General features: G+C 39.0%; 45 protein-coding genes and 1 rRNA gene (1 of these 46 cut by a window edge). 31 read left to right on the top strand and 15 right to left on the bottom strand.

All coding sequences use genetic code 11. The features are described from left to right. The 17 genes from rrf to ACFFHF_RS09110 form a co-directional block, all read left to right on the top strand. Positions 1-88, top strand: a 5S ribosomal RNA gene (gene rrf / locus ACFFHF_RS09190); the annotation flags it as partial. 124 nt (positions 89-212) lie between these two features. Further along, complete coding sequence (locus ACFFHF_RS09185) at positions 213-1,064, top strand: DNA-3-methyladenine glycosylase family protein (RefSeq protein ID WP_377057930.1); 852 nt, start codon at positions 213-215, stop codon at positions 1,062-1,064. 17 nt (positions 1,065-1,081) lie between these two features. Beyond that, complete coding sequence (gene rlmD / locus ACFFHF_RS09180; protein ID WP_377057929.1) at positions 1,082-2,464, top strand: 23S rRNA (uracil(1939)-C(5))-methyltransferase RlmD; 1,383 nt, start codon at positions 1,082-1,084, stop codon at positions 2,462-2,464. Positions 2,465-2,684: 220 nt separating this feature from the next. Further along, a complete protein-coding gene (locus ACFFHF_RS09175) occupies positions 2,685-3,176 on the top strand; it encodes a YehS family protein (protein ID WP_377057928.1) in 492 nt (163 codons plus the stop codon). A 251-nt stretch (positions 3,177-3,427) separates the two neighbouring features. Then, the gene (locus ACFFHF_RS09170; protein WP_377057927.1) at positions 3,428-4,912 is read left to right on the top strand and encodes a helix-turn-helix domain-containing protein; all 1,485 of its coding nucleotides are present in this window, start codon (positions 3,428-3,430) and stop codon (positions 4,910-4,912) included. Positions 4,913-5,203: 291 nt separating this feature from the next. Next, a complete protein-coding gene (locus tag ACFFHF_RS09165; protein WP_377057926.1) occupies positions 5,204-5,713 on the top strand; it encodes a BCCT family transporter in 510 nt (169 codons plus the stop codon). Further along, on the top strand, positions 5,608-6,783 hold the full coding sequence (locus ACFFHF_RS09160) for a BCCT family transporter (RefSeq protein WP_377057925.1): 1,176 nt from the start codon (positions 5,608-5,610) through the stop codon (positions 6,781-6,783). Before ACFFHF_RS09165 ends, ACFFHF_RS09160 begins: the two co-directional genes overlap by 106 nt. Positions 6,784-6,809: 26 nt before the next feature. Beyond that, positions 6,810-8,345 carry an HAL/PAL/TAL family ammonia-lyase gene (locus ACFFHF_RS09155; RefSeq protein WP_377057923.1) on the top strand — a complete coding sequence of 512 codons (1,536 nt, stop codon included), beginning with the start codon at positions 6,810-6,812 and terminating at the stop codon, positions 8,343-8,345. A 54-nt stretch (positions 8,346-8,399) separates the two neighbouring features. Then, positions 8,400-10,073, top strand: a complete 1,674-nt coding sequence (gene hutU / locus ACFFHF_RS09150; protein ID WP_377057922.1) for a urocanate hydratase — start codon at positions 8,400-8,402, stop codon at positions 10,071-10,073. A gap of 1 nt (position 10,074) precedes the next feature. After that, complete coding sequence (hutI, locus tag ACFFHF_RS09145) at positions 10,075-11,334, top strand: imidazolonepropionase (RefSeq protein WP_160548747.1); 1,260 nt, start codon at positions 10,075-10,077, stop codon at positions 11,332-11,334. A gap of 3 nt (positions 11,335-11,337) precedes the next feature. Continuing rightward, positions 11,338-12,309 carry an agmatinase family protein gene (locus tag ACFFHF_RS09140; protein ID WP_377057921.1) on the top strand — a complete coding sequence of 324 codons (972 nt, stop codon included), beginning with the start codon at positions 11,338-11,340 and terminating at the stop codon, positions 12,307-12,309. Positions 12,310-12,543: 234 nt separating this feature from the next. Further along, entirely contained in the window at positions 12,544-13,470 is a 927-nt protein-coding gene (locus ACFFHF_RS09135; protein WP_340902464.1) for a DMT family transporter, read from the top strand. 215 nt (positions 13,471-13,685) lie between these two features. Continuing rightward, positions 13,686-13,976: a hypothetical protein gene (locus ACFFHF_RS09130; protein ID WP_340902466.1), complete on the top strand. Its 291-nt coding sequence runs from the start codon at positions 13,686-13,688 to the stop codon at positions 13,974-13,976. Between the two features lie 28 nt (positions 13,977-14,004). Further along, positions 14,005-14,334 (top strand): DUF2085 domain-containing protein, encoded by a 330-nt coding sequence (locus ACFFHF_RS09125; protein WP_340902468.1) that lies wholly within the window; start codon positions 14,005-14,007, stop codon positions 14,332-14,334. A 186-nt stretch (positions 14,335-14,520) separates the two neighbouring features. Then, the gene (locus ACFFHF_RS09120) at positions 14,521-15,639 is read left to right on the top strand and encodes a CdaR family transcriptional regulator (RefSeq protein ID WP_377057920.1); all 1,119 of its coding nucleotides are present in this window, start codon (positions 14,521-14,523) and stop codon (positions 15,637-15,639) included. A 126-nt stretch (positions 15,640-15,765) separates the two neighbouring features. Continuing rightward, positions 15,766-17,034 carry a GntP family permease gene (locus ACFFHF_RS09115; protein WP_377057918.1) on the top strand — a complete coding sequence of 423 codons (1,269 nt, stop codon included), beginning with the start codon at positions 15,766-15,768 and terminating at the stop codon, positions 17,032-17,034. Between the two features lie 54 nt (positions 17,035-17,088). Next, on the top strand, positions 17,089-18,237 hold the full coding sequence (locus tag ACFFHF_RS09110) for a glycerate kinase (RefSeq protein WP_377057917.1): 1,149 nt from the start codon (positions 17,089-17,091) through the stop codon (positions 18,235-18,237). 113 nt (positions 18,238-18,350) lie between these two features. Here ACFFHF_RS09110 and ACFFHF_RS09105 read toward each other — a convergent pair whose 3' ends face one another. Together ACFFHF_RS09105 and ACFFHF_RS09100 are read right to left on the bottom strand one after the other, a co-directional pair. Beyond that, positions 18,351-19,151: an ABC transporter ATP-binding protein gene (locus ACFFHF_RS09105; protein ID WP_160548739.1), complete on the bottom strand. Its 801-nt coding sequence runs from the start codon at positions 19,149-19,151 to the stop codon at positions 18,351-18,353. Positions 19,152-19,317: 166 nt separating this feature from the next. Further along, the gene (locus tag ACFFHF_RS09100) at positions 19,318-20,280 is read right to left on the bottom strand and encodes an iron-hydroxamate ABC transporter substrate-binding protein (protein ID WP_377057916.1); all 963 of its coding nucleotides are present in this window, start codon (positions 20,278-20,280) and stop codon (positions 19,318-19,320) included. Between the two features lie 123 nt (positions 20,281-20,403). Here ACFFHF_RS09100 and ACFFHF_RS09095 point away from each other — a divergent pair, with 123 nt between their 5' ends. The 6 genes from ACFFHF_RS09095 (at position 20,404) to ACFFHF_RS09070 (ending at position 27,118) form a co-directional block, all read left to right on the top strand. Continuing rightward, complete coding sequence (locus tag ACFFHF_RS09095) at positions 20,404-21,417, top strand: FecCD family ABC transporter permease (protein WP_377057914.1); 1,014 nt, start codon at positions 20,404-20,406, stop codon at positions 21,415-21,417. Next, a complete protein-coding gene (locus tag ACFFHF_RS09090; protein WP_377057933.1) occupies positions 21,417-22,439 on the top strand; it encodes a FecCD family ABC transporter permease in 1,023 nt (340 codons plus the stop codon). Before ACFFHF_RS09095 ends, ACFFHF_RS09090 begins: the two co-directional genes overlap by 1 nt. Positions 22,440-22,463: 24 nt before the next feature. Beyond that, positions 22,464-23,849: a M14 family zinc carboxypeptidase gene (locus tag ACFFHF_RS09085; RefSeq protein ID WP_377057912.1), complete on the top strand. Its 1,386-nt coding sequence runs from the start codon at positions 22,464-22,466 to the stop codon at positions 23,847-23,849. A gap of 225 nt (positions 23,850-24,074) precedes the next feature. Next, a complete protein-coding gene (locus tag ACFFHF_RS09080) occupies positions 24,075-26,156 on the top strand; it encodes a 7TM diverse intracellular signaling domain-containing protein (RefSeq protein ID WP_377057911.1) in 2,082 nt (693 codons plus the stop codon). Then, a complete protein-coding gene (locus ACFFHF_RS09075) occupies positions 26,153-26,842 on the top strand; it encodes a response regulator transcription factor (protein ID WP_340902476.1) in 690 nt (229 codons plus the stop codon). Before ACFFHF_RS09080 ends, ACFFHF_RS09075 begins: the two co-directional genes overlap by 4 nt. A gap of 108 nt (positions 26,843-26,950) precedes the next feature. After that, the gene (locus ACFFHF_RS09070) at positions 26,951-27,118 is read left to right on the top strand and encodes an anti-repressor SinI family protein (RefSeq protein WP_160548734.1); all 168 of its coding nucleotides are present in this window, start codon (positions 26,951-26,953) and stop codon (positions 27,116-27,118) included. Between the two features lie 245 nt (positions 27,119-27,363). On the opposite strand, the gene ACFFHF_RS09065 is transcribed toward ACFFHF_RS09070, so the two are convergent. The 3 genes from ACFFHF_RS09065 to ACFFHF_RS09055 are packed head-to-tail and all read right to left on the bottom strand — an operon-like array spanning position 27,364 to position 31,169. Continuing rightward, positions 27,364-28,317, bottom strand: coding sequence for an NAD-dependent epimerase/dehydratase family protein (locus ACFFHF_RS09065; protein WP_377057910.1), 954 nt, complete (start codon positions 28,315-28,317; stop codon positions 27,364-27,366). Positions 28,318-28,338: 21 nt separating this feature from the next. Then, positions 28,339-29,493, bottom strand: coding sequence for a glycosyltransferase family 4 protein (locus ACFFHF_RS09060; protein WP_377057909.1), 1,155 nt, complete (start codon positions 29,491-29,493; stop codon positions 28,339-28,341). Positions 29,494-29,534: 41 nt separating this feature from the next. Next, entirely contained in the window at positions 29,535-31,169 is a 1,635-nt protein-coding gene (locus tag ACFFHF_RS09055; protein WP_377057907.1) for a CotS family spore coat protein, read from the bottom strand. 209 nt (positions 31,170-31,378) lie between these two features. Here ACFFHF_RS09055 and ACFFHF_RS09050 point away from each other — a divergent pair, with 209 nt between their 5' ends. The 4 genes from ACFFHF_RS09050 to ACFFHF_RS09035 all read left to right on the top strand — a co-directional run bounded on the left by ACFFHF_RS09050 (position 31,379) and on the right by ACFFHF_RS09035 (position 34,909). Then, positions 31,379-31,801, top strand: coding sequence for an ASCH domain-containing protein (locus ACFFHF_RS09050; protein ID WP_377057906.1), 423 nt, complete (start codon positions 31,379-31,381; stop codon positions 31,799-31,801). 159 nt (positions 31,802-31,960) lie between these two features. Continuing rightward, positions 31,961-32,911 (top strand): ribose-phosphate diphosphokinase, encoded by a 951-nt coding sequence (locus ACFFHF_RS09045; RefSeq protein WP_340902484.1) that lies wholly within the window; start codon positions 31,961-31,963, stop codon positions 32,909-32,911. A gap of 532 nt (positions 32,912-33,443) precedes the next feature. Beyond that, positions 33,444-34,157, top strand: a complete 714-nt coding sequence (locus ACFFHF_RS09040) for a hypothetical protein (RefSeq protein ID WP_340902485.1) — start codon at positions 33,444-33,446, stop codon at positions 34,155-34,157. 2 nt (positions 34,158-34,159) lie between these two features. Further along, complete coding sequence (locus ACFFHF_RS09035; RefSeq protein ID WP_340902486.1) at positions 34,160-34,909, top strand: hypothetical protein; 750 nt, start codon at positions 34,160-34,162, stop codon at positions 34,907-34,909. 50 nt (positions 34,910-34,959) lie between these two features. Here the strand turns inward: ACFFHF_RS09035 and ACFFHF_RS09030 are convergent, their stop codons facing one another. The 4 genes from ACFFHF_RS09030 to ACFFHF_RS09015 are packed head-to-tail and all read right to left on the bottom strand — an operon-like array spanning position 34,960 to position 38,343. Further along, the gene (locus ACFFHF_RS09030; protein WP_340902487.1) at positions 34,960-35,562 is read right to left on the bottom strand and encodes a response regulator; all 603 of its coding nucleotides are present in this window, start codon (positions 35,560-35,562) and stop codon (positions 34,960-34,962) included. Further along, entirely contained in the window at positions 35,559-36,695 is a 1,137-nt protein-coding gene (locus tag ACFFHF_RS09025; protein ID WP_340902488.1) for a histidine kinase, read from the bottom strand. Before ACFFHF_RS09025 ends, ACFFHF_RS09030 begins: the two co-directional genes overlap by 4 nt. A gap of 6 nt (positions 36,696-36,701) precedes the next feature. Continuing rightward, positions 36,702-37,439, bottom strand: a complete 738-nt coding sequence (locus ACFFHF_RS09020; protein WP_340902490.1) for an ABC transporter permease — start codon at positions 37,437-37,439, stop codon at positions 36,702-36,704. Between the two features lies 1 nt (position 37,440). Next, the gene (locus ACFFHF_RS09015; protein ID WP_340902492.1) at positions 37,441-38,343 is read right to left on the bottom strand and encodes an ABC transporter ATP-binding protein; all 903 of its coding nucleotides are present in this window, start codon (positions 38,341-38,343) and stop codon (positions 37,441-37,443) included. A gap of 172 nt (positions 38,344-38,515) precedes the next feature. On the opposite strand from ACFFHF_RS09015, the gene ACFFHF_RS09010 reads away from it, so the two are divergent. Both ACFFHF_RS09010 and ACFFHF_RS09005 read left to right on the top strand, forming a co-directional pair. Then, a complete protein-coding gene (locus ACFFHF_RS09010; protein WP_377057931.1) occupies positions 38,516-39,223 on the top strand; it encodes a M48 family metallopeptidase in 708 nt (235 codons plus the stop codon). A gap of 181 nt (positions 39,224-39,404) precedes the next feature. Continuing rightward, positions 39,405-39,974 carry a hypothetical protein gene (locus ACFFHF_RS09005; protein WP_340902494.1) on the top strand — a complete coding sequence of 190 codons (570 nt, stop codon included), beginning with the start codon at positions 39,405-39,407 and terminating at the stop codon, positions 39,972-39,974. A 43-nt stretch (positions 39,975-40,017) separates the two neighbouring features. On the opposite strand, the gene ACFFHF_RS09000 is transcribed toward ACFFHF_RS09005, so the two are convergent. The 6 genes from ACFFHF_RS09000 to ACFFHF_RS08975 all read right to left on the bottom strand — a co-directional run bounded on the left by ACFFHF_RS09000 (position 40,018) and on the right by ACFFHF_RS08975 (position 48,458). Further along, positions 40,018-41,604: a bifunctional metallophosphatase/5'-nucleotidase gene (locus tag ACFFHF_RS09000; protein ID WP_340902495.1), complete on the bottom strand. Its 1,587-nt coding sequence runs from the start codon at positions 41,602-41,604 to the stop codon at positions 40,018-40,020. Positions 41,605-41,681: 77 nt separating this feature from the next. Continuing rightward, the gene (gene gnd, locus ACFFHF_RS08995) at positions 41,682-43,085 is read right to left on the bottom strand and encodes a decarboxylating NADP(+)-dependent phosphogluconate dehydrogenase (protein WP_160547315.1); all 1,404 of its coding nucleotides are present in this window, start codon (positions 43,083-43,085) and stop codon (positions 41,682-41,684) included. A gap of 17 nt (positions 43,086-43,102) precedes the next feature. Next, positions 43,103-44,449 carry a GntP family permease gene (locus ACFFHF_RS08990; RefSeq protein ID WP_340902498.1) on the bottom strand — a complete coding sequence of 449 codons (1,347 nt, stop codon included), beginning with the start codon at positions 44,447-44,449 and terminating at the stop codon, positions 43,103-43,105. Positions 44,450-44,471: 22 nt separating this feature from the next. Further along, positions 44,472-46,010, bottom strand: coding sequence for a gluconokinase (gene gntK, locus ACFFHF_RS08985; protein ID WP_340902500.1), 1,539 nt, complete (start codon positions 46,008-46,010; stop codon positions 44,472-44,474). After that, the gene (locus ACFFHF_RS08980) at positions 46,003-46,734 is read right to left on the bottom strand and encodes an FCD domain-containing protein (RefSeq protein WP_160547318.1); all 732 of its coding nucleotides are present in this window, start codon (positions 46,732-46,734) and stop codon (positions 46,003-46,005) included. Before ACFFHF_RS08980 ends, gntK begins: the two co-directional genes overlap by 8 nt. A gap of 815 nt (positions 46,735-47,549) precedes the next feature. Then, a complete protein-coding gene (locus tag ACFFHF_RS08975; protein WP_340902504.1) occupies positions 47,550-48,458 on the bottom strand; it encodes a nuclease-related domain-containing protein in 909 nt (302 codons plus the stop codon). A 208-nt stretch (positions 48,459-48,666) separates the two neighbouring features. Between ACFFHF_RS08975 and ACFFHF_RS08970 the strand changes: the two genes are divergently transcribed. Together ACFFHF_RS08970 and ACFFHF_RS08965 are read left to right on the top strand one after the other, a co-directional pair. After that, positions 48,667-50,286: a choice-of-anchor I family protein gene (locus ACFFHF_RS08970; protein WP_377057905.1), complete on the top strand. Its 1,620-nt coding sequence runs from the start codon at positions 48,667-48,669 to the stop codon at positions 50,284-50,286. Between the two features lie 175 nt (positions 50,287-50,461). Then, positions 50,462-50,925 carry the 5' portion of a GAF domain-containing sensor histidine kinase gene (locus tag ACFFHF_RS08965; RefSeq protein ID WP_377057904.1) on the top strand. It continues 622 nt past the right edge of the window, so only the first 464 of its 1,086 coding nucleotides appear in the window; its start codon is at positions 50,462-50,464; its stop codon lies beyond the right edge, outside the window.

Below are 50,925 nucleotides of genomic sequence, written 5' to 3'. Positions count from 1 at the left end.
CCGTTCCCATACCGAACACGGAAGTTAAGCTTTTCAGCGCCAATGGTAGTTGAGGGTTTCCCTCTGTGAGAGTAGGACGTCGCCAGGCACCTATAAAGAGAGTAGTCATGTGACTACTCTCTTTGTTTATGACATGACTTCCCCCGTAGGTTTTTTCTATATTACCAAAAAAATGCTATACTTACAGAAAAAATAAGGGGACGGGACAAACTATGGAGAGAATAGATATTAAAGGGCCATACAACTTTGAACAAGTCCTAAATAGGCATGCATTAGATCCATTAAATCAAATAGATCTACAGGAACGCTCGGTTAAAGTTCCTCTCATCGTCAACGGAGACAAGCAGGTTGTAAAAGTAACCGCAACGGGTACAACCGAAGAGCCTTCATTTGATTTGAGTGGTAAGACAAGTGAAGCTATTATCGCTCGTTTACGGGAAATTTTCCAATGGGACCAACCTTTAGATGACATTCATGCGCATTTTCGCCATACAGATTTAGCCCCCATTTTTAAAGAGCATGTGGGAACACCATTGGTTTTAGACTTTGATCCTTACAATTGTTTATTAAAATGCATCGTTCATCAGCAACTCAACCTGAAGTTTGCCCACACATTAACTCAACGATTTGTTACAACCTTTGGCACTGAAAAAGACGGGGCTTACTTTTACCCAGATCCAGAAAAATTGGCCAATGTAAAAATTGAGGAGCTACGTGAGCTTCAATTCAGTGGCCGTAAAGCGGAGTATGCCATTGGTGTGGCACGAGCGATTGTAGAGGGGAAATTGGAGCTACAAAAGTTGCACGATAAGTCAGATGATGAGATTATGGAAGAGCTCGTCAAATTAAAGGGCATTGGTCCATGGACCGTACAAAACTTCCTTATGTTTGGTTTAGGTCGACCAAACCTCTTCCCAATTGCTGATATCGGTTTACAGAATGCTCTCAAAAAGCTTTACAATATGGACCGAAAGCCATCGAAGGAAGAAATGGAAGGCTACAAGCCAAGCTGGGAGCCATACGCAAGCTACGCTTCTCTCTACTTGTGGAGAAGTATTGAATAATAGATGGAGTGAACAGAATGAAACAGGAGCAATCCGTAAGAATAATTGAAAAACAAACCTTTCCACTGACAATTAAGAGACTCGGCATCAATGGGGAAGGAGTGGGCTACTTTAAAAAGCAAGTCGTCTTCGTACCAGGTGCACTGCCAGGTGAAGAGGTAGTTGTAGAAGCAACAAAAATTCAACCGAAATTCGCTGAAGCACGCATCAAAAAGATCCGTAAGAAATCAGAACATCGTGTTGCACCACCATGTCCTGTGTACGAGGAATGTGGAGGCTGTCAGCTCCAGCATCTCGACTATCGTCAACAGCTTGTGGAAAAAAGGGATATCGTGAAGCAATCGCTTGAGCGCCATACCAAGCTAAATGTAGAAAAGTTAGATATCCGTGACACACTTGGCATGGAGAACCCATGGAACTACCGAAACAAAAGCCAGTTTCAGGTGGGGCAGCGTGACGGAAAGCTACTAGCCGGATTATATGGGATCAACTCACACAAGCTTGTTGATATTCAACATTGTGCGGTTCAGCATTCTGCTACAAACAAGGCAACATCAACCGTGAAAAAGATTTTACAAGACCTTAAAGTGTCTGTATATAATGAGAAAACTCGCAAAGGTGTCGTACGTACCATTGTTGCACGAATTGGTGTGAAAACAGAGGAACTACAAATCGTATTAATTACAAGCCAACGTGAGCTTCCTCATAAAGACGAAATCGTCGCTCGCATCAAGCAGGCCTTACCAGAAGTTACATCCATTGTGCAAAACGTAAACGGTCAAAAAACATCTCTTATCTTTGGTGATGAAACTAGACTCTTGGAAGGAAGAGAGTTCATCCAAGAAACACTAGGAGAACTCGAGTTTGAGCTTTCAGCAAGAACGTTCTTCCAGCTAAACCCTGAGCAAACCGTGAACCTATATAATGAGGTAAAAGAAGCAGCAGGACTAACAGGTGTGGAAAAAGTTGTGGATGCCTATTGTGGAGTGGGAACAATCGGTCTTTGGTTAGCAGATGGAGCAGATGAAATCCGTGGAATGGATGTGATTGCGGATTCGATTGAAGATGCAGAAAAAAATGCCGAGAGACATGGAATCAGTCACGCTACTTATGTGGTCGGTAAAGCCGAACAAGTCCTACCAAAGTGGGCGAAAGAAGGATGGAAACCGGATGTACTTGTAGTGGATCCACCAAGAACAGGCTTGGATCAACAGTTATTAAACACAATTTTAAAAGTAAAGCCAAAGAAAATTGTGTATGTTTCATGTAATCCATCCACACTCGCAAAGGATATCTCCGTGTTGGTTTCTAAATATAAGGTTGGATATATTCAACCTGTGGATATGTTCCCACAAACAAGTCATATTGAAAGTGTTACTAGTTTAATTTTAAAGGGATAAATGACAGTTTTTTTGGATAAGTCAGACAATATCCACAATTTTATTCACATTGAGCAGAAAATCGGGATAAAAAACGTGGGAAAATCCGAAAAAATAAGTTATCCACAGTCTAATAAGTCTGAACTTGACGAATGGCTCCTTATTTTTCAGGGGCCATTTAATTTTTGTAAAGACAAGTGCTATAGTAGGTAAGGTAAACAATCTTCAGGGGGATAAATCAATGAATAATAACGATATATTAATCAGATTAAGATACGCTTTAGATATTAAAAATGTAGACATGGTAGAAATCTTTAAACTTGGTGGAGTTGAGGTAACCAAAGATGAGGTATTAAAGATCCTCACGAAAATAAATGAAGAAGAAGAGGATAATGAGGATGTGATCATCTGTGATGATCAGATGTTCGATGCCTTTTTAAACGGCTTTATTATTTTTAAAAGAGGAAAACAAGAACCAAAACCAGGTCAACCTGAAAGACAGGCTCCATCTCTAAAGGAAAGCTCGAATAATCTTCTATTAAAAAAGCTGAAAATCGCTTTGTCATTAACAAGTGAAGACATGCTTCAAATCTTAGAAGATGCAGGAGTTCGTATCACCAAAGGAGAACTAAGCGCCTTATTAAGAAAAGTGGGTCATAAAAACTATAAGTTCTGTGGAGATCGTTATGCTCGAAATTTCTTGAAAGGGTTAGCAATTAGATTTAGAGGATAGGGTATTTTAATTGAAAATTTATCCATTTTGCTTTATCAGAGGAGTTCAGTCATCTGAGCTCCTTTTTTAGTTGCTTAAAAAACCTTATAATCATAGCGGAGGTCTCGCTGATGTAAATAGTTGATAGTATACTTTATTTATTATGTTGTAGTAGAAGAGAGTGTAACTATTCTATAATTTTTATAAGGCAAGGGAGGAATTAAAGTGGAAGTACAATTGAAAAAAGTACATATAAAGGGTTTGTGGAAAATATGAAAATAGTAATTGCAGAACGGGATAATCATGAGAGAGTGGCGATAGAATGGCTGATTTCTACCTATTCTATTCCAATTAATAACGTACTTGTGACAAAAACAGTTAAGGAGACAATGGCTATACTTGAAAAAGAACTTCCTGAGATACTCTATTTAGAATTGGATATGATCCCAGCCGAACATTGGTCGTTAATTACAAGATATGTTAAAACTTTTTCACCGAAAATTATTACTGTCACAGCAGAAGCGACATTTGAACGGGCAAAACAGGCAATTGAACTAGGTGGTGTTGATTTACTTGTTAAACCACTAGATCCCGTAAAAATTAAAAAATGTCTTAAAATGGCGTTGTCACTTGCTGTACAACGAGAAACAATGGATGTCTTTTCCTCTAAGAAGGAAGAGGGGTATTCCTATCAATCAATATTTTTAGATCAAGAACAAAATAATGGGGAAATCGCGTTGATGCTCTTGCATACGGAAAATAGTAAAAAGCTTGCTGATTTACAACAATTTTTAACGTATTTCCCATTTAGTGAACCTCCGACGATCTTACCATTAACAGATATGGTTGTATGCTTATTTAAAAATCCACCCCAGCATATAAAAGAAGAAGCATGGAAGGTTTTGAGGGAATGGGAAGCTTTTAATATTGAACCTATTGCTGCGGTTATTATCCCACCTAATACTGAAATGAAATCTGTACATGACATGTATTTAGAAGCTAGAAGACTATTAGAAATGACATTTTTTATCGGATATCGTCAAGTCATTTTACCAAAAGAAGAATACAAATCTTGGTATGAAATGGATCCGTTTTTAACCTCGGCTGAACAGCGGGAATGGGTGGAGATGTTAAATAGTTTTGATAAAAAGAAAATAAAAGAATGGATGCACCAAGAGTTTTTGAATATGGAAACGCCCTTTCCTAATCCGGAAAAGTTAAGGACAAGACTTACAAGTATTCTAGCCCAAGTAAGGCGGTTTATGAAAACGTACGAGCTTGAACAAGGTGAAATGGAAGAATATTATTTGAAAATATTTTCAGAGATTCTGTACAATCGTGTGCTATACAGAGTCGTCCAAGAAATGCTTTTATTCTTATATGAATTACTTGATCGTTCTAAGAATGGTGACGTCTTTTCGAAAAAAGATGTGGTTGAAAGAGGGCTCCTTTATATCGAGAAACATTATATTGATCCTGATTTAACATTAGAAAATGTGGCTGAAGCAGTTGGAAGAAGTACAGCCTATTATAGCCATTTGATCATGAAGAGGCAAGGAATGTCGTTTCGACAGCTATTAGCCAATAAACGTATTAACGAAGCAAAGCGACTCTTAAATTCAAGCGAGCTTTCAATTAAAGAAATAGCCAATCAAGTAGGTTTCCGTAATCCTAGTTATTTTACTAGACTTTTTAAAGAAATGACATCGATGTCTCCGCGTGACTATCGTTTACATATGAGGGAGGGAATGGAGTAGTCCAGATAAATGTGCTTAGATGAAATATCGTAAAAAATTATAAGAGTCGTAAAAAATTATAAGAATCGTAAATTATTATAAGATTTTAAGTGAAAAAGGATAAATATAACAAGCCCTTTCGAATAAAAGTATTGAATTTCGAAAATTAATTAGCTATTTTTAGCCAAAATTATTCTCTATAATTTTCAGTATATTTAGATAAAGAAAATCTATCTATAAAGGCAATAAAAACTATTTTGCCTGATTCGACTACTTTATCTTTTCCAAAAATAGTGATTAAAGGGGGAATCTATGATGTCATTGGAGATAGAAAAAAAGGCTCCTAATGTAGTCGGAGATAAAAAGCAACAAACACGTTTATCTGTATTTTTACCGGCTTTTCTAGTAGTTGGAGGCGGAGCCATTCTAGGAATTGTGAACAATCAATTGTTGACTGATATTTCAATGAATGGTTTTATAGGTTCTTTACGTGGACTTGGATGGCTTTATCAAATCATCTCAATTGCAGCACTCATCATTGTATTTTTGGTAACGTTTTCAAAGTTAGGTAACATTCGTTTGGGAGGATCAGAGGCAAAGCCTAAATATCCGTTTCTTGCTTGGTTTGCAATGGCTTTAACAGGTGGAATTGCCACGGGAGTCATTACTTATGGAGTAAATGAACCGATCATCTATTTGGTAACATTTATGGAGAAATGGCCAATACAGGTGTTGAACCTGGTACTTCAATGGCTGCTATCTACGCTATGGGACGCTCTTTTTATAATTGGACATTCATTCCTTATGCGATGTATTCATTGAGTGGGCTCGTGGTTGCTTATATGTATTTTAATCGTAAAGCACCATTGTCTGTAACAGGAACATTAACCCCACTGTTCGGTAGCAAAATTACAAAGGGGGTTTGGCCTGGGATTATCGACACATTAGCGGTGTTAGCAATCGCACTTGGCTTAGCGTCTTCACTAGGAGCAGGTTTAGCATTAGTCGGATCGGGAATCGAGACGTTTTATGGTATTAAGCAGGGACCGATAGTGTGGTTCGTCCTAGTTGTTGTGATAACTGGATTGTTTACTGTTTCAGCGTTAAAAGGGATGGATAAAGGGATTCGTCGGATGGCAGATATTAATGCAAAGGTGTTTTATATCCTGCTACTTGCACTGTTCATTATTGGCCCTACTTTATATATTCTCCAATCGTCAACAGCAGGAATGGCTCAATGGCTACAAAACTTCTGGAGCTGGGGACTTGATCCAGGAATAGTCGGTGGAGAGGCTCTAGTGATGTGGTGGACGTTATATGATTGGGCGATTTGGATTGCCTATGCACCATTAATGGGAATATTCCTTGCGGTTATCTCTTACGGACGAACGATTCGCCAGTTTATGATAATCAACTGGATATTACCAGCTGTGTTCAGTATCTTATGGTTCGGTGTTTTTGGCGGAACAGCCCTACATTGGCAACAAAATAATACAGTTGACTTAGTGTCAACAATTAATGAAAGTGGAGCGGTTGCAGGTTTATGGGCGTTCTTAGCTAATATGCCATTTGCTGTCATCATTATTCCTATCGTGATGATTGCGTTAATCCTTTCATTTTCTACAGCGGCTGACTCAATGGTTCGTGCAATTGCCATGTTATGTACCGTAAATATTCGTTATGATGAAGATCCAGCAAAATGGAAAATGCTGATTTGGGCGATTTCTATTGCGATCATTGCCTTTGTGATGGTTGCTTTCGCAGGCGGAGTACAAGGCGTTGATGGTGTGAAATATTTGGCTGCCTTAGGTGGCTCAGCGGTTCTCTTCGTCTTTGTTTTACAAGTCTGTTCGGCAGTTAAAATGTTCTTTATTGATAAAATTGAAAAATGATTATAGGAAAGAAGAGAGGGGTCAACATGGCAGATCAAGGGATGAAAAAGATAGCCCTAGGAAATGCAATCACATTAGAAATGTTTGTCTCCATAGCGCGTGATGGTGTTCATGTTGATTTTTCAGATGCTTACCGCCAGCGAGTTGAGAGGTCGTGTCAGCTTGTAAACAAATGGATTGATGAAGAAAGAATCATGTATGGGGTAAACACTGGCTTTGGTGCTCTATCAACAAAAATAATTTCACGAGATCAAACAAGATTGTTGCAAAAGAATATTCTTTTATCTCATGCAACATCAGTTGGTGAACCATTAGATGAAGAATGTGTTAGGGCAATTATGCTGATGGTGCTGCAAAACTTAGGGCAAGGGTATTCTGGAATCCAGATATCCACGTTGGAAATGTATCGTCAATGTTTAAATGGTGGTGTTATCCCGTTTGCACCTCGTGAAGGCTCGGTTGGGTATCTAAGTGTTGAAGCTCATATCGCTTTGGTGATGATTGGGGAAGGAAAAGCCTATGTGGATGGAGAGCTATTACCTGCGAAGGAAGCTCTTCGTAAAGCAGGGCTAGAGCCGATTGACCTTTCATCGAAAGAGGGCTTAGCGTTAATTAGTGGAACAACGAGTCCAACCGCAATTGGAGCGTTAGCATTATCGGATATGCTACAAGCAGCTAAGTCAGCCGATATTATTGGTGCAATGGCTTTAGAGGTCTTACGAGGAACAACACGAGCTTTTGATGACAGACTGATGATCGCTCGTCCGCATGAACAACAACGAAATACAGCAGCCAATGTGAGAAAAATTTTAGATGATTCAATGATGGCTAAACAGTCGGTCGATCATCGCTTGCAGGATGCCTTATCTTTACGGGCAATTCCTCAATTGCATGGGGCCGCAAAAAAAACGCTTCTTGATGCGTTAGCTACCTTTGAGGTCGAAATGAATGCATGCACTGACAATCCCATCTTATGGCCAGGTGAAGATGGCGGCGCGATTTCAGGAAGTAATTGTGACTCTTCTTACGTGGGGATCGAGTTAGATTCTGCATGTATCGGGGCTACAGCCATTGCGAAAATGTCAGAACGACGAAATAATCGTCTGATTAATTCTCATCTTTCAGGATACCCTGCGTTCCTTGTCCAGAATGCTGGGCTAAATTCAGGGCTAATGATTCCACAGTATTCACAAGCAGGACTTTTAAACGATATGAAACTATTATCTCATCCTGCAACAGTTGATAGCATACCGACCTGTGCTGACCAAGAGGATTATGTAGCAATGGGGTACAATTCAGCGAAAAAAGCTAGGGAAGTAGCGCAAAGGCTTGAGTATGTCTTAGCAATTGAGCTGTTGTCGATTTATAATGCTCATCAATTTGTGGAAAGCGAACTTACACCTGGATCTGCTTCAACAGCGGTTTTGGAATGCATTAGGCAATCAATACCAAATATGGCTGAGGACACGTATCTTTACCCTTATTTAGAACGATTGAAGGATTTTATTCATTCAGGTGAGATCATTTCAGTCGTAGAAGAGAAACTTGGTAAGTTACTGTAAATGTATATTTTAAAAATTATTTATTATATATAGAATGTTTAGGAGGCAATCAAGATGGAACAAACAAAAACAGAAAAAGTCATCCGCTATCGCGGACCAGAATTAAATACAAAAGGCTGGTTACAGGAGGCTGCACTTCGGATGTTAATGAATAATTTAGATCCTGAGGTTGCGGAAAGACCAGAAGATCTCGTTGTGTATGGTGGGATTGGAAAAGCGGCACGAAACTGGGAATGCTTTGATGCGATCGTTAAGTCGCTAAAGGAATTAGAAAATGATGAGACACTATTGGTTCAATCAGGGAAACCGGTTGCGATTTTTAAATCACACACTGGTGCACCGCGGGTATTAATCGCGAATTCGAATATTGTCCCCGCTTATGCAAATTGGGAAACTTTCCATGAGCTAGACAAAAAAGGGTTAATGATGTACGGACAAATGACTGCAGGAAGCTGGATTTATATCGGTTCGCAAGGCATTGTCCAAGGGACCTATGAAACGTTTGCAGAGCTTGCAAAACAGCATTTTGGCGGTACACTCAAAAATACTATCACGGTAACGGCTGGTCTAGGCGGTATGGGTGGAGCTCAACCACTTGCTGTAACGATGAATGGTGGCGTTTGTATTGGCATTGATGTAGATGAAAGCCGAATCGATCGCCGTATTGAAACTCGTTATACGGATGTAAAAACTGATTCCTTGGACAAAGCAATCGAAATGGCTAAAAACGCAAAGCTTGCAGGTGAAGCGCTTTCCATCGGACTGATTGGTAATGCAGCTGATCTTCTACCAGAAATGATTGCTAAAGGATTTATCCCTGATATAGTGACAGATCAAACATCTGCACATGATCCACTTAACGGGTATATTCCATCAAAGATGTCTCTTGTTGAGGCTGCAAAATTACGAGCAGACAATGCAGAAGAATATGTTAAGAAATCAAAAGCTTCCATGGCTCAACATGTGCAATCCATGCTTGATATGATGGAAAAAGGCGCCATTACGTTCGATTACGGAAACAATATCCGTCAAGTTGCCAAGGATGAGGGCGTTGAAAATGCCTTTGACTTCCCAGGATTTGTTCCAGCCTATATTCGTCCTCAATTTTGTGAAGGAAAAGGACCATTTAGATGGGTCGCACTCTCAGGTGATCCAGAAGATATCTATAAACTGGACGAAGTGATATTACGTGAATTTAGTGATAATGACCATTTATGTAACTGGATTCGTATGGCGAAGGAAAAAATCCAATTCCAAGGGCTTCCATCTCGGATTTGTTGGCTTGGTTATGGAGAACGGGCACGCTTCGGTAAAATCATTAATGAAATGGTTGCAAAAGGTCAGCTCAAGGCTCCAATTGTCATTGGACGTGATCATCTTGACTCAGGCTCAGTTGCGTCACCGAATCGTGAAACAGAATCAATGAAAGATGGATCTGACGTTGTAGCAGATTGGCCAATTTTAAATGCCATGATTAATGCAGTTGGCGGTGCTACATGGGTATCCTTACACCATGGTGGTGGAGTGGGCATGGGCTATTCAATGCACTCAGGAATTGTTATTGTGGCAGATGGAACGAAAGAAGCAGAGGCACGAATTGAACGTGTTCTGACAACAGATCCAGGAATGGGTGTTGTTCGCCATGTTGATGCTGGTTATGAATTAGCGAAGAAAACAGCACGTGAAAGAGGAGTAAACATTCCAATGTTAGAAATGGGGATTGAATAAGATGACAAGACCGATTTGGATCAAAAATATCCATCAATTGGCAACCCTTGCATCCAATAAGGAAGGTCCTCGTTCAAGAGAAGCGATGTCGAAGTTAGGTATTATTGAGAATGGAAGTTTGTGGATAGAAGATGGAATCATACAGGCCGTAGGATCGACAATTGTTCTGGAACAGCAGTATGCAGCTAGAAGAGAAGAAGCTGAGATTGTGGATGCTACCGGTCACTTAGTTACCCCTGGATTAATCGATCCTCATACCCATATTGCTTTTGGTGGTAGTAGGGAGCAAGAATTTGAAATGCGTCTTGAAGGCGTACCATATATGGATATTATGAATGCGGGTGGGGGAATTCATGCGACTACTCGCATGACTCGTGAGTGTACGGAAGAAGAGATTATTAGCCAAACAACAAGACGGCTTGATTCCTTTATACATCATGGTGTAACAACTGTGGAAGGAAAAAGTGGATATGGAATGAATCTTGAATCCGAGTTAAAGCAGCTAAGGGTAATGAAGAAATTACAGGAAATACACGTGATTGACCTTGTGCCAACCTTCATGGGAGCACATGCTGTTCCTCCTGAATACAAAGGTAGAGAGGAAGAATATATCGATCACCTAATAAATGATATGCTACCTGTTGTGGCTGAAGAGAAATTAGCGGAGTTTAATGATGTTTTTTGTGAAAAGGATGTTTTCACCCCAGAACAATCAGAGAGAATTTTGGAAGCAGGAAAGAGGTACGGTCTGATCCCGAAAATCCATGCTGATGAAATTGTTGCATACGGTGGGGCAGAATTAGCGGCTAAGGTAGGCGCGATTTCAGCTGAACACTTATTGAAGGCATCAGACGAAGGAATTAAAGAAATGGCAAAGGCAGGAACGATCGCTTGCTTACTTCCAGCAACGGCTCTCTATTTACGTGAGGAAGCAGCGAATGGAAGAAAAATGATTGATGAAGGGGTAGCTGTAGCAATTTCGACAGATTGTAACCCTGGGTCTTCGCCAACAACATCGATGCCACTTGTCATGAATTTGGCCTGTATCTCGATGAGGATGACACCTGCAGAGGCATTAACCGCTGCGACATACAATGCGGCATGCGCAATTAACCGTCAAGATCGAATCGGATCTCTAGAGGTTGGGAAACAAGCTGATGTGGTGTTATGGGATGTAAAAAGCTATCAAGAGCTACAGTATTTGTTTGGTGTAAATCACACAAAAGCTGTTTGGAAAAAAGGAGTAAAGGTGGTCGGGTAACACATGAGTGAGCATTGGCTAGAACAACCGGAATGGTTATGGAATGTGAATACAATCGACCCAACTTATGTTCACCATTGGGTTAGGCAGCTAAAAGAGATGGAAGGCAAGCCAGAGCTTATTTTATATGGTGCACCAATTTCTCGTTCTTCCATTAGTGTCTCAGGTGCATCTCTATATCCGACGGAATTTCGGCGAATGTGGAAGGGGTTTGCCACCTACAATTTGGATGAAGATGTTGATTTAGTTGATTTGATTGTTGCGGATGCTGGAGATGTCGTGATGCATACAACAGATATACCTTTGTCCCATAAGCGTATTGAAGAGGCAACAACTTTTCTAGCTTCGAAATATTCTGATGCAGTTACCTCTATGATTGGGGGTGACCATTCAACGACGGCTTGTGCAGTACGAGGGATTAAGGAAGCTTTTCCAAATGACAGAATCGGGATCTTGCAACTGGATACCCATCTTGATGTACGGGATCCGTCTGAATTGGGGCCAGCAAATGGTACTCCAATCAGGCAATTAATCGATGGATCTACAGTTAAGGGAGAAGATATTATAAATATTGGTTTGCACGGTTATTTCAATGCTAAACCACTGATCACTTATGCTAATTATCATTCCATTCAAATGGTGACATTAAAGAATGCTCGCAAAGTTGGCTTTGTTCATACTGTTCAGGAGGCACTGAACCAGCTATCTCAAAAAGTTGACCGGATTTATGTCACGGTTGACATGGATGTACTCGATATATCTGTTGCTCCAGGAGTGCCAGCTTCCACACCAGGAGGCTTGTCCACAGCTGAGTTATTCGATTCTTTGCTTGAGATTGGAAAGCATCCATCTGTCCGACATATTGATTTTGTTTGCCTGGATCCAAGTAAGGATTCTAAGGTTTTAGAAACAGTTAAAACTGGTGTATATGCGTGGTTACAATTTGTCACTGGTGTGGTTTGTCGTTCAAAGTAAATTTATTGGTTTTGCTTTTTTTTAAGTGCAAAATAACAGTTTTTGGAGAATATTACACAAAATTTATTAAAACTAGGGCAATCTCACTGAGGATTGCCCTTTTGCTTTTTACAAGTGTAAATATATTAATCACATATGTAACATAACTTATTTACAGAGTATCTAACTATCTAGTAATCTTGATAGAAAAGATTGTTCATAAGTAAGGACAAGGATCAGAAGGAAGGGCTAGGTTTGTCTAAAGGGTTATTGTACATTTTATTATTTTTATTAATGGTGATTTGGGGATTCAATGTGTCGGCCATAAAAATTTTAGTGACGTATTTTCCACCAGTTTTTATTCAAGGTGTTCGTGTGTTTTTGGCGGGGTTGGTGGTAATAGTTGTCCTTATTTTATCAAAGAGATTTGAGCGGATTTCTCGAAAAAATGCACTTGGAATATTTGTCGTTGCCTTATTTGGAGTGTTTGGTCATCATCTTTTTTTAGCACTCGGATTAACCCTAACGACCGGTTCAAATACAGGTCTTATTCTGGGCTTAGTCCCACTGTTCACCTCCATTTTTGCTATGATTTTCCTGAAGGAGCTATTAACATTTTTCAAAGTTATCGGCATTTTATCGGCTCTAAGCGGTGTCTATTTTATCATTTTAAAAGGAAATGGACCTGTCTCTGGGTTTTCACTAGGTGATCTCTACATCTTTGGAGCGGTAATCACGCAAGCGATTAGTTTTATTGTGATAAAAAAGTTAACTACTAATCTTGATTCACGGCAAATGACGGGAATCATGCTGATCTTTGGAGCATTAATGATGTTCGGATTTAGTTTGTGGATTGAACCAGTGGAGATAAGCCAATTCCAACAGCCAATGTATGTATGGTTGGTTTTACTAGCTTCAGCTGTATTTGCCACAGGACTTGGCCATATGCTATATAATTATGCCATCCAACAATTAGGTGCAGGCTCTACAGCTATTTTTATCAATCTAACCCCGTTCTTTTCATTGCTTGGATCAGCTTTGTTCTTAGGAGAAAAGATTGTGCTTGAGCAGTTAATAGGTTTTGTACTAATCGTAATTGGAGTTATTTTAGGCACGGGGATGCTTGAGGGAACTTTTCGCAGTCTAAAACGTCGGAATCTTTCAAGGTCATTAGAAAGATAATTTCTGAGACGAATATAAATTGCCGTATCTATAAGAATAGTTCACTCAGTGAGAAGCTGTTAAAATAAATAACAGCTTCTTTTTCTTGCCCTTTATCAAAATGGTTGTTTTCAATGCCACGTCCCTCACTTTAATCCCCATTAATCTTCTATATATATTAAAATAGAAATATATGTAAGGAGAACTAATGTGAAAATAATCGTTGGAGGGAGTATATGTTCTTTATTGGATTAACTGTTTCTTTAATTTTGCTTTTGTCAGGAATCGTTTTGCTTATAGAAGCTTTTTATATAATCGGAGGGCTTCTATCAGGGGTAGGTATTATTTTTTTAATTTTCATGTTCCGATATTATCGAAATAGAAATCGTAAAAAAGAGAAGGAGAGTTTGGATTGTTTCGACTGTAACTTTGCAGGAGTGGATTGTCCTAATTTATCAAGAATGAAAAAGATGGATTGCGATTGTGATGGAGATAAAGGATTCGATTGTGACTGTACCCCGAATTAAACGTGATTATATATCGGAGGGAAAAATAATGAGGGGAATCTTGATGACTATCCCATGTCATCGTATACATGAAAGATGTCTTCACTTCAAAGGGAAGCCTATGCTTCTATGTGCAAGATGCTTTGCTATGCTACTTGGTTATCTCTTTACACCGATAGCCTTGGCTTTTAACATGGTTGTACCTTTATGGGTGCCAATCATTATGGCTGTTCCACTTGTAATGGATGGATTTACACAAAAATGGAAGTGGAGGAAGAGTTCTAATCTTGTTCGTTTTATAACTGGAATTCTGTTTGGAGTCGGTCAATCACTTCTTATTTCAACTATGACTTGGGAAATTGTTCAATATTTTAAATAGAGTATGAAAAAAATCACTTCATTTAATTACTAAACTAATAAGGATAATGAGCTGGCATATGCCGGTTTTTTTACTTTATAAGGTTTTATAATAATCAGGAACCTACTGGAATTAGGTTGCCTCATTTATTGTTCATCTGCACTATGGTAAATTAAAAAAGAAGTGAAGCAAAAGGAGAGAAATTAGATGCAATTCTTAACTTATAAACTTGCTCAGGAAATCGTTGAACGAACGATGGAAATATTAGATAGTAATATTAATGTAATGAATGAAGAAGGAATTATTATTGGGTCTGGTGATAGTCAAAGGATTAATCAGCTTCATGATGGCGCTCTTCTCGTCCTTAAAAAAGGAGAAAGTGTTGAAATTGATCAGTCCATGGCAGCTAAAATGAAAGGAACAAGGTCGGGAATCAATTTACCTATCCGTTTTAATAACGAAATCGTGGGTGTTGTGGGTATTACAGGAGAGCCTGAGCAAATTAAGAATTATGCCCAACTTGTTAAAATGGCAGCTGAACTAGTGTTGGAGCAGTCATTTTTACTAGAAAGGGTACAATGGAGGCAAAGGCTACAAAGTGAGATCGTAAACCAAATTATTTCAGATGAAGACTTAAATACAGAGTGGGTAAAAGATCGTGCGAGATTCCTAGGAATCAACTTGGAGCAGCCAAGGTTTGCCCTTGTGATAAAACCATCAGATTATACAGATCTAACCAATCAAAAACTAATAAGGTCTATACAATATGAAATGAATAAGAATGATTTAATAGGTGTTACTTTTAACAATGAAATTGTGGTCCTAAAAGCATCATCTGTATCTGAATCAATAAAGGAGTTAACACCTTCCTTGCATCGCTTATTAAAAGTATCCGGAAGCAAGATCATTATCGGGACTGGAGGCCTGGCGGAAAGTGTAAAAGAAGTAAAGCTTTCATTTCAACAGGCTAAAAGTGCCGTTTTCGTTGGTAGCAAAATCCAGCCTAATAATCCATTCTATCATTACGAGGATTTTCGATTAGAAGTAATGCTAGCAAAAGTGGGACAGGAGGAACCGGATAAAAATATTTTCTCCTTTTATCAACGATTGCTAGATGAAGGGAAGAAGGGAGAACTAGTCGACACGCTGCAGGCATTTATAGAAGAAAACGGAGAATTAAATAAAATAGCAGAAAGGCTGTATATACATCGAAATACATTACGGTATCGTCTTGATAGAATTGAAGAATTGACTGGAAAAGACCCGCGTAATATAAAGGATATTATTGTGTTATTTACAGCAAAGCTCTTGCATGATATTAGATAATTTGTTCATTTGCACAGTTTATTTAAACTATTGCCCTGCTTTTTTCATCAACCTATCCAATGAAAATAAGTTAGAAAACGCTTACAATAAAAATATACTAAAAGAAGTACTGTGGGAGGTATCAGCATGGATGTTACTGTAAGCGCTTTAGGAGCGATTAGTGCGTTAATTATTGCCATTATACTAATCTTGAAAAAAGTACCACCAGCTTATGGGATGGTTGCCGGAGCTTTAATTGGCGGTTTAATTGGTGGAGTGGATATTACGAATACAGTTACCTTAATGATGGAAGGGGCCAAAGGAATCATTACAGCAGTATTGAGAATTATGGCTGCTGGTATTCTAGCAGGGGTCTTGATTGAATCAGGAGCTGCCTCATCAATTGCAGAAACCATTATTAAAAAACTTGGGGAGACACGTGCGCTGCTTGCACTAGCAGTTGCTACGATGATTTTAACAGCAGTAGGAGTCTTTATAGACGTAGCAGTTATTACCGTTTCACCAATAGCACTGGCAATAGCCAAACGTGCAAAGATTTCTAAGACAGCTATTTTGCTAGCAATGATCGGGGGCGGTAAGGCAGGGAATATTATGTCGCCAAACCCAAATGCGATTGCTGCTTCTGATGCATTTGGTGTGCCGTTAACATCCGTTATGGCTGCAGGTATCATTCCAGCTATTTTCGGACTTACTGTAACGTATTTCATTGCAAAAAAGCTTGTTAATAAAGGCTCTTCAGTAATGAGCCAAGATATCGAAATGACAGAAAATTCAAAGCTTCCTTTATTTATAACTGCAATGATTGCACCACTAGTTACGATACTATTACTAGCATTACGCCCATTATTTGATATCAATATCGATCCGATGGTTGCTTTGCCACTTGGAGGAATCATTGGTGCGATTGCTATGAATAAAACAAAGAAAATCAATGATTATGCTGTTTCTGGTTTAAGTAAGATGTCAGGTGTCGCTATCATGCTATTAGGTACAGGAACATTGGCAGGAATTATTGCGAATTCTGAACTGAAAGATGTCATTATTAATGCATTAAGTGCATCCGGACTGCCAGCGTATGTATTGGCTCCAGTGTCAGGTATATTCATGTCAGCAGCAACGGCCTCAACTACAGCAGGTACAGCAGTCGCTAGTGGTGTTTTCAGCAGCACAATTTTGGGATTAGGTATTTCAGCATTGGCTGGTGCAGCGATGATTCATGCAGGTGCAACGGTATTAGATCACTTGCCGCACGGAAGCTTTTTCCACGCTACAGCAGGAAGTGTAAATATGGACATTAAAGAACGCTTGAAATTAATGCCCTATGAATCTTTAGTCGGTTTAACTCTTGCGGTTATTTCCACTCTCATATTTGGAGTTTTTAAGCTTTTTGGCTAAATGTCGTAGGTCGGACTTTTAAAAATCTTCTAACAGAAAGGAAGTTGGGATTATATGAAAATTGTAATTGCACCCGATTCTTTTAAAGAAAGTTTAACAGCTCTAGAAGCCGCGAATGCCATAGAAAGGGGCTTCAAATCTATTTTTCCAAATGCCGTGTATCATAAAATGCCAATGGCAGATGGTGGAGAGGGAACCGTCCAATCACTCGTAGATGCCACAAACGGTATCATAGAGGAGCGGATTGTAACTGGTCCGCTAGGCAACCCGGTCAAATCATTTTTTGGATTAATGGGAGACGGGAAAACAGCTGTTATTGAAATGGCTGCTGCATCAGGTTTGCATCTTGTCCCTATGGAAAAGAGAAACCCTTTAGTCACGTCAACGAGAGGAACTGGAGAATTAATCTCAGCAGCTCTTGATTTGGGTGTAAAGCATATTATTATAGGGATCGGCGGAAGTGCTACGAACGATGGGGGAGCGGGAATGATCCAAGCGTTAGGTGCAAAACTGCTGGATGAAGAAGGAGAGACAATCGGTCCTGGAGGCGGTGCGCTTTCACAAATCGCAACAGTTGACTTGAGTGGTCTTGATAATAGATTGAAGGATGTTCACATTGATGTGGCTTGTGATGTAGATAATCCATTAACAGGACCAAGAGGGGCTTCAGCCATTTTTGGTCCTCAAAAGGGAGCCACTCCTGAAATGGTTAAATTACTTGATAAGAACCTATCCCATTTTGCAGATGTAATAGAAAAAGCTCTTGGGAAGTCCTTCCGGGATATTGAGGGAGCCGGTGCGGCTGGTGGTCTAGGAGCAAGTCTGCTTGCTTTTTTAAACGCTGATCTTAAAAGAGGAATTGATATCGTTCTTCATGCGATGAATTTTGAGAGTGTTGTTAAAGATGCAGACCTTGTTATCACAGGTGAAGGACGAATCGACAGTCAAACAGTTTATGGGAAAACACCAATCGGCGTGGCGAAAGCTGCTAAAAAATATGGTGTGCCAGTTATTGGACTTGCGGGATCCATATCTCAAGACAGTGATGTTGTAATTGAACACGGAATAGATGCTCTGTTCAGTATTGTTCCAGGTATTATCACACTTCCAGAGGCATTTGAATTTGCTGATATTAATATAGAAAGAACAGCAAGAAATGTTGCCTCATCTATGAGAATGATTCACTCAGTGAGAAGCTGTTAAATCACAGCTTCTTTTCTTGTAAAAAAACAGGAGCTATCCTTATGTGGTTTATACAATATTAAAAGCCGGCCCATGTTAGAGTCGGCTGTTTGATATATTTGCAATATAAAGCTCTAATTCGACAAAACTGACCGCCCTTTTCCGTGTGGGACACAAACCGGAGTACCAAAAATAGGATCGCACGAAATGCTGCAATTCATTTGGAACACTTCGCTTACCAATTGGCAGGTAATGATGTCTTCAGGTTTTCCTTGGGCATATACTTTTTTGTCTTTAACCGCTACGATATGATGGGCGTAACGACTAGCTAGGTTTAAATCGTGTAAAACCATGATAATGGTATGCCCTTTTTGCTCGTTTAGGTCGAATAATAGATCAAGGATTTCGATTTGGTGTGTCATATCTAAATAGGTTGTAGGTTCATCTAATAATATGATATCTGTATCCTGTGCTAAGGTTAAAGAGATCCAAGCTCGTTGGCGTTGACCACCGGATAACGAATCAACGGCACGGTCTTTCAAGTGAAGCATATTGGTTGCTTCAAGGGCACGCTGAACAGCGTCCTCGTCTTCTTTAGACCATTGTTTGATAAGGGATCGGTAGGGGTGTCTGCCTTGCTTGACTAGTTCATATACAGTTAAGCCTTCAGGTGAAACTGGGCTTTGTGGTAAAATGGCTAGCTTTTTTGCGATCTCTTTTGTTTTCATTTTGGCGATTTCTTCACCGTTAAGCAGGATATTGCCACTCTTGGGCTTTAGTAACCGAGCTAAAGACCGAAGAAGGGTCGACTTTCCGCATCCGTTTCCACCAATAAAAACAGTGATTTCCCCTTTAGGAATTTCGATATCTAAATTATCAATGATGATAGTATCCCCATAACCTAGTGTTAAATTCTTTGCGGATAATGAGTGCATTGATATCTCTCCCCTAAAGTAAAACGTAAAATGTTACTTTTATTTTATTTGGTTTCCACTACGCAGTCAATGATAACTGTTATCAGTCGGAAAATTGACACAATTAACATCCAAATATTTATAAAAAAATGCTGTTCTCTTAGGAGACAGCATTTTTTTATAAGGGTTATTTTACTAACGCACTTAAAATATCTTCAATGGTTTGCTGAGATGCAAGCAATCCTTTATTTGTCCAATTACTTGGATCATTGATGATATGGATGTTTCCGTTTTTAGCAGCAGGTGTACTTTGCCATACTGAGCTATTTTCCAATGTCTCAATTCCTTGTTCGCCTTCAAGTGCTAATAAAAAGACATGGTCGGCATCAAGTTCAGACAGTTTTTCAACGGAGATTGGATTCCATGATGCAGTAACAGCTGGTCCTAGTTCCTGAATCAATGTTGGTTGCTTCATTCCTAATTCAGAGTAAAGCACCTCTGCACTATGACGGTTTTGTTCGAATAGGAAGAATTGGTTTCCAGCTGCCCAGATAACAGCTACTGTTTCTTCACCGATCGCTTCTGATAATTGATCACGAGCAGATGAAACGGTGTCTTCGTAGTCACTTAAGACCTTTTTCGCTTCATCTTCTTTTCCAAGGATCTTCCCGAAGGTTTCAATTTGCTTTCTCCAATCTTTAACAGTTTCTTCTGTCATTAAATATGTTGGAGCAATTTTGTTATAATCTTCATAAGTACCTTCATAGCTTTCCATATTATTTTCTAAAATAATCAATTCTGGTGCGTGATTTAGTACTTGTTCAACTGGAAGATTCCATTCAATTGTTGGGACATCTTTTAAATCAGACTCTAAATATTCCTGAACGGCTTGTCCAATGGCCCACTTCGCAACAGGAGTAACACCTAAAGCCAGTAACGCATCTTCATGATAAGGAGCAAGGATTTTTTCAGCATTTGCTGGGATGGTTACTTCACCCATAGCAGAATCTAATGTGATCTCAGAATTATTCGTTTCTCCTTCGGTCTCAGAATCAGAAGCTGAATTATCATTTCCGCATGCTGACATAATAAATAATATTCCAACCATTATAATAGTAAATATTCGACGAAATTTCATATTTGTTTTCAAATCAATTTCTCCTTTATGATATAATTTCTTCGTCAATGATAATCATTTTCAATTAATCAGTCAATCGACTTTTGTAATTTTTTTTGACAATTTAAAGAACTTAGCAGAAAACAGGGGAGATCCATGCGCGAATTTATTCATCATTCGAACACATCAAAACTTATCATCAATATTATAACCATCCTTTTATTAATTGTTTCAATTGGCTTATCGGTTTCATACGGGTCAACCAATATAGCACTAGGAACGGTATGGCAGGCTGTGTTTCATTTTGATCCAGAATTAACTACTCATCAGGTGATTCAAGAATTACGTTTGCCACGCGCCTTTTCAGCGGCACTAGTTGGTGCTTTTCTTGCTGTTTCTGGGGCGATCATGCAAGGTATGACACGAAATCCATTGGCATCTCCTTCCATTATGGGCGTAACAGATGGAGCGGCTTTTGCCCTTGTCCTGATGCTAGCATTTTTTCCAACCATTTCGACGATGGGGCTAATCAGTTCGTCCTTTATCGGAGCTGGTTTAGCTGTAGGACTTGTTTTTATGATTGGGTCCTTTTCACCTAGTGGGTTAACTCCAGTAAAACTTGCCTTAGCAGGGGTGGCAATCGGGACGATGCTACGTTCCATCTCTTCGATTCTGTCCTTACATTTTAATTTGGAAAAACAAATGGCCTTTTGGCTTGCTGGTGGTCTAGATGGGACAAGTTGGGCCTCTGTCACCATTCTGGTTATTTCAGGTATCATCGGTTTATTGATCGCGATTGTAATCTCCAAATCCATTACCGTCCTCAGCTTAGGAGAAGACATGGCAACAGGCTTAGGACAAAATAATTTAATGATTAAATTATTTGGGATTCTATCCATTCTCATCCTTACAGGTGCAGCCGTATCAGTAGCTGGTGCCGTAGGGTTTGTCGGACTTATTGTTCCACATATTACGAGATTCATTATTGGAACGGATTACAGGTGGATTATTCCGTCATCTATTCTTTTTGGTGCGTTGTTACTGGTTTTAGCAGATGTGGTATCAAGACTAGTGAATGCACCTTTTGAAACACCAGTGGGAGCCATTACCTCTCTTATCGGAGTTCCCTTCTTCCTTTATTTAGCTCGAGGTAGTGGAGGTGGAAAATGATGAATGCGGTTGAAGTAAAAAAGAAGAAAAAGCTGGTTGGTATCATTGTTTTATTAATCATAACGATTTTAGTCATGTTTTTTGTTAGTTTAAGCACAGGGGTTATTCAAATTGCCCCAGTAGATGTCATCAAAACATTATTTCATCATGGTACGGCACGGCAGGAGTTGGTTCTGTTTGATTTTCGTTTACCAGGTATTTTACTGGCTCTATTAATTGGGGCAGGATTAGCTATTTCAGGGGTTATCTTACAGGGAATTACTCAAAATGAACTAGCTGATCCTGGAATTTTAGGTATCAACACTGGAGCAGGCCTTGCGGTTGTTTTATTTATTTATTTTTTCAAAGGACAACTCGATGTGACGAGTTCTTTCACTATTTTTATCATGCCGGTGGCTGCTTTAGTGGGTGCAATTGTCGCTGCTTTTATCATCTACGCGTTGGCATGGAAAAGAGGAGTCAACCCGATTCGACTGGTTTTAGTTGGAATTGGTGTAAATGCTGGTTTTTCTGCTTTTCTCACTATTTTTCAATTAAAAATGGATCCACAAGATTTCAGGCAAGCGACGGTTTGGTTGACTGGAGATATATGGAATGCTAACTGGAATTTTGTATTTGCCTTATTACCGTGGATTTTACTATTGATTCCTTTCGCTCTTCATAAAGCTCATTCCTTAAATGTATTAAATTTAGGAGATGACGTTGCCTCTGGACTAGGTACAAATGTAGAGTCTGAGAGACGACTATTATTGCTTATTGCCGTTGCCCTAGCCGGTGCTTCTGTTGCAGCGGGTGGAGGAATTGCCTTTTTAGGGTTAGTTGTTCCGCATATTGCTCGAAAAATTATGGGACCACTACATCAATATATTATTCCCGTCTCCGCATTAATAGGTGCTTTACTGTTAATGGTGTCTGATACGATAGGGAAGAATCTGTTAGCACCAACAGAAATTCCTGTTGGTATTATCGTTTCATTACTGAGTGCACCTTATTTTGTTTATTTATTAATCAAGACCAAATAAAAATGTTGAGAGGGAAACTATTACATGAATGTTCGATCTGTTGTTGATCATGTGCCTGATTACCAGGCTTTTCTAACTGTAGATGAAATGGATGAGAGCTGTAGGAGGCTTGCTCGGGAGTTCCCTGGCATCGTCACCGTCTTTGAAGCTGGAAAATCGCGAAAGGGACATCCCATTTTATGTATGAAAATTGGAGATGGACCAAAGAATGCTTTGTGTTTTGCTTGTCCACACCCGAATGAACCGATTGGAGCGATGACATTAGAGTATTTTTCTCGTGCACTAGCGGAGAATGATGAATTACGAGACGGGTTAGGGTTTACATGGTACATGATTAAATGTATCGATCCGGATGGTGTTCGTCTAAATGAAAATTGGTTTAAAGGGCCGTTTACAGTATATAACTATACGAAAAATTATTACCGACCAATTGGGTATGAACAGGTGGAATGGACTTTTCCAATTGACTATAAAGAGCTACATTTTCACAACCCGCTTCCGGAAACGAAAGCATTGATGAAATTAATAGAAGAAACCAAACCAGAGTTTATGTATTCGTTACATAACGCTGGCTTCGGTGGTGCTTATTGGTACATTACACATGATTATCCAGAGCTATATGAGGGGTTACGGAATTCATCAATCAAACAAGGCATTCCCTTGAATTTAGGTGAGCCAGAGGAACCTTTCATAACGAAATTTTCACCTGCGATATTTAAAAATATGACCATTGGTGAGGCCTATGATTTCATCGAGAAATATACTGGAGAGAAGCCGAATATTAAAAATGGTACATCAAGTTCAGACTATGCTGGGAGCGTAAACGGCGATTGTGTCACACTTCTGACGGAGCTACCTTATTTCTTTGATTCTCGGATCGAGGATATGAGCGAAAGTGAAATGACACGAAAAGAAGCCATCTTAAAGGGTGTGGAAGTATCTCAAGCCCATTTTGCTCGCTTAGACCTGATTTTGCAGGATATTCGCCCCTATGTACAAAAGGAAAATCCTTTTGTAAAGCTGGTGGAGGAAGTCATTCAGTACGTTCGAGAGGGCAGTGAAGCCAAAATCAAATGGGCCAAAAGCAATCCAGAGTTCGAAAAATCGGCGAAAATAGCGGAGGTTTTTGATAACCTGTATGCGGCAAAATTTTATAATGGCTTGTATCTAGGTTTAACGGTCCGAACATGCGCATATGAAATCGAACGGCTGCAACTACTTGAAAGCAGGGATGAAGAAGCTCTCTGTAAGCTGAAGGAAGCGCATGATAGTGGTGAGAAGTTATTAGATGAATATTGTCATGAGTTAGAGAATGAGCTTGATTACACATTTATTCCGATTCAAAAGCTGGTGCGTATTCAAGTAGAGAGCGGATTGATTGTAGCGAATTACATCCGAGAAAACAGATAGATATACCTCCTCAATTACCAATAAAATAAGCCTGATTTCAAAAGTCAACTTTACTAGTTGGCTTTTTTTAAGGCTCTTTTCTTAAACTTTGTTGCGGGGTTCCCTTTAATAGAAAGTTAAACAACAAAAGTAGAGGGTAGGTAATAGGTATCGCTTCTTTTGTTGGAGGAAATTGGTACATTTATATAGAATTATTGTTTAAACGTGCATTTCGGAGGTTCTACAATGAAAAGAATATGGTCAATACTTGCCTTACTAGTTATCGTCATATGTGGTGGAATCATAAATGACGCCCAAGCTTCTGTAATCATCAACCAAGAAAAAACGGGGAAATATAACATCTATGAAAATATGGAAATACTCGAAGATAAAGAGGGGAATCTTACGATAGAAGATGTATCTTCAACCACTTTATCCAACCAGTTTACAGAAAATAAAGAAGGCATTCCAAGTTATGGGTACAAGTCGTCTGTCTATTGGCTGCGCTTCGAAATAGACAACAAATTGAGCACAGATGAATATATCCTAGAATTTCCTTATGCTCCTCATGATTCTATTACTTTATATGAGCAAAATGGGACGAATAAGTATACAGCCTTTTATGGCGGTGATTTACTACCGTTTTCTGAGAGAGACCGGAAGCATCGACATGTGACATTCGAATTAATCATACCTGAAAAGGAAACTAGTATCTATTATGTCAGAATACAAAGTGAAGGATCCTTACAGCTCTCGGTTGTACTTTGGGATGAAGAAGCTTTTTCGGAAAAAAGCATAAAAGAGTATCTTCTTTTCGGTATTTATTACGGGTCAACACTTGTAATGGTTGTTTACAATATTTTTTTATATAGCTCCTTACGGTTACGGAGCTATTTATGGTATGTACTGTTAATTTTCGCCGTTAGTATGACTCAATTGACGCTGAATGGATTTGCTTATCAATTTTTATGGCCGGACTTCCCATGGTGGAATAATCGCTCGATTGTTTTTTCCATTGCTCTCTCCAACTTGGCCGGTGCCTTATTTGTCAATAAATTTCTTAATGTTCAACATTATGCAAAGAGGTGGAGCAGAATTCTTCATATGCTTACCACGTTCAATATAGCAATACTCGTTGTATTAATGTTGTCATATTCTCTTGCCTTACATCTTGTTACTCTTTCTACGATTCTCTTTATTCCTGTTGTACTTACTACGACAATTCTTTGCTGGAAGCGAGGGAATAAGGCGGCTCGTTACTTGTTTTTTGCATGGTTTATCTTGTTACTAACTAGCTTGGTCTCTTATTTGTCAGATGCAGGAACATTGCCATTGAATACTTTTACACGATATGCCTCCTTAATAGGATCATTTATCGAGATGATTCTCTTTTCGTTGGCACTGGCTGATCGGGTGAAAATCATTCAAATGGAAAAAGAAAATGCAGAACGAGCCACGCTTTTATTAAATGAAGAGCTTGAAGAAAGGGTACAAAAAAGGACGGAAGAGCTGCAAAAAAGTACAGAAAAGCTGGTCAGTATGGAGAGGTCACGACGCCATCTACTATCGAATATCTCCCATGATTTAGGTACGCCGATGACGTCTATTCAGGGGTATGTCAAGGCGATGTTGGATGGAGTGATTGAACCTTGTGATCAAACGTATTTAAAAATTGTTCATGAAAAAACCATCTATATTGATCGGTTAATACAGGATCTACATGACCTTTCAAGATTAGATGAAAGGCAGGCAAGTTTTTCTTTAAACAAAGTATCTGTTCAAAAGTTTATTCAGTTTTTGTATCAATATAAATCAGATGTTACTAGTAAAAACCTTGAATTTCAGTTTGATCATCAGCTTTCCTTAGAAAAAAACGAGTGGGTTCTGTTAATGGATTTGAACCGAATGAGGCAAGTGATGGAGAATTTAATTTCGAATGCCGTTAAGTATACAAAAGAGAATGGTTTCATTAAGATTGAGGTTATTGAATATGAGGAGTTTTATAGAAGACACAGACATCAAGAGGAAATCGCTGTGGCCCTAGACAATATAGGGAATATTCACCGTAATCAGAGCTTAGTCATTGGCGTTCATGACAATGGCATAGGAATTGATGCACAGTCACTTCCATATATATTCGACCGTTTCTATCGAGCGGATGCCGAACAATATGATACGTATCGGAATGCTGGACTTGGGCTGGCTATTACTAAAGAAATTATTGATCACCATAACGGAATGATTTGGGTTGAAAGCTTGGAATCACGGGGAAGTTCTTTCTATTTTACATTGCCTATCTACACAGGAGAGATGGGGGAGAATAAATGAGGACCGTTGTTATTGCTGAAGATGAAGTAGATATTCGGAATTTATTGAAGCTCTATCTCGAACAGGAGTATCGTGTGATCTCATTTGCGAATGGAGAAGAGGCGCTAGCGGGTATTCAGGAGGTCATGCCAGATCTTGTAATTTTAGATATTCTTCTGCCTGGAATGAATGGATTCAAGGTTTGTGAGAGGCTACGAGAAAAACAAATCCACGTCCCCGTAATTTTTTTAAGTGCCAAAAGGGAACAAAGTGAAAAAATCCGTGGGCTAGAGATCGGTGCCGATGATTATATCACAAAGCCATTTGATCCAGGAGAACTAATGGCAAGAGTAAAAGCACATTTGCGACGCAGCACTCAGCAAACCGCCACTGAAGAAGAGAGCACACATATGATTAAATGGGGAGAGCTACATATTGATATTGAACAATATGTGGTAACTGTAAAGGGAAACCCGATCCACTTATCAACAAAGGAAATACAGCTGTTAATTTTACTCGCTTCCAATCCAAGACGGGTGTTTAATACGGTGCAGTTATATGACTTAATTTGGGGCGAAGGCCAATATGGTGATTTGAAAACAGTCTCTGTTCATATTAGTACCTTACGAAAAAAGATTGAGCAAAACCCGTCAAAACCAGAGTATATTATTACGGTAAGGGGATTTGGATATAAATTTCTTTCATAAAAGTTTAATTTTCTCCTTTTATTATAATTTTCCAATTTCTTAACTTAAATTTAACCTTCACCATTTATGATTAAAGCTATGAGACTGGAATGATATAGGAGGAGAGCCATGAAAGAGATTCAGAATCTTGACGGAGAATGGATTCAACTAATCAAACAGGCTAGAGATATGGGAATGTCCATAGAGGAGGTTCGTACATTCTTACAGTCTATCATGGATGGGAAACATGTAACTGAGATCGTGAAGACGAAGGGTCTAAATGTATCCTTTACATAGATCATCGTTTCCCTTTAAGGTATCAAAAGTAACCCTCATTGAAATATATCTTCTCATTTATGTAGTTTTTCATGACTAGAGAAATTTAATAAATAATAAAACAATCCAGAGGAAACAGAGTTCCTCTGGATTATTTTCCGGCAATTGACCCAGTCACATGTGTTCCATGCGGCAGTGGCACTCAGTGTAGCTGTTAACGCACCAGCAATCAGTTTCTTCTTCATTAACTAAAAATCAGCAAACTCTTATTTCTCCTTATATAAATCCTTTAAATCCTCAATTTCCTTCAATAGGCCTTCTTTTAAAGTAACCTGTGGGTCGTAATTTAATAGTTTTTGTGCTTTTGTAATATCAGCCCAAGTATGAAGTGGCTCTCCATAAGTGGATCCTGTATAAATACACTTAAGCTTTTGTCCGAGGCCTTCTTCTAGGATGGATAAGCAAGTTAAAAGGGAGGCCCTTTCCTTTCCACCGATATTGATCGTCTCTCCTACAATGTTTTCCGAGGTAGAAGCAGAGGCAATAGCGTTTACACAGTCGCTAATAAAAGTGAAATCCCTTGTTTGTTGTCCATCTCCGTATATTTCTATTGTTTCGTTAGTAAGCGTGCGTTTAATAAATTTATGAAAGGCCATATCTGGTCGTTGCCTTGGTCCATAGACGGTAAATAATCGTAAGATGGTGACGGGAAGCCCATCGTTTTGATAAAATACGCGACACAAGTGTTCACCAGACAATTTTGTAACCCCGTATGGAGACAGCGGTGTTGGTTCGGAAGTTTCTGTTACTTTGCCATCTTTTTGGCCATAGACGGATGAGGTCGAAGTATATATAAACTTTTTAATCGGAAATGTAAGACAGGCTTCTAATAATCTTTGAGTTACAATAATATTATTGGTTACATACAAGGTGAAGTCCTGACCCCAGCTAGATCTAACGCCTGGAACACCTGCCAGATGGTAGATGATATCTACCCCCTCTAGTAAGGTGTTCCAATTCACATGTAGTAAATCGTCTTCAACAAATGTAAATCTTGAAGAGTGAAGTAGGTTTTGAAGGTTTCGTTCACGAATCCATCTGGAAGTACCGTAAGGCAAAAACACATCAATACCTATCACCTCATTTTGAGGGTTTTGTAGCAAGCGCTCACAGAGATGAGAACCGATAAAACCTGCAGCCCCTGTGACAAGAATTTTCATGATGCACACTCCTTTTGGCTGCTAATTTTCGGAAGGAATACTCTCCCAGACGGAAAGGATATTATTGGCTACATGATTCCAAGTGAAATTTTCCTCCACCATTTTTCGACCACGAAGCCCCATTTCTCTGGTGTAATCTAAATTTGATAGCATTTTATTTAGGTAGTTTGCGTATTCACTAGGGTCTTCAGGATTTTGGACAAGATAGCCATTATCATTCTGAACGATTTCTGGATTACCTCCTCTAGCGGTAGTGATAAACGGAAGCCCTGCTGCCATGGCTTCATAATGAACTCTCGCTAGTGGTTCCTCCCAGATGGATGTGCAAACAAAAACATCTGCGGCACAAAACCAATTGTGGACCTCATCGGCTTGAACAAATCCAGTCGTAATCACCGGAATAGGGGATCTATCTGCCAAAGCACGCGTGTAGGCGATGTAATCACTCACCCTATCATCGCTAAACCAGGCTGCACCTACGATAACCAGTACAGCATCTTTCGATTTAACTTCTGACATGGCTTTAACAAGAACATGCGGCCCTTTGTTTCTTGAGAGACGACCGACAAATAAAATGATCTTTTGGGACCCTAAGTCGTATTTGGAACGAATCGCTTTTCTTGCCTGTAGAGCAGATTCTGATTTCATCCAAGGAGCAAATCTGGATAAATCTACACCGGAATAGATGGGAACGATTTTGGGCTCTGCTTCTGGAAAATAAGAGACAATGGTTTGACCAATATATTTACTAATTGTTATGATTTTATCTGTTTTTTCTACGGCTGCAGCTCCTTCAGCTCGACTAATTTTCTCTGGCTTAAACATATCATTGTGCATGCTCAATATAATTCGAGAGTTAGGAGCAACTTCACTTACGGGAAGGACGAGCTTTGGACGGTTAAAAATGTGAATGATGTCGTATTTCTCTTCTGTTTCTGACAAATACTTCACAATTCCATCTTTGTAAATATCTAATAAGCGCTGAGAATCAATTCGGACGTAACGAATGCCATTAACAACTTCTTCGTCAGGTAAATCTGGGTCTGTTCTGCTAATGATAGTAATTTGATGTTGCTCGCTTAATAAGTGGGAAACACCGCATATATACGTTTGGATAGCGCCACCTCGAATATTTGGGACAGGTAGCATTTCTGTACAAATCAGCAACACATTCATGTGCGTTCTCCCTTCTTGCTATTTTTCGTAGAAAGTAAACTTTATTTTTTCTTTTTTGTCTTACGTTCGTGTTCTAGCTTTTTTCTCTGGACTTTTGCAATAATACTTTCAAATTCAGAGTTGGAGTTGAATTTTCTTTTCTTCACCGGTTTCGAAGAAGATGGACGTTCGGTATTTTTAAGGGTTTTGGACGGTTTCTCTTCATTCATTTTCTTTAGCAATTTCGGGAGATCATCTTCTAGAATGGATTTTAGAAGGAGATCAAGGTCGACCAACTGATCTTTATTGCTACTTTTTTTAGACTTGATTGAATTTATCGCCTGTAATCTTTGAATTCTTGAACGTAAGCTTTCTCGTTCTTGAAGGGATTTCTTTGTTTCAGATTCCTTAGAAGATTCTTTAGACTTAGACTTCTTAGGCTCTTCGAAAGTGGACAGAAGGTCTTGTTGTGCTTTAGATGTATCGGACTTTTTAAATTCACTATTATTTTTGAATTCTGTATTACCTAATACCACTAGATTTGGAGTTACATCATAAATAACTTCTTCCTCAGTATAATCACCTGGAAGGTACTTTTCTTTGTCTTTGGCTAATTCAGATAAAACCTCCCATTTATTGGATTCGGTTAGAGTGATTCTGTCTAAGATGGCATCCAGTTCCGTGTTCATAAAATTCACTGGTTCGAAAACGACTTCTTTTACATGCTTATAAAACTCATTTGGAAATGCCATATCAATCCATAGTAACTCGAAGGTTTCTTGGTCGAGTGGATTTGCTTGGTGGTAGGCATCTATTACACCGCGAATCCATTCGAGATCCCAGGTTCCCATATCATCCATCGTACTTGTAATAATTTTTCGTAAGTCGCGAATCGGTAAATCATAAGAAACTCCATCCAAGTCGATTACCCAAATTCCACCAGGTCCTTGCTGTCCATTAGACCAGCCATAGTCTTGGTGAGCTAACCCCCAATGTGCTTCCCCTTTTGCAATCATTTTACGATAAGAGGATTGCTTGAATTTTTCATACATATCAAAGGCTTGCTGTTCAAATTTGTCTACAACAGAAAGTAAGTGTGGGCTAGCGACCGTTTCTGGGTAAGCGTGGGCAATATCTCGAAACCAACCTATTTTTTGAATCATTTTCTCGTAATATTGATTCCAGCGATACAGTCGAGAGGACTTTGCTGAGCCGGTTGGTGGAATATACCCCTTTGTATGACGATGGAATTCTCCAAGACCATAGCAAAGTGCAGAGGCGCCCTCTAAATCAATTTTCATTAGTTGTTCAAGAGGCGTGATCCAATCGGTAACAATCCATAACTTGCCTCCTGCCTGTACGTAGAGGTGATTTTCCTTTGTGGGAATAAGGGGGGCAACTCGTGCTCCCTGCCCAACAATATATACTTGCGCTCCAATACTAAACAAACTCCTCGTAGGCTGGCGGTGAAGTACCTTAATACTACGTGGTCCATGATTGGTCTCTATTTTCCAAATTGCTCCACCTTTATCGGGCTTCGAGGTGATAAGAGTCATTTCGGAGACGGTCATATCATAATGTGATATGACTTCATAGGCCATTTTCTCAAGCTCTGGTGGGACATATTGTTCTAGGTCTGCCTCGCTAGTGGCTGAATCGACTAGATCATCCCACGGTTCAATCGTATATTCATGCACATTTTTTTCCTCCAATCTCAAGACAAAAAACTAGCTTGCTTATTTATATGTGGGAGGGAAGGACATGGAATGGGGCATTCGTGGAGCTGTAGCCTAAGAACCGGGAAAAAAATGGTCTTTTATCTGTGTTTTGTGTATTGGATGAATGGGTGATCAAATGAAGGGGAATCTATACCATATAATTGATATTAACTAAGGGGCTATATTGAATGAAGGTATTATCGATGATTCAACCATGGGCAAGTTTATTCGTTCTAAGAGAAACACAATATGAAACTAGGACTTGGAGAACGAAATATCGAGGTCCACTAGCTATACATACTAGTAAAAAGGTGGACAGAAATTCTTGCAATCATCCGAACATTCATAACCTACTAGCGAAGCATGGTTATACAGCCAGTAACCTACCTACTGGAGTCATAATCGGTACATGTATCCTGAAAAATTGTATCAAAGTCGCTGAAAACCATAACACATGGGCACTCTTAGAAGACGGACGGATAGTTGAAGGAAATGATTTTTTTTTAGGGGATTATCGAGTGGGTGGTTATGTGTGGGAAGTCGAAAATATGAAGTTACTAGAAGAGTTCATACCTGCTAAAGGGAAGCTTGGAATTTGGGAGCATAATTAAGATTCTCAAAAATCATCTAAATAGGTTATAATTAAGACAGGTTGTGACAAAAATCAACATTTTTCACAAGATAAGCAGGAAAATCAAATAGGTAAAGAGAATGTATGAAGAATCGTTTGTGAATCGAAAAAGAATGAATAAAAGTATGGGGGATATAAGGTGCCTTATCAATTAAGTAATAATTTTAGGTTGTTTTCATTGAATTCAAACCGTAAGCTCGTTGAAGAGATGACGGAGATTTTAGGTTGTAAAATGGGAATTTGTTCTGTTACACAGTTTAGCGATGGAGAAATCCAAATTCATATTGAAGAAAGTGTCCGCGGCTGTGAGGTATTTGTTGTTCAATCCACTTCGTACCCTGTGAACGATAATATTTTAGAGCTTTTAATTATGATTGATGCGTTGAAAAGAGCTTCCGCGGGTGTCATTAATGTGGTAATTCCTTACTATGCTTATGGGAGACAAGATCGTAAGGCGCGTTCACGTGAGCCAATCACGGCTAAGCTAGTAGCTAATCTGTTAGAATCTGCTGGAGCAAACCGAATTCTTACCATGGATCTTCATACTCCTCAGTTACAAGGTTTCTTTGATATCCCAGTGGAACATTTAATCGGTGTACCCGTTCTTGCACAATATTTTATGGAAAAAGGGCTAGAAGATATGGTCATTGTAGCTCCACACAACGGTAGTATCGGAAGAACTAGAAAATTAGCCAATACCTTAAATGCCCCAATTGCTCTTATTGATAAAAGAAAGCCGGAAGAAGGCGGACAAGCAACATACGATGTGATCGGGAATGTAGAAGGTAAAAATGCAATCATTATTGATGACCTCATTGATACAGGAACAACTATCACGTTTGCAGCAAAAGCATTAGCTGAACACGGTGCAAAAGCCATCTATGCTGGCTGTACACACGCAGTCTTAACAGGGAACTCCATTGAAAAAATTGAACAGTCACCAATTAAAGAACTCGTTGTGACGAACACGATTGAACAACCTGAAGAAAAACAACTTGAGAAAATCACTTGCTTATCAGTTGCCCCATTGCTAGTAGAAGCAATTGACCGAATTCATAGTGAAAAAGCGGTAAGTCCATTATTTGAATAACAGAAAAACTCTATCCACTTGCAGTATTTTCAAGTACAAAAACTTAATTAGCAAACCAATTAGCAGTCCCATTCGCAACTGAATGGGACTGCAACTTTTTGCCAAAGGCTTTTGATAAATGTAATCGCTGGCAATTGGAAAAATATCTGTTGTTATTCATTGTTGACTTTTTCGCGGAGGTATAGGAATTCATAGGCGGAGAAATTCCGGTTAATGTGTATAGTAGGGGCTAAAGAAGCAGATTTAAGCGGAAATTTTCCGATTAACTTCTTTATTTATAGCTAAATCTAAAGATTAATTTCATATAAGCGGAAAAACTACGCTTAATTTTCGGGAAATGTTGCTATTTCCCAAAATTAACGGAATTCTTCCGCTTATTTTTTTTAAGTAGTTCTAATCTTATATGAGGAAATTATAAATAAGCAGAAGAATCCATCCTTTCACCAATGAATACATATATTGTAGCACCACATATGGTAAAATTGGGAAATAATAGTGTTTGTTTTGAGACGAAAAAACGGGAGGTGGATCAATGACTGTAGACTTTACTTTTAACCTAATTACCTTCATCCTAAATCTTATAGCGTGGGTAAGTATAGGATTAATCTCCTTTCGCATCTATCAAAAAAAGAAGATCAAACTAAAAGCTTGGAAAGTTATCGTCGTTTTATACATAGGACTATTTTCATTTAATATCAATTGGCCCATGTTTGATACGGTAGTAAAGATCCCTCTATTACCACTGGGTGTATGGATATTATATTTCATTCTAAAGAGGAAAGAAGGAAGATGGGAGACATACCGATCACATGCTTGGTTAGGTTTTGGGGCGAATGTTACTTTCATAGCAACGACGTTACTTGCTGTACCGTTGCAGCATGCATTCTATCCTGAAAAGGAAGCAACTACCTATCTATCAAGTATAGAAAATGCTTCTCTGCTTCAGATTCACCCTTCTGCTACAGAGCAAAAGATCAATAAAGTAGCATTAGGGAAACAACTCCCTAATATGACGGTTGAAATGGTATATAGTCAAGATTGGTATGAAGAGACCTATATGGAAATGGAATCTAACGAACGAGATGAACGATTCCCTTATCAGCTTACAGGGGTGAACGAAAAGTGGGGCAGTGGGAAAAGCCCAGTTATTTATATTGAAGGTGATGGAAAAGGATTATTAATTAAAACAAAGGAAAAGGAGTTTTATTTTAGATCAGCCGATTCGTTTCTTGAGGAGGTCCATTGATCATGAAAAAGAAGAATATGTGGCTACTCATCGCTTTCGGTGCAGTATCACTGACAACCTTTTTAGTTTATTGGTTCCTTTTTTGGCCGCCTAAACCATTTCCCTCTAATGAGCAAATCGTTCAAGAGATTAATAGGACCTATGAAGAAGCAGAAGCAAAGGTCATTCAAGATATCTTATTTGTTGACACACATCACGTGGTTGTCCCATATATTTCAGCCAATGAGGATTATGGACTATGCTACTGGAGCTGGAGGAATCATAAATGGCAAGTCTTAATGATCGATACAAAAGGTGAACCGAAAGTGTGGAAGGTAAACGGAAATGACCCTACTTCATTCGCTATTGTTTGGAATGTGCACCCGGACGATCAGCTGCAAGCGATTCAGTTTTACTTACTTAGGAATAGAAACTATGGGATGACTGATGGGGTGGAACATTATTCTCCAAGAATTCAAATGGAAAAGGAAATCTCATTAAGAGAAAAGTCTTATGGAATATTACAATTACCAAAGGATTGGGCTCTCGTTTTAAATTCAGTATTAATGGAAGATAGAGTAGGGCAATCCAGCTTGTTCTTCAATGATTTTTTTCCTTTGCAAAGTGCCTATTTTGGATGGCTCCCTTATGACCAGTGGGGAAAAGAGGCATTTCCAAAACAAACTGTAAATGGAAATACGTATGTGGTAGATGATATTGATCAGGAGCATGTGATGATATTAAATACAGTAGATTTAGAAATCCCGAAATAAAATTTAGGAAGGATCTCTCCAGCGAAAGGCCCTTCCAGAATTTAATAAAGTTAGATCCAACCTTTTGTCTTGGCAATACTTGCTGCTTCTGTGCGATTTTTAGCTTCAAGTTTTTGAATGATTTCCGATATATAGTTCCTTACAGTTCCAGAGGAAAGGTACAGCTCTGAAGTGATCTCCTTTGTGGTTTTTCCTAAGGAAGCCAATTGTAGAATTTGCTGTTCCCGTTCGGTAAGCGGATTTTCCTCACGGATTAAGTCAAAGGTAAGCTCTGGGCTGAATATCCGTTTTCCCGTCATGCACTTTCGGATGGCATCTGCTAACTCGTCAATCTCTCCATCCTTTAACAAGTATCCATGCACCCCGCTTTTAACCGCACGCTCGAAATAGCCAGGACGAGCGAATGTTGTTAAGATAATTACTTTACTGTGAGAGCCTCTCTGTGAAAGCTGTTCAGCAACATCCAATCCACTAAGTACCGGCATTTCTATATCCATCAAGCAAACATCTGGTTTTAATCTGAGGATGGAGGAGAGTGCTTCTTCTCCATTGACCGCTTGACCAATCACTTCCATATCTTTTTCTAAATCTAGAAGGGAGCCTAGTGCACTTAATAACATTTTTTGATCTTCAGCAATAAATAATCGAATCATACAATTGCTCCTCTTTGCTCTGCTTTTTTAATAATAGGGACAATAATTTTTAACATGGTTCCATGGTGGTTTTTAAGCCCGAGCCCACCATCGATCAGAGCAAGCCTTTCTTCCATGCCTCTTAACCCATTTCCAAAGAGTTTGTTTTTCTCTATGCCCATTCCATCATCGTGAATGGTAATGTCCATTTTTTCAGTAGATTGTGAGATAGATATGGTACAATGAGTTGCTTTGCTGTGTTTTACGACGTTGGTTGCAGCTTCTCGAATGCACATGCTCACAATGTTTTGTGTAACGGGTGGGATGTGAGAAAAGTCAGACGAACCATTATATTCGTACGTAATTTCAGCAGCTCTCAAAATTTGTTGAACTTGTAATAACTCCTCAGCGATCGTAATGGTTCTCATATCGGATACAAGCTCACGGACTTGCTTTAGAGCCGTCCGTGAAGTGACTTCCATTTCTTTAGCTTCCTTACGAGCACGATCGATATCTACTGCGACTAGTCTTTGAACTAGCTGACTTTTTAGAGTCAATAATGACAAGGTATGCCCAAGTGTGTCATGAAGATCCCTAGCAATACGCACCCTTTCTTCACGCTTCACTAATTCTTCAATATGCTGGTTTGCTTTTTCAAGCTTCTGTTCCAGCTCCATTCTTCGATTCATGGAGCGAATCCCAAATGGTGAAATGAACATTATGATCAGAAAAGGAACGAAATAAAGAATGTCTTTTGTAAAATGGATGTTACCTATGACAAAATGATAAACAAAAGGAGCTAATAAGACAGCAATTAGACTATAGAATGCTCGTTTAAATTTCACCTTTTCCCGGTAATACCCAATAAAGTTAGCTGGGAAGAATCCTAGAAATATATGATTTAAGTCGTAGAAACAACTAAAAATGAGAATAATCAACATTTGAACAGTTAGCCAATAAGTGAATTCCCTTTTTCCAGTTGTAAAATAGAGCTGCCGGTAGGTAATTAAAAACAGGAGTACCAATCCGAAACCAATGATTTGCTTCGTCCCAGTTTCCCCAAGTAAATAGTTAATCGGAAAAAGAACATAAATCAAAAATATGTAGGGGAAAAAGCCAAATTGCTTTGGAAAGATCCCGATTGACTTTTTCATATTTCATCACACCGCTTCTTGTTTACTTCGTATATACTTCGATAGTAACATGAACAAAGCAAGATAGGCGACCAATATCAGAAAATTTTTCCAATTGGGCATTCCGCCTTGGACAATCTCCCATGCACCACTCCCAAAATGAAAAGCGGGAAGTGATTTTCCAATTGTTTGCATCATCTCTGGCATGATCTCTAGTGGCATCCACATTCCGCCTGTAACCGCAAGAACCATGTATAACACATTGCTAATACCAGCGGCTGTTTCTACTTTTTTCATTAAACCAATTAATGTTCCAATAGCTAGGAAGGGTAAAGATCCGAATAAAATCCATATTCCGCTAGCAATCCATTCAAACGCAGAAAGGGATACGCCATTAATGATAGCACCGGAGGCAAAAATAACTGTAATGGAAAGCATATGAATGAAGGTTTGACCAACCATTTGAGCCGCAAAATATACACTTTGTGATAGTGGCGTCATGCGAATATACTTAGACCAGCCTTCTGCTCGTTCTTGAACCATTCGGATCCCGAGAGTCATAATGCTAGAACCCATGACGCTGAATACAGTCATGGACATTAAATAATGAGCGTCCCATGCCGAAGGATTTTCTGGATTCGTATTGACTACATTTGTGAAAATATAGTAAAAGATAATCGGCATGACTAAAGACCAAAAGAGAAAATACTTATTTCTCAGTATTCGTTTGATCTCCATTTTGCATTGCAACAAGAATATTTTCATTCTATATAACCTCCTTATTTGTACTGGTCAGCTGTTCAAAAGCATCTTCCAATTTTCCACGTTCGATTTGTATATCATGAGCGCCAAGCTTTTCTTGAAAGATAATCGCTAATACTTTGTCCGCGTTCGTCGAATTCACATAAATTCGACCGTTGTTTCGGGTGATTTGTTGAATTTCTGGATATTGATACAATTTTTCGAATGACATGTCAGAATCTAAGCTGAATGAAACGGTTTGGTTTGTTATCTTTGATTTAATTTCCGACGGTGTCCCATCAGCCACAATCTTTCCATCTTTAAATAGAAGAATCCGCTGTGCTGCATCATCCGCTTCCTGCAAATAGTGAGTAGAGAAAAGAATCGTCTTTCCTTGTTTGGCTAGGGCACGGATGGTTTGCCAAAACCGGTTTCTTGATGAGATATCCATACCTACAGTTGGTTCGTCAAAAATGATGAGATCGGGATTTCCGGCAAGTGCAAGGGCAAAGCTCACTCGACGCTTTTGACCTCCTGATAATTTTTCGGCCTGTGTTTTTAAATCTTGCTCAGTCAGACCGGTTAATTCAATAAGGTCCTTAAGCGAGCGAGGACTAGGGTAATAGCTTCGAATAAGTGTGAGTATTTCGTGAATCTTCAAGCCGGGCATCATACTTACTTCCTGCATCATCACACCAATTTTCTCACGTACAGTCTTGTTTTTGGGGTCCTGTCCAAGGATGTGGATGTCACCCGTTGATGGCTTTAGTAAACCTAATATTATGGATATCGTAGTTGTTTTTCCTGCTCCATTCGGTCCTAGAATGGCCACTATTTCTCCCTTATTTATTGAAAAATTGAGATGGTTAACAGCTGTCTTTTGCTGGAAAGATTTTGATACATTAGTCAAGCGAATGGCCTCGTTCATATTTGAACACCTCCTGATTTGATACATTCATTGTATAATCATGGAAAAGGTTATTTTAGTAAGTGATGTCATGAAAATCAGATGACAAATGTCATTTTTGCAAAGGTTCTTGAGCCTTATAGGAAATCATTTTAAAATGAAGGATATAAATGACGCAGATAAAGGTGAAGATATGATACACAACTATGCAGGTGAAACGATCAGTTACAATATAAATGTTAAAAAACGCAAATCAATTGGAATTTCTATTGATGCTTATGGAAATATTGAGGTCCAGGCTCCAAAAGGAACACCCAATGATTATGTGCTTCAATTTATCGAAGAAAAATGGGACTGGATTCAAGAGAAGTCTAAGGAAATGAAGGATAGAGCGCTTGGACCGCAGGAAAAGGTGTATGACCATGGTGAAAGTTTTCTTTATTTAGGGAACACCTACCCCATCCAAATCTTTCACGACGTCAGTCTTACGCAGAATCATGTGAAGTTCGAAAATCATAAATTGCATATCTATGTAAAAGAGTTAGAGGAAGAAATAATCAGACAGGCATTAAAGCGTTTCTACTATCAGCAATGTAAGACAATAGTAGAGAAGAGCATCAAGTCTTATCAAAGCAACTTTAAAATAAAGCCCAAGGGGGTCCGCATTAATGACAGCAATCGAACGTGGGGAACTTGTGATTCTAATCAGCAGTTAACTTTTAACTGGAAGCTTGCGATGGCACCACAAAAGGTAATCGATTATGTAGTTGTGCACGAAATGTGCCATATGTTGCATTTAAATCATGATCGTTCTTTTTGGAGACTAGTTGGGAAAATGATGCCTGATTATAAGGAACAAGAAAATTGGCTAGCTTTTTCGAGTTGGAAAATGACTGTGTAATAAGGTGAGAGTCTTCTTTTATGAAGGCTCTTTTCTTTTGTCATGAATATGGCGTGTTGTCCGCTTTATTATCAGGAAAAAAATAGAAGATTATGACACCATAATCGATTTAGAATCGTAGTATAGGTGAATTGTTCGTATCAGCATATAGAAGTTCCTTATCGAAATGGGGGAGGCACAAATGAATGCTAAAGAAATAAGTAATATGAGGTTAAAGCAGTTACTTGTGAGCAATATTCTTATATTTTCAAGTGTAATATTATTTTTCACTGTAGTTAAGATCGCTTCCATATCAGTCTCTCAATTTACCTTCGTTGTGGGCATAATTTTGGCACTTCAAGGAATTGTTGGGCTTGTAAGAGGTGACACAACCAAGTCAGTGATCCCCATTTTTGAAAAGGTAGCCGTTTATGAAAAGGGGAAAATGGGAAGTGAATGGTACAAAGAAAGGAAAACCAATTTTATTTGGAATATCATTCTAGGTGGCTTTATGTTTATGCAATCCTACTGGAACCGTCGTATGCCGGAGCAATCCTTTGAATGGGAGATCGCCTTTTTAATTACCGTTCTATTTATCATTCTATTAGTGATTAATATCGCTTCTATCATTCGTTTTCGTAAAATTGACACCTCCATAAATAGTACGGAATTTAAAGGTTATACGCGAAAATCAAACGCAATAGGAGTGGCAATAGGTATTATTCTCGCTATAATCCTTGGTGTAATCACCTTATCTTTTGTTTTTCTATAAGATAGCTAAGCGGCAAAGAAGGAATCCTTGCCGTTTAGCATCTTTACGTTTGGATGACCTTCCAATTATGATTGACGGTAGCTTTTACTATTCCATTCTTGGAAAAATAATTAGCAAGCAGTTCAGTCATGTCGGTTTGAATTTCCCTGATGACTTTCTTTCCTTTATACATAGAATAGTTTCCTCCACCGGTGGCTCGATAATTATTCATGACCACGTGATACCTTTGCTTCAGGTTCAAAGCTTCCCCATTCTTCATAAGAGAAACAATCCGTTCACCAACTGGTTTTCCCACGTCGATTGTGTATTGAATACCTTCCCACATATCGTAATTATAATGCTGTGGCTTTGGGTCAATGAAATGGGGATTCACGGCTATTTCTCCCTGATCGTTCACAATAAAATAAGTGGCGCTTTTTTCTAATCCGTCCTTTATATCCTGACCTGATAGCTCTATGACCATCAACGTATTTGGATAGATATAATTTGAAACAATATCTCTCATCGTTACGTTTGTTGGAAGGCCCATGACATGATTACTGAACAGAGCCGTGTTTGAGATATCAACGTTACTTGCTTCCATCTGTACATGGTTGATAAATTCTACGAAAGGATGTTCTTTTATACGAGCAAGAAAGGGATCTTTTATGATCATATCTCCTTGAATATGTCCGATGGGTTGATCGAGCCATGCTTGCGTTTTCTCTTCGTAAGGTAGAATCAATCGCAATATCTCCTCATCTTCTTTCCATTCCTTAACCGGAACAAGAGAGGCTTTTTTAGAAAGACACTTCCATTTATGATTTTGATCCATGGTAAACTCTATATCAACCTGCCCCATATAAGCTCCAAAGTTTCCAGGTTGAACGATGGTTACACCGTTTAGCTCATCGGCCAACAAGCGGTGTTGATGTCCCGTTAATAACACATCCATACCTTCTACTTCATGGCATAGTTGATAGGCTTGGTTTTCACCTGTGATTGCTTCGGTTGGTTCTCCCGTTTTTAGGTTTCTTTCAAAGCCGCCATGATAGGAAACAACGAAAAGATCAGGTTGTTCGTTTTCCTTAATGTGAGGAATCCACTTTTTAGCGCTTACCACAGCATCCTCAAATTCTAATCCTTCTATATTTTCTGCTTTTTCCCAGTTTGGGATATAAGGGGTGGTTAAACCTAAAATGGCCACCTTTATGCCTTCTGGGAGTATTTTTATGGTGTAGGGTTTTCCAAAAAAGGGTTCTTTTGTTTGATTGTTAAGTATATTGGCAGATAAAATGGGAAATTGAGCTTCAGAGACGCTTTGTTTTAAAGTAGACAGGCCATAGTTGAACTCGTGGTTTCCAATGATAGCTGCATCATAATGTAGTTGGTTAAAAGTTAGAATCACGGGATTGGGTAGATGACTTTGCTTTTTTACATAGTGATAGGTTAATGGTGTACCTTGAATGCTATCACCATTATCAATGAGAAGGAGGTTTTCTTCCGTTCTACGGAGGTGTCGGATATAGGAAGCGATTTTGGCTAAACCAATGGATTCGTATGTATTGGTTCCATATAAAATAGGGAAGATCTGTCCGTGGGTATCACTAGTTTCTACTATCGTAAGTTTTGCGTATTTATTCTGATTCATGACGCTCGCCCCTTTCCCTTTCATGGTGTCATTATACAGAAAAAGGTGCTTGACCACAAAGGTCAGCACCAATTAGATTATTGCCAGTCTGTATGAAAAATTCCCTCCCGATCATTTCGCTCATACGTATGTGCTCCAAAATAATCACGTTGGGCTTGTAAGAGATTCGCATGTGAACGACCGGTTCGATAGCTATCATAGTAGGTGAGGGAAGCACTTAAACAAGGGAAGGAGATTCCTGATTGAATACCCTCACAAACGATATTTCTTAATCCTTGTTGGTATTTCTTTACTTTCTCAGCAAAGAAAGGAGCAACAAGCAAGTTAGAAAGATGATGATTTTCTTTATAAGCTTCACTAATGACGTTCAGGAACTCGGCTCGAATGATACAGCCACCCCGGAAAATAAGTGCAATATCTTCTAATGGAAGATTCCAATCATACAGCTCTGAAGTCGCTTTATACTGGTTGAAGCCTTGAGCATATGCACAAATCTTCCCCATATATAAGGCTTGACGGACATATTCAATATAGATATCCTTGTTCCGTTTCAAGTGAAGAGTGGATGGACCTTCTAACATTTCTTCGGCAGCCACTCGTTCTTCTTTTAAAGAAGAGACATAACGAGCAAACAGGGATTCCGTAATGATAGAGGTAGCAATGCCATTGTCAATCGCTTGAATACTCGTCCATTTACCTGTTCCTTTTTGACCGACCTTATCTAGAATCACATCAATCAGTGGGAGTCCTGTTAAATCATCTCTTTTTCTTAAAATCTCAGTGGTGATTTCGATTAAGTAACTCTTCAATTCTCCTTGATTCCAAGTTTCAAAGATATCAGCAATTTCATCCACAGATAAAAGCAGGATATCTCTTAAAAATGAATACGCTTCGGTAATAAGTTGCATATCGGCATACTCAATTCCATTATGGACCATTTTTACAAAATGACCAGAACCCTTTGGTCCAATATATACACAGCAAGGAGTTCCATCTACCTGTGCAGCAATCTTTGTCAGAATTGGTGCGACCTTATCGTACACTTCCTGGTCTCCACCTGGCATGATGGAGGGGCCTGTTAATGCCCCAACTTCTCCACCAGAAATTCCAATTCCTAGGTATCCAATACCTCTAGTTTTTAGGTCCTGATATCTGCGTTCGGTATCTTCGTAGTGGGAGTTTCCACCATCCATGATAACATCGCCTGCTTCAAGATAAGGAAGCAAGGCTTGAATCACAGAATCAATCGGAGCACCCGCAGTGACCATAAGAAAGATTTTTCTAGGCGTTTCTAACGATTGAACAAAATTTTCAATTTCATAGAAAGGGTGGATAGACTGACCATCTAGTTTTTGAACAAGCTGATCAGTTAAGTCCCTTGTATAATTGTAGACGCTTACTTTCTCACCGTTATTTGCCATGTTTAAGGCGATATTGCTTCCCATGACTCCTAATCCAATGACACCAATGGTATTGTACATCTAACTTTCGACTCCTTTTAAACAAACAAGCTTAGTAATAAAATAAATCCTAATCCAGCTACAGAAATAATCGTTTCTAGCAATGTCCATGTAGCAAATGTTTCTTTCATACTTAAACCAAAATACTCTTTAAACATCCAGAAGCCCGCATCGTTTACGTGAGAAGCAATTAAGCTACCAGCACCAGTTGCTAGTACGACTAATGCAAGGTTTACATCCGTTTGACCAAGCATTGGAATGACTAATCCAGCTGTTGTTAGTGCGGCTACAGTAGCAGATCCTAATGAGATACGTAGAATCGCTGCGATGATCCATGCTAGTAAAATCGGTGATAAAGAAGTTCCCTTGAACAATTCAGCTACATAGTCACCTACGCCACCGTTGATTAATACTTGCTTGAAGGCACCGCCTCCACCAATGATTAATAGCATCATTCCGATGTGTGAGATAGCAGTTGTACAAGAATCCATCACGTTTTTGATTGGGATTTTTCTAGCTAATCCCATGGTATACACGGCAAATAATAAGGAAATTAACATCGAAGTACCTGCATTACCGATAAAGCGGATCATTGCTAGGAAACTATTATCCTCAAAGCCCATTGTTTTTTGAAGCAAAGTGATAATTGTAGCAATTGACATTAAAATTACTGGAAGTAAAGCGGTAAATACACTAATACCAAAACCAGGTGTGTCCTCAAGCTTAAATGTTTTTTGTTCTCCTAATGAAGCAATATTACCTGTTTTTGTAAATGAGGCTGGAACTAACTTCTTTGCAATCTTAGTGAATACTGGTCCAGCTAAGATAACGGTTGGAATAGCAATAATGAAACCATAAAGTAACACTTCACCAATATTTGCCCCATACTCACCAGCAATAACGGTTGGTCCTGGATGTGGAGGTAAGAACCCGTGTGTTACTGATAAAGCAGCTGTCATTGGAATACCAAGATACAGAATAGAGATCTTTAATTGTCTTGAAATCGCAAATACAATCGGAATTAATAAAACTAATCCTACTTCAAAGAATAAAGCGACACCGATAATGAATGAAGCGGCTACAACAGCCCATTGAATATTTTTCTCACCAAATTTGTTTACTAGGGTCATCGCAATTCGTTGTGCGCCACCAGAGTCTGCAATCAATTTACCTAACATCGCACCGAGTCCAAAGATTAATGCTAAGTGACCGAGCGTACCACCTAAACCTGCCTCAATGGTCGTAACGATTTCATCTAATGGCATACCAAGTGCTAAAGCAACCCCGAATGAAACGATGATTAATGAAATAAATGTGTTTAATTTTAACCCCATGATCAAAATAAGTAATGCAATAATTCCTACTCCGACGATAACTAATGGCATCGTAGTTTCCCCCTAAAATAATTTATTTTTGTATTAAGCCTCTTTGATAATTGGCAATTTGTTTATATTCATTTTCCAGCACTCTTGATAAGTTAATGAAAATCGGCAATAGCTGTCTATATTCTTTTACCGCCTCTTCATTCGGTGTGTGTTTGTAAGTGCTGCCAATCATTTCAGAAGCAATTTCAAATGACTCAATTTTTCCTGTTGCAAGTAAGCCTAAAATACAGGCTCCTAAGCATGAACTTTCATAGCTTTCTGGAACGACTAATTCAGATTCGAAAATATCAGACATCATTTGACGCCATACATTTGATCTAGCAAATCCTCCCGTTGCTTGAATACGAGTAACAGGACCCTCCATACATTCCATTAGAGCTAGAAAAACCGTGTATAAGTTGTAGATGACGCCCTCTAGAGCTGCACGAATCATATGCTCCTTTTTATGTGAGAGTGTTAAGCCAAAGAAGGATCCACGAACATCTGGATTCCAAAGTGGTGCCCGCTCACCTGCTAGGTAAGGATGGAAAAGCAAGCCGTCAGCACCTGGTCTGACGCGTTCCGCAATCTTCGTTAATACTTCGTATGGATCAATTCCTAGTCTTTTGGCTGTTTCAATTTCTGAAGAAGCAAATTCATCACGAATCCAGCGAAGAATCATTCCACCATTATTTACTGGCCCACCAATAACCCAGTGATTTTCTGTTAGTGCGTAGCAGAAAATTCGTCCTTTTTCGTCGGTCTGTGGCTTCTCAATAATCGTTCGAATGGCACCACTTGTACCAATCGTGACAGCGATTTCACCTTTGCGAATGGCATTCACTCCAAGATTGGAAAGTACCCCATCACTGGCCCCTATGACAAAAGGAGTTTTGGTATCTAGCCCCATTTGCTTTGCAAAGTCAGGATGAATGTCGCTGAAAACTTGTGTGGTTGGGACCAATTGTGACAGTTGATCTCTCGTTACACCTGCAATCGATAAAGCCTCCTCATCCCAATCCAGGGTCTGAAGATTCATCATGCCCATGGCAGAGGCGAGGGAATAATCAACCACATACTGGTCAAATAGCTTTTTGAAAACATATTCTTTTATCCCGATGTATTTCTTTGCTTTTGTAGCAATTTCAGCGCGATCATTCGTGATCCAAGCCATTTTACTTAATGGTGACATCGGATGAAGAGGTGTTCCTGTGCGTTTATACACTTCATGACCATTCAGTTCGGTTTTAATCTTATGCGTCCATGCTTCACTTCGATTATCCGCCCATGTGATACATGCCGTAAGAGGCTGGTCATTTGAATCGATAGCAATCACGCTATGCATCGCACTGCTGAATGAAACAAACGATATATTTTTTTGTGGGTTTTTCTTTGTGATGTTTGAAATGGCTTTCAAAACTGCTTGGAAAATTTCTTCTGGATCTTGTTCTGCTGTTGAAATATTGGGTGTGTAGAGAGGGTAGCCAAAATTCTCTGTTTGAATTACTTCACCTTTTTCAGTAAAAAGAACAGCTTTCGTACTGGTTGTTCCTATGTCTACACCTAACATATAGCTAGTCATTTTCCTTCTCTACTCCTTTAGAAAGCATTTGTTGTGACATCCAGAGATCATCTACTTTTCCTTGAACATCATCAAAATTTTGATGTAACGATTGAACCATGAGGGTTCTTTCCTTCGTTTGAATGGCTTCAATATATAATTCATGGTTTTTTATAATTCGATCAAAGTCTTCGTATTTTTCCTGGAAACGCGCTCTCATCGATAAAAGAATGAGGCTTTCCATGACGGGTCTTAAATTGTTCCATATCATTAGCATGTACGAATGGTTGATGGAACGAATAATGGTTTCATGGAATAGGAGATCCTGATAAGAGAACTCATCTGCATCTTGATACTTAATCGCGACTTTCATCATTTCGAGGATCTTGCTAAGTTCCTTTACTAATTCAGTCACATCCATTTTTACTAATCGTTCAAACACGAACGTTTCAATAAGTAAACGAACATCATATATTTCTTCGATTTCTTTTTCAGTTAATCCAATGACAACAGCACCCATTCGTTCTAGTCGGATGATGTTTTCTGATGCAAGTACTTTTAATGCTTCACGAACAGGTGAACGACTCACAGCAAAATCTGCAGCTAATTTATTTTCGGAAATAATGGCACCGCTTTCAATCAAACCAGAAATAATTCGCATTCTAAGCTCGCATGTCACGCGATCGCCAGCTGAAGCCTTGGAGAGCCATTTTGATGGATATAAAAATTTGTTAGATGTGGTCATTTCTACACCTTCCTGTTAATCAAGTATACTTGTATACAAGTATAATAAACTCTATCATTTAATTTTGCAAGCGCTTTTACAAAAAGAATAACTGGAATAAATATCAACTTAGGTGGTTATACCTTGGGGACAGGGAAAACAAAGATTTATTTTTAGGATCAAGAGAATATGAGATTGCCAGGTAGGAGGTCTGAACTGAAAGGGTGTCTGAATGAGGAGGTGATTCGGACAAGAACAGGTGATAGAAGGAGAACAGAGTCCGAATGAAGAGGTGATTTGGACAAGAACAGGTAATAGAAGATGAACAGAGTCCGAATGAGGAGGTGATTCGGACGAGAACAGGTGATAGAAGTAGAGCAGAGTCCGAATGAAGGGCTCATTCGGACAGGAACAGGTGATAGAAGTAGAGCACAGTCTGAATGAAGAGTTGATTTGGACAGGAACAGGTGATAGAAGTAGAGCACAGTCCGAATGAAGAGTTGATTCGGACAGGAACAGGTGATAGAACCAGAGCACAGTCCGAATGAAGAGTTGATTCGGACAGGAACAGGTGATAGAAGGAGAGGAGAGTCCGAATGAGAAGTTGATACGGCCAGGAACAGGTAATTGAAGGAGAGCAGAGTCCGAATGAGGAGTTGATACGGCCAGGAACAGGTAATAGAAGGAGAGGAGAGTCCGAATGAGAAGTTGATACGGACAGGAACAGGTAATTGAGGGAAAACAGAGTCCGAAAGAAGGGCTCATTCGGACAGGAACAGTCAGCAGGGCAGAACTGTGTCCGAATAAGCCTAGATTTAGGACTCAATATTGATTTTTCATAGATAATAAGTATCTTTAGTTTTTCCACAAGAGCTATAATTCTTTATTAATATCCTTGAAATGGTTTTCTTACTTAAATCAACTTTGCACCAATCATAAATGGCTTGAGTCGTAATTTTTTGTTCAGGAAATAGAAGTTTATATTCTTGCACGTTCCTTAAAACACCTAGATTAATTTTTTCTAGTTCTCCACACTTTTCACATACATAATCTTGGTGTTTGACGGATAAGAAAAAAGAGAAACAAGTTTTACAATATATTCCTTTTTGTAATTGATTGTAGTCATATTTTGGTAAAGTGGTGAATGGGTTTTTCGGTTGATGAAGTGAGAGTAATTTTTGAGCCAGATGCTTATGTCCATCATTTAACTTTGATGGAGTTCGATTTAAATCTTTTAAAAAGCGATCAACTTGAGTGGGTAAAATAAGAGGCTGATCCATTGGGGCTTGATACAAGGTGAACTCAGGGTTAATAAAGATCACAGAGGATTCAATAAGGTAGTTTAGTTTGAGGAATTGAAGCAATTGGCGGAAGAGAGTAGAACTTCTTTTTAACTGAATTACAGGATTTTTATATTCCCGTTTAGAAGTTACTGAGTAAAGCTTGTCCGATTCTAGGTAATAATCGCCTTGAAAATTTTTTATATCCAACAGGTAAATAGATGCCTGGGTAATAATAACTGAGTCAATTTGAAAATAGGAGTTATTGATTTCAAGCAGCAGGTCACTTAATACATACCTTTCTTCTTGGAGATTTTTTATTAGTTGGTCAAATTTCATCTCTCCCGCAAATCCCTTTTCAAGAATAGAATAATGAAACTTTGCCTTCTCTGTTAACTCCATACGTGTGTTTAATGATCGTAAAGTAAGTAACTCATCTGATTCGGTTCGACATTTCAGAAACATAATCAACTTCCTTTCTTCATTTCTAATCCTATTCTATAAAAAATTTTAAATCCTCCCTTTAATAGATTTGAACATTTACAGAACATTAACCAAATTTTTACCCCAACCCGGTTTTTGTTGGTGCTTAGATTTGCGACAATTATGAATGCGAATTTATCCTACATAAGTGATTCAACCAAAACAAATCCTATATTTGGGAGGTAAGTATATGTTAAAGTCAAAAGCAATTCTTGGGTTGGCAATGGTAGGTGGGGTATTAGCAGGAACACTACAGTTAAGTGGTACACCTGTGCTGGCAAAAAATGAGACACCAATACTTCACACAGAAAGTATCAACGGGAAGCTGAGCTATATCGGAAACTACCAGACCGGAATGAGCAACAAAGATGGTGGAATTGCCGAAATCGTAAAATACAACAAAGACAATCAAAAAATGTATCTCGTAAACGGTGCAGCACAATCAGTAGATATCGTTAGCATAGCGAATATGACATCCAACAATAAAACAGAATTCAAGATCGATACTCGCCTTGATATTGCTGCGATGGGACAGGCACATGGATTTACGAGCGGTGATATAACTAGTATTGATATCAATACAAGCGAAAAAATAATCGCGATCGCTGTACAAGGGGTGACGTACCAGGATAATGGAAGTATTGTCATATTGAATTATGACGGAAAGTACATAAAACATTTCGAAGCGGGCGTACAGCCAGACATGGTTACTTTTTCTCATGACTTTAAATACTTATTGTCTGCCAATGAAGGGGAGCCGCGGGAAGGGTACTCGGCAGCAGGAGTAATGGATCCAAAAGGTTCCATTACCATTATTGATATAAAAAAGGGTGTAAACAAAGCAACAGCTCAAACAATTGGTTTTGACAAGTTTGACTCCCAAGAGGCAAGAGCTACGCTTGTGGAAAATGGGGTATTATTGAAGCCTGATGCGGCCCCTTCTGTTGACTTAGAGCCTGAGTACATATCTGTTTCTGATAACAGTCGTTACGCATATGTATCTCTTCAGGAAGCTAATTCGGTAGCGACCATCGATTTAAAAACTCAAGAGATTATAAGTGTGAAAGGGCTTGGGTTTAAGGATCATAATGTAGAAGAAAACGCTCTTGATGCATTAAAGGATGGCCAAGTTAACCTCACCACCCAAAATTTATATGGCACCTACATGCCTGATGGAATTGACTCGCAAAAAATCGGTGGCAAGCGGTATCTCTTTACGGCAAACGAAGGCGATGGAAGAGAATGGGGGGAGTATGAGGATACAGGGTCTTATACATTCCCTGGCACCTCTTTTAAAATCGATACCATATTGAATACGGAAAGAGACGGACTTGAGGCTGATAAAACGTATATTTATGGTAGCCGTTCTTTTTCCATTTGGGATGCAGACACGATGGAGCAAGTCTATGATAGTGGAAGTGATTTTGAAAGAATAACAGGTGAGCTTTATCCTGAAGCCTTTAATTCGTCCAATAATAAAACAGAACTAGATTCTCGTAGTGGCAAAAAAGGGCCAGAGCCAGAAGATATAAAAGTGATGAAGGTAAATGGCAAAACATTCGCCTTTATCGGATTAGAAAGAACGGGCGGCATCATGATGTATGATGTCACAAATGTGCAAAAGGTAAAGTTTCATGACTATGTGAACTTAAGAGATTTCTCAGGTACAGATGTATCATCAAGTGGTGATCTCGCACCAGAAGGGCTCTGCTTGGTAGAAGCAAAGAATAGCCCAACTGGGAAGCCATTAATGCTCGTGGCGAACGAAGTATCTGGTAATGTAAGGGTTTTTGAAATCAATGGAAGATAAGTTTACTAAAAACAGAGACCTTCTTGTAAGGTTTCTGTTTTATTTTGTAAGAATAATGAAACTTATCAGAATAATATCTGTTAGATTTTCTTACAGAATTGTTGGTCGTCTGAGAAAAGGGTGATATTGTTGTTTCTATAGAAAATGACCATATAAAGAGAGGATTACAACTGACATGGTAATGAGTCTCACCTTAGATCAGGTAACAAATCTAACGTATGAACATCTTGCGATAATCAAAAACATGTCTACTAATCTTCAAGTAATAGCTGATATTTCTCAAGCAGATGTATTTATCGACTGTTTATTACCCGGGGGGAAAGAAGCCATTGTGGTGGCTGAAGCCAATCCGAATACTGCAACCTCATTATATAAGAAAAGCGTGGTAGGACAGGTGGCAGTAGAAGAAGCGGAACCAGGAGTCCTATTTAGTTTGAAAAATGGGAAACCGGTCATTGGTTCAAGGGGAATATCTCAGGAAAACATCGTCATGCAGCAGGATATTGTCCCTATTACAGATAGTGATGGAATGACGATAGCTGTTTTAATAAAAGAGCGGGACATTTCAGAAATCATCCGAAATGAACGAAAAGTAAAGTCCCTAATGGAAACAACTAATAGTCAAGAAAAGCAAAGGTT

Origin of the sequence: Robertmurraya beringensis, from assembly GCF_042433785.1 — a bacterium.
GTDB lineage: Bacteria > Bacillota > Bacilli > Bacillales > Cytobacillaceae > Robertmurraya_A > Robertmurraya_A beringensis.
This window is presented reverse-complemented; position numbering and strand designations above follow the sequence as displayed.

Bases quoted from the DNA above. Each gene is read 5' to 3' on its own strand.
- ACFFHF_RS09040 (WP_340902485.1), top strand. From the start codon at position 33,444: ATGACTGTAGACTTTACTTTTAACCTAATTACCTTCATCCTAAATCTT.
- ACFFHF_RS09155 (WP_377057923.1), top strand. From the start codon at position 6,810: ATGGCAGATCAAGGGATGAAAAAGATAGCCCTAGGAAATGCAATCACA.
- ACFFHF_RS09020 (WP_340902490.1), bottom strand. From the start codon at position 37,439: ATGAAAATATTCTTGTTGCAATGCAAAATGGAGATCAAACGAATACTG.
- ACFFHF_RS09060 (WP_377057909.1), bottom strand. From the start codon at position 29,493: ATGAATGTGTTGCTGATTTGTACAGAAATGCTACCTGTCCCAAATATT.
- ACFFHF_RS09065 (WP_377057910.1), bottom strand. From the start codon at position 28,317: ATGAAAATTCTTGTCACAGGGGCTGCAGGTTTTATCGGTTCTCATCTC.
- ACFFHF_RS09025 (WP_340902488.1), bottom strand. From the start codon at position 36,695: ATGAAAAAGTCAATCGGGATCTTTCCAAAGCAATTTGGCTTTTTCCCC.
- ACFFHF_RS09095 (WP_377057914.1), top strand. From the start codon at position 20,404: ATGCGCGAATTTATTCATCATTCGAACACATCAAAACTTATCATCAAT.
- ACFFHF_RS08980 (WP_160547318.1), bottom strand. From the start codon at position 46,734: ATGACCACATCTAACAAATTTTTATATCCATCAAAATGGCTCTCCAAG.
- ACFFHF_RS09175 (WP_377057928.1), top strand. From the start codon at position 2,685: ATGAATAATAACGATATATTAATCAGATTAAGATACGCTTTAGATATT.
- ACFFHF_RS09105 (WP_160548739.1), bottom strand. From the start codon at position 19,151: ATGCACTCATTATCCGCAAAGAATTTAACACTAGGTTATGGGGATACT.
- ACFFHF_RS08990 (WP_340902498.1), bottom strand. From the start codon at position 44,449: ATGCCATTAGTTATCGTCGGAGTAGGAATTATTGCATTACTTATTTTG.
- ACFFHF_RS09185 (WP_377057930.1), top strand. From the start codon at position 213: ATGGAGAGAATAGATATTAAAGGGCCATACAACTTTGAACAAGTCCTA.
- ACFFHF_RS09170 (WP_377057927.1), top strand. From the start codon at position 3,428: ATGAAAATAGTAATTGCAGAACGGGATAATCATGAGAGAGTGGCGATA.
- ACFFHF_RS09140 (WP_377057921.1), top strand. From the start codon at position 11,338: ATGAGTGAGCATTGGCTAGAACAACCGGAATGGTTATGGAATGTGAAT.
- ACFFHF_RS09110 (WP_377057917.1), top strand. From the start codon at position 17,089: ATGAAAATTGTAATTGCACCCGATTCTTTTAAAGAAAGTTTAACAGCT.
- hutU (WP_377057922.1), top strand. From the start codon at position 8,400: ATGGAACAAACAAAAACAGAAAAAGTCATCCGCTATCGCGGACCAGAA.
- ACFFHF_RS09165 (WP_377057926.1), top strand. From the start codon at position 5,204: ATGATGTCATTGGAGATAGAAAAAAAGGCTCCTAATGTAGTCGGAGAT.
- hutI (WP_160548747.1), top strand. From the start codon at position 10,075: ATGACAAGACCGATTTGGATCAAAAATATCCATCAATTGGCAACCCTT.
- ACFFHF_RS09030 (WP_340902487.1), bottom strand. From the start codon at position 35,562: ATGATTCGATTATTTATTGCTGAAGATCAAAAAATGTTATTAAGTGCA.
- ACFFHF_RS09050 (WP_377057906.1), top strand. From the start codon at position 31,379: ATGAAGGTATTATCGATGATTCAACCATGGGCAAGTTTATTCGTTCTA.
- ACFFHF_RS09085 (WP_377057912.1), top strand. From the start codon at position 22,464: ATGAATGTTCGATCTGTTGTTGATCATGTGCCTGATTACCAGGCTTTT.
- ACFFHF_RS08975 (WP_340902504.1), bottom strand. From the start codon at position 48,458: ATGTTTCTGAAATGTCGAACCGAATCAGATGAGTTACTTACTTTACGA.
- rlmD (WP_377057929.1), top strand. From the start codon at position 1,082: ATGAAACAGGAGCAATCCGTAAGAATAATTGAAAAACAAACCTTTCCA.
- ACFFHF_RS09080 (WP_377057911.1), top strand. From the start codon at position 24,075: ATGAAAAGAATATGGTCAATACTTGCCTTACTAGTTATCGTCATATGT.
- ACFFHF_RS09035 (WP_340902486.1), top strand. From the start codon at position 34,160: ATGAAAAAGAAGAATATGTGGCTACTCATCGCTTTCGGTGCAGTATCA.
- ACFFHF_RS09070 (WP_160548734.1), top strand. From the start codon at position 26,951: ATGAAAGAGATTCAGAATCTTGACGGAGAATGGATTCAACTAATCAAA.
- gntK (WP_340902500.1), bottom strand. From the start codon at position 46,010: ATGACTAGCTATATGTTAGGTGTAGACATAGGAACAACCAGTACGAAA.
- ACFFHF_RS09005 (WP_340902494.1), top strand. From the start codon at position 39,405: ATGAATGCTAAAGAAATAAGTAATATGAGGTTAAAGCAGTTACTTGTG.
- ACFFHF_RS09125 (WP_340902468.1), top strand. From the start codon at position 14,005: ATGAGGGGAATCTTGATGACTATCCCATGTCATCGTATACATGAAAGA.
- ACFFHF_RS08970 (WP_377057905.1), top strand. From the start codon at position 48,667: ATGTTAAAGTCAAAAGCAATTCTTGGGTTGGCAATGGTAGGTGGGGTA.
- ACFFHF_RS09010 (WP_377057931.1), top strand. From the start codon at position 38,516: ATGATACACAACTATGCAGGTGAAACGATCAGTTACAATATAAATGTT.
- ACFFHF_RS09090 (WP_377057933.1), top strand. From the start codon at position 21,417: ATGAATGCGGTTGAAGTAAAAAAGAAGAAAAAGCTGGTTGGTATCATT.
- ACFFHF_RS09015 (WP_340902492.1), bottom strand. From the start codon at position 38,343: ATGAACGAGGCCATTCGCTTGACTAATGTATCAAAATCTTTCCAGCAA.
- ACFFHF_RS09120 (WP_377057920.1), top strand. From the start codon at position 14,521: ATGCAATTCTTAACTTATAAACTTGCTCAGGAAATCGTTGAACGAACG.
- ACFFHF_RS09160 (WP_377057925.1), top strand. From the start codon at position 5,608: ATGGCCAATACAGGTGTTGAACCTGGTACTTCAATGGCTGCTATCTAC.
- ACFFHF_RS09000 (WP_340902495.1), bottom strand. From the start codon at position 41,604: ATGAATCAGAATAAATACGCAAAACTTACGATAGTAGAAACTAGTGAT.
- ACFFHF_RS09075 (WP_340902476.1), top strand. From the start codon at position 26,153: ATGAGGACCGTTGTTATTGCTGAAGATGAAGTAGATATTCGGAATTTA.
- ACFFHF_RS09130 (WP_340902466.1), top strand. From the start codon at position 13,686: ATGTTCTTTATTGGATTAACTGTTTCTTTAATTTTGCTTTTGTCAGGA.
- gnd (WP_160547315.1), bottom strand. From the start codon at position 43,085: ATGTACAATACCATTGGTGTCATTGGATTAGGAGTCATGGGAAGCAAT.
- ACFFHF_RS09115 (WP_377057918.1), top strand. From the start codon at position 15,766: ATGGATGTTACTGTAAGCGCTTTAGGAGCGATTAGTGCGTTAATTATT.